Source organism: Candidatus Sericytochromatia bacterium (genome assembly GCA_035285325.1).
In the GTDB taxonomy this organism is placed as follows: domain Bacteria; phylum Cyanobacteriota; class Sericytochromatia; order S15B-MN24; family JAQBPE01; genus JAYKJB01.
Genome location: JAYKJB010000062.1, coordinates 1 through 57,671 on the forward strand (window position 1 = coordinate 1; position 57,671 = coordinate 57,671).

55 protein-coding genes and 3 tRNA genes (1 of these 58 running past the window's edge) are annotated in these 57,671 nt (G+C 64.2%); 16 read left to right on the forward strand and 42 right to left on the reverse strand.

Annotated features, from left to right (window positions below):
• Together VKP62_08130 and VKP62_08135 are read right to left on the reverse strand one after the other, a co-directional pair.
• Positions 1–217 (reverse strand): GTP-binding protein (locus tag VKP62_08130; GenBank protein MEB3197159.1); only part of this gene is annotated, 217 nt, incomplete at its 3' end.
• 397 nt (positions 218–614) lie between these two features.
• The gene (locus tag VKP62_08135) at positions 615–1,634 is read right to left on the reverse strand and encodes a hypothetical protein (protein MEB3197160.1); all 1,020 of its coding nucleotides are present in this window, start codon (positions 1,632–1,634) and stop codon (positions 615–617) included.
• Between the two features lie 265 nt (positions 1,635–1,899).
• Here VKP62_08135 and VKP62_08140 point away from each other — a divergent pair, with 265 nt between their 5' ends.
• Entirely contained in the window at positions 1,900–2,418 is a 519-nt protein-coding gene (locus VKP62_08140; GenBank protein MEB3197161.1) for a hypothetical protein, read from the forward strand.
• 27 nt (positions 2,419–2,445) lie between these two features.
• Here the strand turns inward: VKP62_08140 and VKP62_08145 are convergent, their stop codons facing one another.
• From VKP62_08145 to VKP62_08160, 4 genes are all read right to left on the reverse strand, one after another.
• On the reverse strand, positions 2,446–2,880 hold the full coding sequence (locus tag VKP62_08145; GenBank protein MEB3197162.1) for a hypothetical protein: 435 nt from the start codon (positions 2,878–2,880) through the stop codon (positions 2,446–2,448).
• Between the two features lie 111 nt (positions 2,881–2,991).
• Positions 2,992–3,063 (reverse strand) — tRNA-Thr (locus VKP62_08150).
• 4 nt (positions 3,064–3,067) lie between these two features.
• Positions 3,068–3,152, reverse strand: a tRNA-Tyr gene (locus tag VKP62_08155).
• Positions 3,153–3,177: 25 nt separating this feature from the next.
• Positions 3,178–3,253: transfer RNA gene (locus tag VKP62_08160), tRNA-Thr, on the reverse strand.
• A 121-nt stretch (positions 3,254–3,374) separates the two neighbouring features.
• Here VKP62_08160 and ugpC (VKP62_08165) point away from each other — a divergent pair.
• From ugpC (VKP62_08165) to VKP62_08205, 9 genes are all read left to right on the forward strand, one after another.
• Positions 3,375–4,514, forward strand: a complete 1,140-nt coding sequence (gene ugpC, locus VKP62_08165) for a sn-glycerol-3-phosphate ABC transporter ATP-binding protein UgpC (protein MEB3197163.1) — start codon at positions 3,375–3,377, stop codon at positions 4,512–4,514.
• 5 nt (positions 4,515–4,519) lie between these two features.
• Positions 4,520–5,749 carry an extracellular solute-binding protein gene (locus VKP62_08170; protein MEB3197164.1) on the forward strand — a complete coding sequence of 410 codons (1,230 nt, stop codon included), beginning with the start codon at positions 4,520–4,522 and terminating at the stop codon, positions 5,747–5,749.
• Positions 5,746–6,666 carry a sugar ABC transporter permease gene (locus VKP62_08175; protein MEB3197165.1) on the forward strand — a complete coding sequence of 307 codons (921 nt, stop codon included), beginning with the start codon at positions 5,746–5,748 and terminating at the stop codon, positions 6,664–6,666. Before VKP62_08170 ends, VKP62_08175 begins: the two co-directional genes overlap by 4 nt.
• Position 6,667: 1 nt before the next feature.
• Positions 6,668–7,612, forward strand: coding sequence for a sugar ABC transporter permease (locus VKP62_08180; protein ID MEB3197166.1), 945 nt, complete (start codon positions 6,668–6,670; stop codon positions 7,610–7,612).
• Between the two features lie 60 nt (positions 7,613–7,672).
• A complete protein-coding gene (gene radA / locus VKP62_08185) occupies positions 7,673–9,118 on the forward strand; it encodes a DNA repair protein RadA (protein MEB3197167.1) in 1,446 nt (481 codons plus the stop codon).
• A 389-nt stretch (positions 9,119–9,507) separates the two neighbouring features.
• A complete protein-coding gene (locus VKP62_08190; protein ID MEB3197168.1) occupies positions 9,508–10,566 on the forward strand; it encodes an NHL repeat-containing protein in 1,059 nt (352 codons plus the stop codon).
• Positions 10,567–10,709: 143 nt separating this feature from the next.
• Positions 10,710–11,597, forward strand: a complete 888-nt coding sequence (locus tag VKP62_08195; GenBank protein MEB3197169.1) for a MotA/TolQ/ExbB proton channel family protein — start codon at positions 10,710–10,712, stop codon at positions 11,595–11,597.
• 3 nt (positions 11,598–11,600) lie between these two features.
• A complete protein-coding gene (locus VKP62_08200) occupies positions 11,601–12,446 on the forward strand; it encodes an OmpA family protein (GenBank protein MEB3197170.1) in 846 nt (281 codons plus the stop codon).
• 146 nt (positions 12,447–12,592) lie between these two features.
• A complete protein-coding gene (locus VKP62_08205; GenBank protein ID MEB3197171.1) occupies positions 12,593–13,402 on the forward strand; it encodes a hypothetical protein in 810 nt (269 codons plus the stop codon).
• Positions 13,403–13,589: 187 nt separating this feature from the next.
• On the opposite strand, the gene VKP62_08210 is transcribed toward VKP62_08205, so the two are convergent.
• The 5 genes from VKP62_08210 to hutU all read right to left on the reverse strand — a co-directional run bounded on the left by VKP62_08210 (position 13,590) and on the right by hutU (position 18,283).
• Positions 13,590–13,733 carry a hypothetical protein gene (locus tag VKP62_08210; GenBank protein ID MEB3197172.1) on the reverse strand — a complete coding sequence of 48 codons (144 nt, stop codon included), beginning with the start codon at positions 13,731–13,733 and terminating at the stop codon, positions 13,590–13,592.
• A 94-nt stretch (positions 13,734–13,827) separates the two neighbouring features.
• Positions 13,828–14,625 (reverse strand): tRNA (guanosine(37)-N1)-methyltransferase TrmD, encoded by a 798-nt coding sequence (gene trmD, locus VKP62_08215; GenBank protein MEB3197173.1) that lies wholly within the window; start codon positions 14,623–14,625, stop codon positions 13,828–13,830.
• Positions 14,622–15,143: a ribosome maturation factor RimM gene (rimM, locus tag VKP62_08220; protein ID MEB3197174.1), complete on the reverse strand. Its 522-nt coding sequence runs from the start codon at positions 15,141–15,143 to the stop codon at positions 14,622–14,624. The genes trmD and rimM overlap by 4 nt, the downstream gene beginning before the upstream one ends.
• An 11-nt stretch (positions 15,144–15,154) precedes the next feature.
• A complete protein-coding gene (locus tag VKP62_08225; GenBank protein ID MEB3197175.1) occupies positions 15,155–16,246 on the reverse strand; it encodes an isocitrate/isopropylmalate dehydrogenase family protein in 1,092 nt (363 codons plus the stop codon).
• Positions 16,247–16,576: 330 nt separating this feature from the next.
• On the reverse strand, positions 16,577–18,283 hold the full coding sequence (gene hutU / locus VKP62_08230; GenBank protein ID MEB3197176.1) for a urocanate hydratase: 1,707 nt from the start codon (positions 18,281–18,283) through the stop codon (positions 16,577–16,579).
• Positions 18,284–18,603: 320 nt separating this feature from the next.
• On the opposite strand from hutU, the gene VKP62_08235 reads away from it, so the two are divergent.
• Entirely contained in the window at positions 18,604–19,383 is a 780-nt protein-coding gene (locus VKP62_08235; GenBank protein ID MEB3197177.1) for an electron transfer flavoprotein subunit beta/FixA family protein, read from the forward strand.
• 10 nt (positions 19,384–19,393) lie between these two features.
• Positions 19,394–20,392: an electron transfer flavoprotein subunit alpha/FixB family protein gene (locus VKP62_08240; GenBank protein MEB3197178.1), complete on the forward strand. Its 999-nt coding sequence runs from the start codon at positions 19,394–19,396 to the stop codon at positions 20,390–20,392.
• Between the two features lie 173 nt (positions 20,393–20,565).
• Here the strand turns inward: VKP62_08240 and VKP62_08245 are convergent, their stop codons facing one another.
• From VKP62_08245 to ugpC (VKP62_08265), 5 genes are all read right to left on the reverse strand, one after another.
• Entirely contained in the window at positions 20,566–21,519 is a 954-nt protein-coding gene (locus tag VKP62_08245) for a ParB/RepB/Spo0J family partition protein (GenBank protein MEB3197179.1), read from the reverse strand.
• Entirely contained in the window at positions 21,512–22,366 is an 855-nt protein-coding gene (locus VKP62_08250; GenBank protein MEB3197180.1) for an AAA family ATPase, read from the reverse strand. The genes VKP62_08245 and VKP62_08250 overlap by 8 nt, the downstream gene beginning before the upstream one ends.
• 123 nt (positions 22,367–22,489) lie before the next feature.
• Positions 22,490–23,203: a metal-dependent hydrolase gene (locus tag VKP62_08255; GenBank protein MEB3197181.1), complete on the reverse strand. Its 714-nt coding sequence runs from the start codon at positions 23,201–23,203 to the stop codon at positions 22,490–22,492.
• Between the two features lie 166 nt (positions 23,204–23,369).
• The gene (locus VKP62_08260; GenBank protein MEB3197182.1) at positions 23,370–24,824 is read right to left on the reverse strand and encodes an S-layer homology domain-containing protein; all 1,455 of its coding nucleotides are present in this window, start codon (positions 24,822–24,824) and stop codon (positions 23,370–23,372) included.
• Between the two features lie 72 nt (positions 24,825–24,896).
• Positions 24,897–25,967: a sn-glycerol-3-phosphate ABC transporter ATP-binding protein UgpC gene (gene ugpC, locus VKP62_08265; GenBank protein MEB3197183.1), complete on the reverse strand. Its 1,071-nt coding sequence runs from the start codon at positions 25,965–25,967 to the stop codon at positions 24,897–24,899.
• 319 nt (positions 25,968–26,286) lie between these two features.
• Here ugpC (VKP62_08265) and VKP62_08270 point away from each other — a divergent pair, with 319 nt between their 5' ends.
• Both VKP62_08270 and VKP62_08275 read left to right on the forward strand, forming a co-directional pair.
• Complete coding sequence (locus VKP62_08270; GenBank protein MEB3197184.1) at positions 26,287–27,018, forward strand: hypothetical protein; 732 nt, start codon at positions 26,287–26,289, stop codon at positions 27,016–27,018.
• A gap of 429 nt (positions 27,019–27,447) precedes the next feature.
• Positions 27,448–27,798, forward strand: coding sequence for a hypothetical protein (locus tag VKP62_08275; protein ID MEB3197185.1), 351 nt, complete (start codon positions 27,448–27,450; stop codon positions 27,796–27,798).
• A gap of 184 nt (positions 27,799–27,982) precedes the next feature.
• Here the strand turns inward: VKP62_08275 and VKP62_08280 are convergent, their stop codons facing one another.
• The 23 genes from VKP62_08280 to VKP62_08390 form a co-directional block, all read right to left on the reverse strand.
• Positions 27,983–29,293 (reverse strand): metallopeptidase TldD-related protein, encoded by a 1,311-nt coding sequence (locus tag VKP62_08280; GenBank protein ID MEB3197186.1) that lies wholly within the window; start codon positions 29,291–29,293, stop codon positions 27,983–27,985.
• Entirely contained in the window at positions 29,290–30,777 is a 1,488-nt protein-coding gene (locus tag VKP62_08285; GenBank protein ID MEB3197187.1) for a TldD/PmbA family protein, read from the reverse strand. The genes VKP62_08280 and VKP62_08285 overlap by 4 nt, the downstream gene beginning before the upstream one ends.
• 154 nt (positions 30,778–30,931) lie before the next feature.
• Entirely contained in the window at positions 30,932–32,602 is a 1,671-nt protein-coding gene (locus VKP62_08290; protein MEB3197188.1) for a 3-hydroxyacyl-CoA dehydrogenase, read from the reverse strand.
• A complete protein-coding gene (locus VKP62_08295; GenBank protein ID MEB3197189.1) occupies positions 32,599–33,414 on the reverse strand; it encodes a Phenylacetic acid catabolic protein in 816 nt (271 codons plus the stop codon). The genes VKP62_08290 and VKP62_08295 overlap by 4 nt, the downstream gene beginning before the upstream one ends.
• A 183-nt stretch (positions 33,415–33,597) precedes the next feature.
• Positions 33,598–34,398, reverse strand: coding sequence for an enoyl-CoA hydratase-related protein (locus tag VKP62_08300; GenBank protein ID MEB3197190.1), 801 nt, complete (start codon positions 34,396–34,398; stop codon positions 33,598–33,600).
• Position 34,399: 1 nt separating this feature from the next.
• A complete protein-coding gene (locus VKP62_08305; protein MEB3197191.1) occupies positions 34,400–35,233 on the reverse strand; it encodes an enoyl-CoA hydratase-related protein in 834 nt (277 codons plus the stop codon).
• Between the two features lies 1 nt (position 35,234).
• Positions 35,235–35,555, reverse strand: a complete 321-nt coding sequence (locus VKP62_08310) for an EthD family reductase (GenBank protein MEB3197192.1) — start codon at positions 35,553–35,555, stop codon at positions 35,235–35,237.
• 121 nt (positions 35,556–35,676) lie between these two features.
• Complete coding sequence (locus tag VKP62_08315; GenBank protein MEB3197193.1) at positions 35,677–36,549, reverse strand: hypothetical protein; 873 nt, start codon at positions 36,547–36,549, stop codon at positions 35,677–35,679.
• Positions 36,550–36,562: 13 nt separating this feature from the next.
• The gene (locus tag VKP62_08320; protein ID MEB3197194.1) at positions 36,563–38,161 is read right to left on the reverse strand and encodes an Hsp70 family protein; all 1,599 of its coding nucleotides are present in this window, start codon (positions 38,159–38,161) and stop codon (positions 36,563–36,565) included.
• Positions 38,158–39,744 carry a hypothetical protein gene (locus VKP62_08325; protein ID MEB3197195.1) on the reverse strand — a complete coding sequence of 529 codons (1,587 nt, stop codon included), beginning with the start codon at positions 39,742–39,744 and terminating at the stop codon, positions 38,158–38,160. Before VKP62_08325 ends, VKP62_08320 begins: the two co-directional genes overlap by 4 nt.
• 15 nt (positions 39,745–39,759) lie before the next feature.
• A complete protein-coding gene (locus tag VKP62_08330; protein MEB3197196.1) occupies positions 39,760–40,389 on the reverse strand; it encodes a hypothetical protein in 630 nt (209 codons plus the stop codon).
• A 112-nt stretch (positions 40,390–40,501) separates the two neighbouring features.
• The gene (locus tag VKP62_08335; protein ID MEB3197197.1) at positions 40,502–41,194 is read right to left on the reverse strand and encodes a DUF4340 domain-containing protein; all 693 of its coding nucleotides are present in this window, start codon (positions 41,192–41,194) and stop codon (positions 40,502–40,504) included.
• Between the two features lie 6 nt (positions 41,195–41,200).
• Positions 41,201–42,784 carry a GldG family protein gene (locus tag VKP62_08340; GenBank protein MEB3197198.1) on the reverse strand — a complete coding sequence of 528 codons (1,584 nt, stop codon included), beginning with the start codon at positions 42,782–42,784 and terminating at the stop codon, positions 41,201–41,203.
• Positions 42,785–42,789: 5 nt separating this feature from the next.
• Positions 42,790–43,500, reverse strand: a complete 711-nt coding sequence (locus tag VKP62_08345; protein MEB3197199.1) for an ABC transporter permease subunit — start codon at positions 43,498–43,500, stop codon at positions 42,790–42,792.
• Complete coding sequence (locus tag VKP62_08350; protein ID MEB3197200.1) at positions 43,493–44,470, reverse strand: ABC transporter ATP-binding protein; 978 nt, start codon at positions 44,468–44,470, stop codon at positions 43,493–43,495. Before VKP62_08350 ends, VKP62_08345 begins: the two co-directional genes overlap by 8 nt.
• 169 nt (positions 44,471–44,639) lie before the next feature.
• Positions 44,640–45,131 (reverse strand): hypothetical protein, encoded by a 492-nt coding sequence (locus VKP62_08355; GenBank protein ID MEB3197201.1) that lies wholly within the window; start codon positions 45,129–45,131, stop codon positions 44,640–44,642.
• Between the two features lie 16 nt (positions 45,132–45,147).
• Positions 45,148–46,173, reverse strand: a complete 1,026-nt coding sequence (locus VKP62_08360) for a hypothetical protein (GenBank protein ID MEB3197202.1) — start codon at positions 46,171–46,173, stop codon at positions 45,148–45,150.
• A 268-nt stretch (positions 46,174–46,441) separates the two neighbouring features.
• The gene (locus VKP62_08365; GenBank protein MEB3197203.1) at positions 46,442–47,476 is read right to left on the reverse strand and encodes an Ig-like domain-containing protein; all 1,035 of its coding nucleotides are present in this window, start codon (positions 47,474–47,476) and stop codon (positions 46,442–46,444) included.
• A 60-nt stretch (positions 47,477–47,536) separates the two neighbouring features.
• Complete coding sequence (locus VKP62_08370) at positions 47,537–48,346, reverse strand: hypothetical protein (protein ID MEB3197204.1); 810 nt, start codon at positions 48,344–48,346, stop codon at positions 47,537–47,539.
• 37 nt (positions 48,347–48,383) lie between these two features.
• Positions 48,384–49,565, reverse strand: a complete 1,182-nt coding sequence (locus VKP62_08375) for a putative glycoside hydrolase (protein ID MEB3197205.1) — start codon at positions 49,563–49,565, stop codon at positions 48,384–48,386.
• Between the two features lie 93 nt (positions 49,566–49,658).
• Complete coding sequence (gene serC, locus VKP62_08380; GenBank protein MEB3197206.1) at positions 49,659–50,750, reverse strand: 3-phosphoserine/phosphohydroxythreonine transaminase; 1,092 nt, start codon at positions 50,748–50,750, stop codon at positions 49,659–49,661.
• A 116-nt stretch (positions 50,751–50,866) separates the two neighbouring features.
• The gene (locus tag VKP62_08385) at positions 50,867–52,549 is read right to left on the reverse strand and encodes a sugar-binding protein (GenBank protein ID MEB3197207.1); all 1,683 of its coding nucleotides are present in this window, start codon (positions 52,547–52,549) and stop codon (positions 50,867–50,869) included.
• Between the two features lie 46 nt (positions 52,550–52,595).
• A complete protein-coding gene (locus tag VKP62_08390) occupies positions 52,596–53,459 on the reverse strand; it encodes a YkgJ family cysteine cluster protein (GenBank protein ID MEB3197208.1) in 864 nt (287 codons plus the stop codon).
• Positions 53,460–53,606: 147 nt separating this feature from the next.
• On the opposite strand from VKP62_08390, the gene VKP62_08395 reads away from it, so the two are divergent.
• On the forward strand, positions 53,607–54,557 hold the full coding sequence (locus VKP62_08395; GenBank protein ID MEB3197209.1) for a S8 family serine peptidase: 951 nt from the start codon (positions 53,607–53,609) through the stop codon (positions 54,555–54,557).
• Between the two features lie 3 nt (positions 54,558–54,560).
• Here VKP62_08395 and VKP62_08400 read toward each other — a convergent pair whose 3' ends face one another.
• The 3 genes from VKP62_08400 to VKP62_08410 form a co-directional block, all read right to left on the reverse strand.
• Positions 54,561–55,367 (reverse strand): hypothetical protein, encoded by an 807-nt coding sequence (locus tag VKP62_08400; GenBank protein ID MEB3197210.1) that lies wholly within the window; start codon positions 55,365–55,367, stop codon positions 54,561–54,563.
• A gap of 4 nt (positions 55,368–55,371) precedes the next feature.
• Positions 55,372–55,953 (reverse strand): FKBP-type peptidyl-prolyl cis-trans isomerase, encoded by a 582-nt coding sequence (locus VKP62_08405; protein MEB3197211.1) that lies wholly within the window; start codon positions 55,951–55,953, stop codon positions 55,372–55,374.
• 89 nt (positions 55,954–56,042) lie between these two features.
• Entirely contained in the window at positions 56,043–57,131 is a 1,089-nt protein-coding gene (locus VKP62_08410) for a TIGR04552 family protein (protein ID MEB3197212.1), read from the reverse strand.
• A gap of 266 nt (positions 57,132–57,397) precedes the next feature.
• Between VKP62_08410 and VKP62_08415 the strand changes: the two genes are divergently transcribed.
• Positions 57,398–57,671, forward strand: the 5' portion of a protein-coding gene (locus VKP62_08415) for a CPBP family intramembrane glutamic endopeptidase (GenBank protein MEB3197213.1). It continues 476 nt past the right edge of the window; 274 of the gene's 750 nt are visible here — the first part of the coding sequence; it begins with the start codon at positions 57,398–57,400; its stop codon lies off the right edge, out of view.

Sequence of the window (57,671 nt, forward strand, 5' to 3'; positions counted from 1 at the left end):
CCGTCTCGTACTCCACGTGAGCCGTGTTGATCGTGATACCGCGAGCCTTCTCTTCCGGCGCCGCGTCGATCTCGTCGTAACGCTTTGCTTCCGCCTGGCCCAACGCGGCCAACGTCATCGTGATCGCGGCCGTCAACGTGGTCTTGCCGTGGTCGACGTGCCCGATGGTGCCGATGTTCACGTGCGTTTTATTACGCTCGAATTTTTGCCGTGCCATGGGGTCTCACTTTCCTCCTTGGATGGGGGCCAGCCTGGGCCGATGTAAGCGATCAAGTTATATCGGCAAACGCGGATTCCGGCAAGTTGCCGAAACGAGCCTGAATCGCGCCTCCCCGATTGCTGGAGGAAACCGCGCAGGCACCTCAGGCTCGGCATGGTTCACTGAACGAGGGGCCACATCGGCGTCGAAGAGGGGTCTGGCGGGGCCCACTGCCGGTTCCGAACGGGCAAGACCCGCACCACAAGTTGGCCGCCAGCGGAGGCGGGAAGGGGAATTCCTTTCGGGCCAGGCCGACTCAAGACGGCCCTCCCCCTACCCACGCCGGCCGAGGTCAAGCAGCTAAACGCGGCCCCCCGCCCCTGACCGACATTCAGGGGCGGGGGTGAGACCTGGGCTACTGGACCTCTACCCAGCCCTGCAACGTGACCCGGTCTGGATCGCTGACGCGATAGCGGCCCGCCGCTGTCAACCGAACGGGTGACGAGGTGACGCGCGAGGGGACCTCGAGCGTTTGAACCACGGCGCCATCGCCAGACGCGAAAACGAGCCGATGGGCGTGCGCGTCCGCGTTGTAGAGGACCAGCTCAGCATTCGCTTCCAATCGAACCGTCTCCGGAACCAGTCGGTCCTGATGCACCACGGCAAACGATTGATTCGACTGGACCGAAGCCACTCCAGAGTCGATCAGCGCCTGGGAAGGCCACCAGGCCTGATCACGCCAGTACAGATAAGATTCAGGGCCATAGGGATAATAGCTACCCGCCCAGCCGGCATAGTACGGATAGAGATAGTCGCCATAGCGGTAGTATGAGCCGTAGGCTCCGTGCCCCCAGTGTCCGTAGCGGCCGCGGTGTCCATAGTGGCCTCCGTGGCCGTAGTGGCCGCCGTGGCCGTGGTACCCGCCGTGGCGGGTCCCGTTACCACCGTGTTGATAACCGGGGCCGCCGTGGTGACGACCATCGCCACCCTGGAAACGTCCACCGCCAGTGCCGCTGGGAGACCAGGTACCTGTGCCGTGTCTCCCGGGTGACGAATGGGGACCGCCCCCCGGCACACGGGAAACGCCGGAAGGCATCCCTGGACCGGGGCGCGGCCCGGACGTGATGGGATAATTTGCCCCAATGGGCGCCACCCGAGCCCCCGCCCCGTGGGAACCAAACGAGCGCCCAGCCCCCATGGAACCACCGTGGCCGTGCCCACCGCCGAAGCCACGGCTTTGCAGGGCATAACCGGAGGAAACGTCCTCTCCCGAGGCGAAAATCAACGTGCGGCTCGCCTCATCGGCCGAGATGGCGCTGGGAAGCGACAAGGGCGCCACCCGAGCTTGCGATGAGACGGCGGGCACCGTGGTGCAGGCTGACAGAACCAGGCCCACGACGCCAGGCAAATACTGCCGTATCGAGTTCCAAGTCATCCAATCCTCCTCCCGTGTCGTCTCAGGTGGGTGAGCCACTGCCCATTCATCCTTTTGACGAGGTTTCCACCTTAGCGCGCCCGAGAAACGGCACCAACAGACGCTCCCCAGACTCAAGACTGAAACCGGCTGCAGACCTGGGCTGAGAACCCCTCGGCGTCAGAACAGGCGTTGCGTCGGCGTCTGAGAGAGGCTAAGGACGAGTGAGGGGCAAGATCATGCCCTGCTCTTCGGTTTCAGAACCGATTGAATTCGCGGAGGGACTATGCGTTACAAGCAACTCTGGTGCCCGTCGATCGTGACGGTTTTGGCGATCGCAGCCGGATTGTCCGGCTGCCAGCAGCTGAACGACCCCACCGCCGCCAGCGGTGGAAAACCCCCTGCCACATCACGACAGCTCCTGTCGGTAGAGATTTCACCGCAAGACCAACAAGCCTTTGAGACAGCCCTGGGGCAACTGCCCGATAAAATCACGGAAGCTGAAGCCTCGGGCAAGCTGGTCTCGCTCGACTCGCAGCAGGTGGCCGGCTCCAAGCAGGGTTATTCCTTGCAATACTATCGACTTGGTGGTTTTCGCACCCGGTATGCCAGCTGGCTAGGCGGCTACGCTCCCCTCTGGGCCAACACCTGGGGCAATTACGCCTACTATCCAATGGGCGCCTATGCATTCCCGTATTACTACGCGGGTGGGGCATATTGGCGATATCGGTCGGCTTACGATCCGTTCTTCTACAACTACGGCGGCCTCTACTACCCCTACTATCGCTACCGTTTGTGGTTCTGAGTTGAAGCACCGGCGACGACCGACGCCTCAGTGGGACGTCGGTTGTCGCCCCAGTTCCTCAGTCACCTGGCGCGCCTGAGCCTGCATCTTGAGGAACACGTCGAGGAGGTCTGTGGCGTTGGAATCGACGAGGTCTGGCGAAATCCATTGGGAGGGGACCGATAGCAGTCCACCACTTTCCAGTTCGAAACCCCAGTACCCTCGGGTGGGACGACTGGCACGCCGAGCCCGCACCCCAGGCAGGCCCTCCTCCCGTTCGGAGGCCGTCGCCCAGAGAGAGAGGAGATTCTCGCGGAGACCCTGCACGACCCGTAACGCCTGCTGCTCCCTCTCCGTCTCCGGGCTTTCCAGCGAGTTGCCTGGCAGCAACGGCACCGAGAATTCGCGCCCATCCACATACAGAAGCGCCTGAACGGGGCGTCGTCCGGGACGCATCAAGACCAGCGCTCGCTCAATCGCCAAGACAGGAACCTCCGCTCCTTATCTACCCAAGCCTCTGGGGCTCTGCCAGGCGTCTTTTCGGCTCATAAAACAAAAACCTCTCGCTGCGGGCGAGAGGTTCGTTCGTTGGAGAGCCCCAGAGCAGGATTGAACTGCCGACCTCACCCTTACCAAGGGTGTGCTCTACCACTGAGCTACCGGGGCGGGATGGTGGGAGGAGGTGGATTCGAACCACCGTAGGCAGAGCCGTCTGATTTACAGTCAGATCCCTTTGGCCACTCGGGCATCCTCCCATAGGATGCTTGGTTTTTCAACTGGTGGAGCCGGCGACAGGAATTGAACCCGCAACCGCCTGATTACAAATCAGGTGCTCTACCGATTGAGCTACGCCGGCATGCGTGAGAAGCATATCAGGCCAGCAGGAAGATCGTCAAATCCTCGTCCCCTCCCGATTCGGGTCTGGTATGATGCTGAACCGAAATGCACTTATTTTCCAGGCGAGCGAGGTGCGAATCGTGGCGGAGATCGAACTGCGCAACGTGGGCAAGCGATTCGGCGATCAGCGTATCGTCAACGACCTGTCCCTCCAGATTGCCGACCGAGAGTTTCTTGTCCTGGTGGGCGCCAGCGGCTGTGGAAAGTCAACCACCCTGCGCATGATCGCGGGGCTGGAAACGCCTGACGAGGGCGAGATCCGGATCGCGGGCAGACGCGTGAACGAGACGCCGCCGAAGGGCCGTGATGTGGCGATGGTGTTTCAGAGCTATGCGCTCTACCCCCATCTCAGCGTGTTTGATAATGTGGCTTTCAGTCTTCAGTTGCGCGGCATCGCCAAGGACACCATTCAGCAGAAGGTGCTCGCGGCAGCGGACTCTTTGGGGCTGAGGCCCCTCTTGGACCGAAAACCCAAGGCGCTGTCGGGCGGTCAGCGACAACGTGTGGCCTTGGCCCGGGCGATCGTGCGGGAACCTCAGGCCTTCCTGATGGACGAACCGTTGTCGAACCTGGATGCGAAATTGCGCACGCAGACGCGGGTAGAACTGAAGCGATTGCATCAGCGATTGCAGACCACGACCGTCTATGTCACCCACGACCAGACGGAGGCCATGACCATGGGCGACCGGATTGCCGTGATGAACGGGGGACAGTTGGCCCAGATTGATACCCCTGCCGCGATTTACGAAGCACCTGCCAACGTGTTCGTGGCCTGTTTCATCGGAAGCCCAAGTATGAATTTGCTGCGCGGCACCTGTGAAAGACGCGCCGACGACGCGGTGCTGTTTCAGTGGGGAGCGCAATCGCTGAGGTTACCGATCTCGGCCACCGAGGGTGAGCAGCGGGGCTTGTTCGGTGGACCCCGCTTGCTGGGGATTCGCCCCGAGGCGCTCACCGTGATGTCCGAGACCGAGGCCGTTGCATCCTCCTTGGAGGTCACCGTCGACGTGCTCGAACCTGCCGGTTCCCGCACCTACCTACACGGCTCCAGTGCAGGACAACCTCTGGTGGCGGATCTGGACTCGTTGGGGTTGCCCCGTCTGAAGAGCGGCGACCAACTGGCGCTCACTGTTCGCGCGGACCAGTTGCACGTGTTCGATGCCGACAGCGAACGGGCGTTGCTGCACACCGCCCGGGTCCACAGCGCAGTGCTGGTATGAGCGCCGTGCCGGTACGACCCCACCTTTCCATCACCTGTCTGCTGGCAACGGCCTTGACCCTCACCTCACTGGTGGCGTGTGACTCCGGAACCACGGCCAACAGCCTGGTGCTCTGGCACGCCTGGGGCGGGGCTGAGTTGAGTGCCCTGAGGACGCTGTCCGCCCGCTATCAGGCGCAATTTCCGGGGCGAGAAGTGCTGCTCCTGCAGGTTCCGTACGACAAGCTAAAAGACAAATACATCCGTTCAACCGCCGCCAACGGAGGCCCAGACCTGGTGATCGGCGACGCCGATTGGTCCGGGAAATTTGCCGCATCCGAACTGGCCCTGCGCATCGACAACTGGTTCTCCGAGGCCGAGCTGTCTCGTTTTCATCCCGGGGCACTGGCCGCGCTGAAACGGGGCGATCGCCTCTGCGCCATCCCAGAATCTCGCGAGACGGTGGCCCTCTACTACAACCGCCGTCACGTGACCAAGCCACCCACCACCGTGGAGGAATTGCTCGCGTTGAGCGCGGCGATCGGGCGCCAAAGCGCAGACAAGGTCAAGGGCTTCGTTTTCAACGGCGAATTCTATTACGCGATGGGTTGGTTTTTTGGCGCCGGCGCCCGCTTGTTCGAGGAATCGGGGCGAGTCGCAGTGGCCAGCGAGGCCGCCAATTCAGCGGTGTCGTTGGTCGGCCAACTGGCGAAGGCTCCCGGGGTGATGGTCAGCCACGAATACGCCAAGCCGGACTCCTGGTACAAGCAGGGCCAGGCGGCCATGATTGTCAACGGGCCGTGGGCCCTGGTGGACTACCAGAAAGCCCTGGGCGATGGGCTTGGCGTGGCCAAACTGCCGCGTTGGTCGAATACCCGAGCGAGTGCCCCGTGGGTGGGGGTGAAATGTCTGATGTTCAACCCCAACTCCGATGATGCCCATCGACGCATGGCCAAGGACTTCGCCCTGTTCGTGACCTCCCCGGAGAGCCAGGCCCTTTTGGCGGAACAAGCCGGTCACATTCCGGCGATTCGCGGGTACACGGCTCCTGAGGGGTCTCCCTTGGCGGTCTTCAATGCCCAGGCAGACGAGGGAACGCCCGTCTCGATCAGCCCCGATATGGCCGCCGTGTGGGAACCGATGAATAAAGCACTGCGTAAAGTCGTCCAGGGAGAGGCTCCGACGCCGGAGGCTCTGGGTGAGGCCGCCCGATCGATCCAGGCCAAGGTCGATGAAATCCGGGCCCACCAACCATGAAACAGTCATTTTGGGCGGGCATCAGACGCCCGGAAGCGCGCCTGGCTTACGCTTACATCCTGCCTGCGACCCTGGTGATGGCGGCCATCACCTTCTATCCGATGCTGTACGGCATCTGGATGGCCTTCACCAACTTTGGTCCGACCCACATTCGCGATCAATCTCCCGACTTCGTCGGTTTGGCCAATTTCTGGGCCCTGCTTCAACGTGCTCCCTATCTGGACGTGGACTTCTTTCGGGTGTTGGGCTTCACCTTGCTCTGGACCGTGTCCAACCTGGTGTTCCACGTCGTGATCGGGGTGGCCCTGGCCTTGTTGCTGAATCGAGAAGGCTTGCGGGGTAAACGCGTGTACCGCGCGCTGCTGATCCTGCCCTGGGCCGTCCCCGTGTATGTGACCGCACTGGTCTGGCGCAACATGTTCGATGCCCAGAGCGGGGCCTTCAACCTCGCGTTGGCGGCATGGGGCTTGCCCGGTATCGAATGGATGAATGCCTTTCCAACCGCCTTCGCGGCCGTGTTGCTGACCAACATCTGGCTAGGGTTTCCGTTCATGATGATGGTGGCCACCGGCGGACTCCAGGCGATTCCGAAGGACTATTACGAAGCAGCCAGTCTGGACGGCGCATCCGCCTGGACCCAGTTCTGGAACATCACGGTGCCGATGTTGAAACCGACCATGGTCCCGGCCATCACCCTGGGCGCCGTGTGGACCTTCAACAACTTCAACGTGATCTACTTCGTCTCGCGCGGGGAACCCTTCGGCAAGACCGAAATCCTGGTCACCCAGGCTTACAAACTGATCGACCCGATGGGCCTGTATGGGGTGGCATCCGCCTTCTCCATCCTGATTTTCTTCATTCTCTTCGGCCTCACCCAATTCAACCTGCGCCTGACGCGCAGTCTCGAGGAGGTCTGACGTGACGCCGGTCGATGCGCCCACCCGCGAGGACGCGGCCCACCGGGCTTCTCCCGTAGTCGTTCCAGCGCCCTCACGTGGGCTGACGCCGCGACAGCGGCGCCGCCTGGGTGACGCAGGCGCCCACCTCGTCCTTTGCTTCTTTTCGCTGTTCGCCATCTTTCCGGTCTGGTGGGTCGTGGCCATGGCGCTGGACCCCAACAGCGTGGCGGCTCCCTCCAAGCTCGTGCTGATTCCGGAAGGCATCTCGTTCGCCTCCTTCCAGCGGGTCATCGCCAACCCGACCGAGGTCGATGGCCTGACCTTCGGGCGCCTGCTGTGGAACAGCGTATTGCTCTCGGCCGGCACGACGGCCATCGGCATCGGTCTGGGGGCGACCGCGGCCTATGCCTTCAGTCGCTTCCGCTTTCCTGGCCGGGAAGCGGGGTTGATGAGTTTTCTGGTACTTCAGATGTTTCCCGCGGTGGCGACGGTGGCGCCGCTCTACGTGCTGCTCTCCGTGCTGCACATCCGCACCAGCCTGTTGGGCCTGGCGATCGCCTATGCGGCCGGCACCCTGCCCTTCGCCATCTGGAACATGAAAGGTTACTTCGACACGGTCCCCAAAGATCTGGAAGAAGCTGCCTTGATCGACGGATGCACGCCCACCTCCGCGTTCGTGCGCATCATTCTGCCATTGGCCGCGCCGGCGGTGGCGGTCACGGCCCTGTTTGGGTTCATGACCGGTTGGACCGAAATCGTCCTGGCCTGGACCATGCTGGAAAACCCCAAGACCTTCACGCTCGCCATGGCGCTTTACGGCATGGTGGGACAGTATTCCACCACCAAGCCCTGGAGCGAGTTCGCTGCGATGTCGATTCTCATTTCCCTGCCCGTGGTGGTGGTCATGCTGCTGCTCCAGCGCTACATCGTCTCGGGTCTGACCAGCGGTGCCGTCAAGGGTTGAGCGGCTGGCTTGATTTAAAACATATGTTCGATTAAACTCCCTCTGAAAAGGGGGAGATTCGTGGCAAAACAGAAGTCCAAGTACGTCTGCCAGGCCTGCGGAGCGGAGCAGGCTCGCTGGTTCGGCAAGTGTCCAGATTGTCAGGCCTGGAACACCCTCGTCGAAGAACTGGTCACCCCTGTCGGCACGGGGCGAGCGGGGACCGCATCGGGCGCAGTTCGAGTTCGCGCGGTCCCGATGGCCGAGGTCGCCCTGGCCGAGGAAGAGCGATTTCCGACCGGTCTTTCGGAGCTGGACCGGGTGTTGGGCGGTGGTGTGGTGCCAGGCTCCCTGGTGTTGCTGGGAGGCGACCCGGGCATCGGCAAGTCAACCCTGCTGCTACAGGTGGCGCAGAACATCGCCGCCAGCGGTCTGACCGTCCTGTATGCCTCGGGGGAAGAGAGCGCCAAGCAAATTCGCCTGCGCGCCAAACGCCTGAACGCCGAGCACGCGAACCTGCACGTCCTGGCTGAGACGGATATCCATGCCATCGAAGGAGCGATTCGCGACTTGCGCCCGAGCTGGGCCGTGATTGACTCGATTCAGGCGGTCTACGATGCCGAGACCAACTCCCTGCCTGGAAGCGTCAGCCAGGTCCGTGCGGCCACCGGTTGTCTGCTGAAACTCGCCAAGGAGGAAGGCATTGCCCTGTGCCTGGTCGGCCACGTCACCAAGGAGGGGACACTGGCTGGCCCCCGCGTGCTGGAGCACATGGTCGACACGGTGCTGTATTTCGAAGGCGATCGCTTCAAGAGCCACCGCCTGATCCGCGGGGTCAAGAACCGCTACGGCGCCACCAACGAGGTCGGCGTGTTTGAAATGGAAACGGCCGGCCTGCGCGAGGTGTTGAATCCCTCGGAGCTCTTTCTCGCTGAACGGGCGCCCGATGCGAGCGGCTCCGCGATCGTGGCCACCATGGAGGGCACTCGTCCGCTGCTGGTCGAGGTGCAGGCCCTGGTCAGCCCGAGTGCCCTGGCTCAGCCGCGACGCAGCGCCACCGGTCTGGAGTACAATCGCCTGGTCCAGATCCTGGCCGTGCTCGAAAAGCGGGTCGGCCTGAGTCTGGCCAAGGCGGATGCCTACCTCAATGTGGTAGGGGGGCTCGATATCGGGGAGCCGGCCGCCGACCTGGCTGTCGCGCTGGCGATCGCCTCCAGTTTGCGGGACGTGCCGCTGCCAGCAGACCTGGTGGCCCTCGGAGAAATTGGTCTGAATGGCGAGATTCGCGCGGTATCAGGCCTCGAAGCAAGACTCAAGGAAGCGGCCAAGCTCGGATTCAAGACCGCCCTCGTCCCCAAACACAACCTCGGCAGCGTTCCCATCCCACCGGAATTGCGAGTGGTGGGAGTCACCCGCCTGATGGAGTCAATTCTCAGGGCGTTGGGGGTGCCGGACGCGGCAGAGTCCCCTGAGCCGGATGCCGCATCCGAACCTCCCTCCAGCGCATCGCGCACGCGCGGACGCTGATCTGCGGAGGAATCGCGGGGCCCACATAAGACCATTCACATAACCCGATTCACATAATCAAATCCAGGGAATCATCAAAGAGTAGGCAACCTGGCAAGGGTTACCCACCTGTCCACAAAACCCTGCGTGGCGGAGGCGAGGCCCTGCTCTCTGGTGAAAAGGATTGCGACGTGCGCTCAGGCGAGCGGTTAGTCCGTGCGGTGTTGTACCTCCTGCTTCCCACCTTGGGGGCCTGCCAAGGCGGGAGGGGCAACGCCATCCCGATGGCTCCCGCCAGCAACGCTGAGGGGGGCTGGATTCGGCCGCTCGCGGCTGCTTCGCCCGCGCAACTCAGTTTACCTTTGGCTGGGACGGCCGCCCCTGCGCAGACGCTCCAGCTTGATCCTGACGTGGACGCGCTACGCGTGGCCAAAGCCGCGGGCGTGGCAACCCCTTCCGACCCTTCACCCGAGACGGCGGAAAGCCAGTCGCCCACCGTCCCGGGGCTGGAGCTCACGGGCGAAGTGACTACCCTGGCAGGGTCGACGCGCGGCTTTCTCAAGGGACAAGGAAGCGGGGCCAAATTCGCGTTCCCGCAAGGCGCCCACGTCAATTATTTCGGGGTCCTGTTCGTCGCCGATACGGAGAACAACCGCATTCGTCGCATCCTACCGGATGGCGTCGTCACCACGCCAGCCGGGACGCAAATGGGGTTCAAGGAGGGCAGCTACGAAGTGGCCCAATTCGCCACGCCTCTGGCGGTGGAGACCCTCTGGAATGGCACGACCTACGTGAGCGACGGGGGAAACCATCGTATCAGAATGGTGTCGTGGAAAGGGGAGGTGAGCACGCTGGCAGGCTCTACCCCAGGCTATGCCGATGGCGCCGGCGACTTGGCCAAATTCGCCTGGCCACACGGCCTGGCCCTCGCACCAGATGGCACGCTTTATGTGGCAGACAGTGGCAATCACCGCATTCGCGTGATCAGCAAGGAGGGCACGGTCAGCACGCTGGCCGGGTCGGAGCAAGGCCGTGCGGATGGCCAGGCCGGCTCTGCCCGGTTTTCCTGGCCGCAGGGGCTGGCCTTGGGCAGCGATGGCACCTTGTACGTGGCGGACAGCGGCAACCATTGCATCCGAAAGGTCTCGCGGGAGGGCACGGTCAGCACCTGGGCAGGCTCGCACCAGGGAGCGGCCGACGGCACTGGGGCCTCGGCGCAGTTCCACTCCCCGGCGGGGCTGGCGCTTCACCGCGACGGCACCCTGTATGTCGCGGATGCGGGGAACCACCGCATCCGGAAGATCTCCCGGGATGGCGTGGTGAGTACCGTGGCCGGCTCGGTGCGCGGCTTCGCTGATGGCCAGGGGGCTGCGGCGCAATTCTCCAGCCCGTGTGGAGTGGCGCTGGGTAGCAATGGTCCGCTCTACGTCACGGACAAGGACAACCATCGCATCCGCGTGATCCGCTGAGGCTGGGCGCGTGGCGCCGGCTTGCCTGGCTGGTCGCTGGGCGATAGGGGCTCCGGCGAGAAGGGTATGAAAGGCGCGGCTTGCCTGTCGCCCCCCGCCCATCGGGCCCTCGCGCACCGCCCTGGTGATGGAAGGAGTCTTGCGTGCTTGGGTTCGGTCTTGTGGTCCTGTTCGTGCTCCTCGTGGCATTCATCCGAGGAGGCGAGGCCCAACGCCTGCTGGACCTGCACGCGTTCATCGTGGTGATCGGCGGAACCCTGGTGGCGGGGGCCTTTGCCTACCCGATGGCGGTGTTTCAGCGCCTGCCTTACCTGTTCATGATGTCCGTGACCGCCGAAGGGCTGCACATGCCGGACGTGGTCGCGCAACTGGTCAAGGCCAGCGATCGCGTCCGCCAGGGCGGGCGAGTCGCTGCGCTGGGCTCCCCTCGCGACGTGCCGGACCCGTTCATGCGCCAGGGGCTGCAACTCGTGGCGGAGGGCTTCGAGCCGGCTGAAATCCGCAGCTTGATGGAGGCCGAGTTGTCGGCGATGCGTGGCCGTCATCGCGACGGCATCAGCCTGTTCGAAGGCTTGGGCGGATTCGCCCCGACCATGGGGATTCTGGGCACGGTCGAGGCCATGGTGTCGATCCTTGGCAACCTGACCAATCCCGACAAGATCGGACTCGACATCGCTCTGGCCATGGTCGCGACCCTGTATGGGGTGGGCATGGCCAACCTCGTCTGCATTCCGGTCGCCAACCGCCTGCGCAAACTTTCCGAGGAAGAACTGCGGGCCCGCCAGGTCATGGTGGACGTGCTCGTCAACATTCAGGAGGGGGCCAAGCCCGAGTTCGTGCGGGAACGCCTGCGCGGCGCCCTTCCGCCCCAGAAGCGCCGCGAACTCGCCGTGTTGCGTGAACGTCGCGCGCGCCGGGCGGCCACCGCTCCCGTCGCCGCCGCGGCAGCACCCCCGGCCTACACGGACCCGGAAGAAGAGCAATACGACGACATGTACGGTCAGAATCCGAACGACCCGGAGATCTACTGACCCATGGGCCGTGACTGGTACCACGACCGCGAAGAGGGCGCCGCAGCAGCGGATTCCGGTGGCCGGGAACGTTGGATGGTCACTTACGCCGACATGATCACGTTGCTGCTGGTCTTCTTCATCGTGCTGTATGCCAGCTCCAGCTCCATCAGCGGCGAAAAATTCGATCGTTTGGCGGGCAGTCTGGCCACCTCCATCAAGAAGACGGTCAAACCGAAGGTGTCCGATCGGCTGGCCTTCCAGAATGACGACAGCAAGCAAACTCGCAAATTCAAAGCAACGGCGGACGCGGTGCTGGTGTCGCTGGTCAAGACCGACCCCAAAAGCGATGTGAAGGTCGACATCGATGAACGGGGGATGATCGTCAGCCTGATCGACACCAGCTTCTTCGACTCAGGCTCAGCCGTTTTGAAGCCGGCCGGCCAGCGCGTCTTGAAAAAGGTCGCGGCGAATTTCAAAGGCTTGCCGAACGAGATCCGCGTGGAAGGTCACACCGACAGCTTGCCGATCCGCACCGCCCGTTTCGCCTCCAACTGGGAACTCTCCAGCGCCCGCGCCACGGCTGTGGCGCGCTACATGATCGACCAGGTTCGTCTGCCGGCCCATCGGATGTCCGTGGCAGCCTTTGCCGAGAACAAGCCGGTGGCCAGCAACGGCCTCTCCGAGGGACGCAAGCGCAATCGCCGCGTGGACATCGTGATCTTGAAGCAGGAGGAGGCTTCGCCAATCGGCGCCGGTCTGCCGCTCGAGACCATGCCCCTCACCACGCCGTCGCAACGCCCCCGCAAAGCCAAGGGGGCGGAGCCAGCGCAGCAACCCAAGCGAAACTTCGCCAACCCGTTCCAGTAGCGATGATGAGCGGGGCGCCGGCAAACAAAACCTAAGTCGAGACTTAATCAAAACTTGACTCACCCTTTCCCCTCTGGCGACAAGGTTGATGTCGGACCGTCGGATATTCTCTGCGGATGGATGTGTCACCCGCGGGAGAGCCACGTATGACCAACCCGAACGTGCAAGGGTATTTCAGCGGCCCGTCGCTGCCGCCCGCTGCCCAAGGTCCAATGACCCCGCCCGCGAGCCCCGGCGCGGCCTACGTCAGCACGCCGGCGTATCCCGGCCAGGCGCCCGTGACGACCTGGGAAACCTGGGTGCCGACCTCGGCTGCCGACCCTTACGTGGCCGGGATGCGCACCAGCGCCTCCGCCCTGGCGGCCTTCAGAAACGTCAATTCGGTGGCCGTGGGCGCCCGCTTTGAAGTGGCCAAGGCCCTGAAAATGGGCGGAGCACGGGTCAGCGCGAGTGCGGCCCGCTTTTCCGGGCGCACCAGCCGCGCCACCGCGTTGCCGAAAGGCATGAAGGCGGCCTCTTCGGTGGCCCAGAAGACCCAGTACACCCAGGGGATCCAGGCAGGGGTCGGCTCCGCGTTTCGACACACGTTTCTGTCAGTGGGGAACGTGGCCCGGGCCATTGGCAGTTCGGCCCTCGTCGCGATTCCGATGGCGCTGGTCACGAACTTGTTGGACTTCGCCGCAGGAAAGATCACCGAGCAGCAACGCAACGCCTTGATCGTGGCGGATGCCGCCGGCTACACGGCCACCGGCGCGACCGCCACACTGGTGGGCGGGTTCGTGGGATCGACCTTCCTCGGGCCGGCCATCGGGACCGTGATCGGGATTGGCGCCGGTTTCGCGCTGGGCTGGCTCTATGAGAAATACATCCGTCCCCAATGGGGAGAATGGGTCCGTGGTGCGATGTACGCGGCGCCGACGCCCACGCCGGTTCCCGACTACCCTCCGCCCAAGTGAATCAGTAGAGGCCCCTCACCCCCGACACGGACGAGGGGGCCGTCGCCACGCACGCGGAAGGGGCACACGACGTGACCGTCAGGTGCCCCTTTCCACGAAGTCGACACGCACGCGTGTCGGCCCACCAAGCTTCAGAGCCACGTCGAGGCGGGTCCCGCCACCTCAGCCTGCCCGAAGCACAGCAGGTTCAATTTTTGCGGAGGTCCGCGATGTTGTCGTGACGCCCCTGTTCCGCGCCCGCAGGGGGAGCGGGGTGCAACTGCAAATGCATCACACCGTCGACGTGGCGCACCGTGTGGGGCGGGACCGTATTCAGCTGTTTGTCTTCCAAGCGGGAGGCTCCTTCATCCGGGAACAATACGTCCCGATGTTTCGCCGTCATTGGCCACCAACTGCCCCCCATTGGGCTTAAACTTATTTTAATACTAATCCTCTGAATCTGCCAAGCCCCTCCCCGGCTCAGCGGACGCATCAGCGGCAACCAAGCGCTCTCGTTCGGCCGCCAGTTGGGCCAGGAATCGTTGGTCCGTTTTCGTCAGGTCTGCCCCGGCCAGCAGGTCCGGACGACGCTCGAAGGTTCGCTGCAAGGCCTGTTCTCGCCGCCAGCGTGCCACGCGGGCGTGGTCCCCAGACAGCAGCACCTCAGGTACGCCGTGGCCCATGAAGTCTGCCGGCCGCGTGTAATGCGGGTAATCGAGCAGGCCGTCCCAAAAAGAATCCTCGTGGGGCGAGGCCTGCTTCCCGAGTACCCCCGGCAACAGGCGCACCACGGCATCCGTCACGACCAACGCGGGGAGTTCGCCTCCCGTCAACACGTAGTCGCCGATCGAGAGTTCATCCGTGACCATATGTTGATGAACCCGTTCGTCGATCCCCTCATAATGGCCGCACAAAAAGACCAGATGGCTTTCCTTGGCGAGTTCCTTGGCATAAGCCTGGTCGAAGGTCCGGCCCTGTGGGGTGGTCACGATGATGCGGGCATGGGAGGGCAGATTGGCGGACTGCAGGGACTTCCAGACGATGTCGGGCTTCAACACCATGCCGACTCCCCCGCCGAAAGGCTTGTCGTCGACGGTCCGATGCCGATTCGTGGCCTGGTCCCGCATATCGTGCAGGGCCGTCGTGAGTACGCCCGCCGCCTGCGCACGTTTGAGAATCGAAGTCTGCAGGTAGCCGAAGGCGTCCGGAAACAGAGTGAGATAGTCGATGTGTAACCGACTCACTCCAGCATTCCCTCGATCAGGTGAAGCCTGACCTCGCCCGCCTCCCGGTCAACCTTGAGGACGAACGCGTCGACCCAGGGGACATAGACCTCGCTGCCGTCAGGGCGGCGAATCTCAAGCAAGTCCTGCCCGGCTCGCAACACCTCCACCACCTCCCCGATGGGTGTCCCGGAGGCGTCATCGACGGCTTGCAGCCCGAGGACATCCGCGTAAAGAATCTGCCCAGGCTTGCGCTTGGCCTCCGCATAGGGGACCTGCAGCCAGGCCTGGCGCAATCTGGCTGCGGGCTCCGGCGCGTCATAGCCCCGAAAACGTGCCATCAAGACACCGTCCTTGCGCAGAACCACGTCTTCCACCGTCAGTTCCTCGCGGCTGCCATCCGCCAAGTGGGCCGAGACGGTTTTGAGTTCCTTCAAGCGCAAGGGATCATCGGTCAATGGTCGCAGCTTGAGGTCCCCACGCACCCCGTGCGTGGTGACGATCTGCGCGATGGAAAGCCACTCAGGTGGCGCAGCCACGTCAGGCCCCCTCAGGCGGAAACCGGCGTTTGCATCGCCTGAATCACGGCATCCGCAAAGCCTGCCGTGGTCCCGGTGCCACTCGGATTGAGGTCTGGTGTCAAGGCGGTTCCGTCCCGCAGCACGACCTTGATGGCCTCATCAAGCTTGCGAGCCGCTTCCCGTTCGCCGATGTGCTCCAGCATCAAGCGCCCCGAAAGCAGCATTGCCAGGGGGTTGGCAATGCCTTTACCCGCGATCATAGGCGCCGTGCCGTGGGTGGCTTCAAACACGGTGGCATGGGTGCCGATGTTGGCCCCTGGCGCCACGCCCAGCCCGCCAATCAGGCCGGCACAGAGATCCGAAACGATGTCGCCGTAGAGATTCCCCAGCACCATCACATCGAAGGATTCCGGTCGAATCACCAGGTTCATGCAAGCCGCATCGACAATCATCTCCTCAAACTGGATCTGCGGGTATTGCGCCGCCACCTCGCGGGCCACCCGGAGAAACAATCCGTCCGAGGCTTTCATGATGTTGGCCTTGTGGATGGCCGTGACCTTACGCCGATGGTTGTCGATGGCGTACTGGAACGCGAACTCGACAATACGCCGACTGCCCCGCTCAGAGATGGGTTTCAGACTGATGGCTGCATCCGCCGCGATGCACTTCTTGGGAGCGTAGGTCTGCACCACGTCGCAGATGGCCTTGGCGCCTTCCGAGCCCATGTCAAACTCGATACCAGCATACAGGTCTTCCGTGTTCTCGCGAATGATGACCAGGTCCACCTCGCTGTAGCGCGACATGATGCCAGGGTAGGTTTTGCAGGGACGCACGCAAGAGTAGAGGTCGAGGCCCTGTCGCAAGGCCACGTTGACGGAGCGAAATCCCGTGCCGATCGGCGTCCCGATCGGGCCCTTGAGAGCCAGCTTGTTGCGTCGGACCGAATCCAGCACCGAATCAGGCAGTGGCTCCGTGGCGCCCGTCTGTTCCATGTGCGTCACGCCCGCCTGGACCGTTTCCCATTCAAATGGAACCCCCGTGGCCTCCAGGATGCGGGTGGCGGCCTGGGTGATCTCCGGGCCGATACCATCGCCGGGAATGAGGGTCACACGGTAGGTCATGATGCGCAAGAACTCCCATCGAACGAAGGGTAATGACACCGCATTGTACCCGTTGCCCGCTTCCTCCTCGCGGTTACACTGGGCCCAAACACATGACGGCCTCCCCGTTGAAGGGGAGGCCGTCATCTTCGGTGGCATCGCGAATCTTGGAAACCGACCCCCGCACATCCGTGCGCTTGCGACGCCAATCCGGTGGGCCGTCCGTGGCAGGACCGGTCCTGGGGATCTCCATTCCTGTCATCGGAAGCCGTCAAGCCACACTTGAGGAACGTCTGAAAAATTTTTTCAAGACCTTGGCAACCATCCCCCGACAATGGCCATCCGGCAAGTTCAGGCCTCCCACATCGGAATCCGAACCCCGCGTTCCCGGGCCGCTTCGGCAGCTTCCTCGTAACCAGCATCGACGTGGCGGATCACCCCCATGCCCGGGTCACTGGTGAGCACGCGCAGCAGGCGACGCTCCGCCTCGGGGGTCCCATCCGCCACGATCACCATGCCGGCGTGCAAGGAATAGCCAATGCCCACCCCGCCCCCGTGATGCAACGAGATCCAGGATGCCCCTCCCACGGCGTTGATGAGGGCATTGAGGTAGACCCAGTCCGCAATGGCATCCGAACCGTCTTTCATGGCCTCCGTTTCCCGGTTGGGAGAGGCCACCGAGCCGCAGTCGAGGTGATCGCGGCCAATCACGACCGGTGCGGACACCTCGCCCTGCGCCACCATCTGGTTGATCAGGCGCCCCAGACGCGCGCGCTCCCCATATCCTACCCAACAGATGCGGGCAGGCAGACCCTGGAAATGAACCTGTTCCCCGGCCATACGAATCCAGCGGCAGAGGTGCGCATCGTCCGCAAACTCGCGCAGAATCATCGCATCGATGGCCCGGATGTCGGCCGGATCGCCCGACAACGCTGCCCAGCGGAAAGGCCCCTTGCCCTCACAGAAGAGCGGACGGATGTAGGCCGGTACGAAGCCCGGATAATCGAACGCCCGCGCGACGCCGTGATCCAACGCCACCTGACGCAGGTTGTTGCCGTAGTCGAAAACGATCGCCCCGTGGTCTTTCATGGCCAGCATGGCTCGCACGTGCGCCGCGCAGGCCTCCCCCACAGCCTTCAGGTAGGCGGAGGGTTCCGCCGCGCGAAAGACCTTGGCCTCCTCCACCGTCTGGCCTGGCGGGATGTAGCCGGTCATCAGGTCGTGGGCACTGGTCTGATCCGTCACCACGTCCGGTATCATCCCGCGAGAGACCATTTCCGGAAGCAACTCTGCGGCATTGCCTTCCAAAGCAATGGAACAGGCTTCTCCCGCCGCCGCGGCCGCCTGCGCGGCCGCCCAGGCGGCATCCAGGCTGGTAAAGGCCTGCTGAACGTAGCCGGTCTCACGGCGGCGGGCAATCCGAGAAGCGTCCACCTCGATCGCCAGCACCACGCCATCGTTCATGGTGACAGCCAGCGGTTGAGCCCCTCCCATGCCGCCGAGGCCGGCCGTCACGGTGATGCGCCCGCGCAGGCTTCCGCCGAAATGCTGGCGCGCCAGCGCGCCGAAGGTCTCGTAGGTCCCTTGCAGGATGCCCTGCGTGCCGATGTAGATCCAGGACCCGGCCGTCATCTGGCCGAACATGGTCAAACCAGCCGCTTCCAGGCGTCGAAACTCATCCCAGGTGGCCCAGTGTCCGACCAGGTTGGAATTCGCGATCAAGACCCGCGGGGCATCGGGATGAGAGGGAAAGCGACCGACGGGCTTCCCCGACTGCACCAGCAGCGTCTCGTCATCCTCCAGCGTCAGCAAGGCCTTGACCAGGGCCCTCAAGGCGGGCCAGTCGCGGGCGGCCTTGCCCGTACCGCCGTAGACCACCAATTCATCGGGATGTTCGGCCACCTCAGGATCGAGGTTATTCAGCAACATCCGCAGGGCGGCCTCTTGCACCCACCCCTTGCAATGGCGCGTGCTGCCGCGTGGCGCCCGCAACGGAATGCGGCTCTCACCGGCCAGCAAACGCGGAATGCCCGTATCAGGGGCGATCGTCGTGGTCATCGCACACTCTCCTCGCTCACGACGGCACCGCCCCCTTCCGTGTCGCCGACCGCCGTGGTCGTCTGGCGCGGGCGCGCGTCGCTCTCAATCATAGCCGACTTCCCAGGCATCCCAACACGGGGAAATCATCCCGGACGTCATACCGCGGACAATCTATGACGAATCGCTATATCCACTATTGCGTTTCGCTATACTTGTGTCATCATGAAAGTGCCGACGGCCGAACCGTCGGCCACCCGGACCACGAAGTTCCCGCAAGCGTCGACGGCGACGCTACCGGCGTGATTCCAGACCACCCACCGCTGAAGGAGCCCGAAACGATGAAGATCATCGTGTCCCTCAAGGTCGTGCCCGACTTCGAACAAGTGCGCATGGCCCCTGGTTCGACCGCCCTGGACGTGAGCAGCGTGCCGCGCGTCCCTTACACATTCGACGAACTCGCCCTGGAAGCGGCGCTGCGTCTCAAAGATGCGGACAGCAGCCTGGAGGTCGTCGTGGTGTCGCTGACCAGCGACGCGGCGAAGGCACGCGAGGTCGTCAAGAAGGCGTTGGCGATGGGGGCGGACAAGGGCATTCTGGTGGAAGACGCCCAGCTGGCGGACGCCGACACGTTGGCCCAAGCGCAGGTGCTCCAAGCCGTGACCGAAAAGCTCGGCGAGGTCGGAGTGGTGACCTTTGGCATCCCAGGTATTCAAGGCGAAGCCTTCAACACCGGCGCAGAAGTGGCGGGTTTGCTGGGCTGGCCGCTGGTCTCGTATGCCAGTGAGTACAAGCTGAGCGGCACGACGGCCGAAGTGATCCGGCACGTGGAGAAAGGCAAGCAGACGGTCGAGGTCGCGACTCCCGCGGTCGTCAGTGTCGGCAAGTTCCCGTGGGACCCACGCCTACCAACCTTCAAAGGCATCATGAGCGCCAAAAACAAGCCACTCGACACCTGGTCACTGGGCGACCTCGGTCTGTCTGGTGGACTGACCCCCAGTGTAAAAACCTCCGCCCTGACGGCGCCCCCAGCCCGCGGGGCCGGCCGGCGCGTCGAAGGCGACGCGATGGAGACGGCCAAAGAGGCGGTCACGGCCCTCAAGGGCAAGCAGTTCATTTAGGAGGAAGACCATGAGCAACCAAGGCATCTGGGTCGTCGCCGAGCAGCAAGGCGATGCGCTCGAAAGCACCACCCGTGAACTGCTCGGGAAGGCCCGTGAGTTGGGCAATCAATCCGGTCAAGCCGTCCACGTTCTGTTGATCGGCAGCGCCTGCCAGGGCGCCGCGCAGGGTCTGGGCGACATGGGCGCTGACCAGGTGTGGGTGGCGGACCACGGAGACCTCGCGACCTACCGCGCCGAAGCCTTCGGGGCGGTGGCTGCCCACCTGCTGGCGCAGCATCAACCGGCCGTGGCCTTGTTCTCTGCCACCAGCGCCGGGCGCGACATGGCCGCCTACGCGGCGGCACGCTTGAAGACCGGTGTCGCTCCGGACGCCAACGGCATCCTGGCGGAGGGCGGGCAGTTCAAGGTGACTCGCCCCATCTTCGGCGGCAACGTGCTGGCCACGTTGGCCACCAGCGGTGGCACCGCCCTGATCACCGTCTTGCCCAAGGCGTTCGAACCGGCAGCCGGCGGGGCCGGCAAGGCGGGCACGATCAATGCCGTGGCGCTCGAGCCGAATCTGCTGGCGGCGCGTACCAAGGTCAAGGCCTTCGTGGAGGAACTGCAGTCGGGCAAGATCAACCTGACCGATGCGGAAATTGTGGTGGCCGGCGGGCGGGGCGTCGGGGGGGCCGACAAGTTTGGCATCATCGAAGAACTGGCCCGCGCGCTCGGCGCGGCGGTGGGAGCCTCTCGAGCCGTGACGGATGCCGGCTGGCGGCCCGCCAATGAACAGATCGGGCAGACCGGTGTCACGGTCAAACCCAAACTCTACATCGCGGCCGGGATTTCAGGTGCAGTGCAACACTGGGTCGGCATGAAGGAAGCAGGCTACATCGTGGCCATCAATACCGACGCAGAGGCCCCGATCATGAAACAGGCCGACCTGGCGATTGTGGGCGACCTGTTCAAGGTCATTCCCGAGATGGTCAAAGAAATCAGCGCGGCCAAGGGTGTCGCGGCCTGAGCCGCGACACCAGTTGTCCTGACGCTTGTGCCCGGCCAATGGCCGGGCTTTTTCGTGCGCATAAGCTCTGAAAACTTCTGCCGGCGCAGCGCGCCTCAGGCGCCACGCCAGAGGTGAGCCGGCGCGGACCAGGCGCCACCCAGGAGGCGCGGATTGAATGAAGCGGCGGAAGGTTATTCTTGGCGCGCCAGCAGCGCCGCCTGATCAGCCGCCAATGCCACCAGCAGGGCCGCCACTTCCACCGTGCCATCCGCCCGACGCGCTTGTTCCAGCAGCGCATGCGTCTGCAGTGACCCAATGGCCACACGGCCGGACCGGCCACCGGACTTGCCGGCCAGTCTGGCAGGCCTGCCCCGCGCGGGCTGAGCAGCTTGCAGTGGGGGCAGGGCATCTCCGTCCGGCAAGACGGTCTCCGGCGCAGCGTTCAGGACCACAGGCAGCATCGCCTTGACCCGGCGGTCCAGTTCGGCCACCGACAATCCCTCGGCAAAGACGGCCGCCACCAGCTCCGCCTGCTGCTCCTCTGGCACCTGAACAACCGCCCCGGCGTGACGAGGGGTGAAGGGGCGCTGAAGCTTGCCCTCGGGAGTGGCGATCTGGCGTTCGAGCGCCTCTTGAAGTGGCGACGGCATCTTCAACAAACGCACCCGGTGGTCGACCCAGGCCTTGTTCTTGCCCAGGCGGTCACCCAGCTGAGCGTAAGACCACCCCGTCTCGTCGAGCAGGGCCCGCAGGGCGCGGGCCTCCTCCATCGGGGTGATGTCTTCCCGCAGCACATTTTCAACCAGACCGATCTCGCGTGCCAGACGGTCATCCAACTCCCGCACCACCACCGGGACCTCCGTCAGGCCTGCCTGGGTGGCGGCGAGCCAGCGGCGCTCGCCTGCCACGATCTGCCAGCGACCGTTTTCCCGCGGATGAGGACGCACCAGCAGCGGCTGTAACACCCCGTGAACCTTCAGGCTCGCCGCCAGGTCATCGAGCGCCGCTGCGTCGAAAAACTTGCGCGGCTGGTCAGGATTCGGCGCGAGCTTGTCGAGGGCCAGCTTGCGGCGATCGCCGCCCGCCTGAGGGCCCAAACGGGCCTGCGTGACGTTCAACAACTGGTCCCAGGTTCCCTCAGGCACGGCTCACCTCCAAGGCCTCCGAGTTCAGCAGTGGCTCGAGCATCAGGCCTGCGAGCGCTGCCTCCTGAACCGCTTCGACCCCGATCACGTTCTCCCCGCGCCCGTAGGCGATGGGCAACGCATTCCAGCAAATCTGGTTGATTCGACGCGGCAAGCCATTCGCGAGCACGTGCACCAGGTCGCACGCGGCATCCGTCAGCAGCGCGTCTTCCCGACCAGCGACCCGCGCCCGATGGGCAATCAGACGGCGACTCTCACCTGGGTCGAGGGCCGTGAGCGTCGCGCGGATGGCCACCCGATTTTCCAGGGCAGGGTTGAGGGCCAGGCGGGTGAGCAATTCCGGCTGCCCCACCAGGACACTGGTGATCAGCTTGCGTCCCGCGTCCAGGTTGGAGAACTCGCGGAGCAGTTCGAGATGGTTGCGACTCGCATTTTTCCCGAGGTTCTGGCTCTCATCGATGATCAGGACGACATGACGGTCTTCGGCGGCCAGGTGAATCAGGTGCCCCAACAGGTCGCTCATCTGCTTGCCCTTGCCCCGCCGCAGCGGTAACCCGAGTTCCAGGGCCACCTTCTGCATCAAGGCGCTTTCAGTCGGATACGAGGCGGGGTTCTGGATATGCACGATCTCGTAGCGGCCGTCCGCCCGCAACACATGGTTGAGCTGCGACAGGATCAGACTCTTGCCCGTCCCGAATGGCCCGACCAGTACCGCCAGTGGCTGGCGCTCCGTGATGGCATACAGCAATTTGGCCAGGCTGGCCCGGTGCTGCGACGACATGTAGAGCATCCGGACATCGACCGCGTCGATGAAGGGAGACTCACTCAGTCCGAAAAAATCCAGCACGCAGGCACTCCAGAGGTCAGTCGAGACAGCACGTGGGTGACAGAATAACACCCGCGATGCCGCGCCTGGTGTGATGGAAACCACCGGGAGACGGCCTCTCCTCGGACGGTTCGCAGGATCACTTCAGCGCAGGGTCTCTCCCGGCCTCATCGCCAGGACCTGACAGCCCAGCGAGGCCACCCTCGCTTGAAGGTCTTCAGGCGTGCCGGCCAGCACCGGGAAGGTCCCGAAGTGCATCGGAATCACCTGCTTCACCCCCAGCAACTCGACCGCCTTGGCCGCCTCGCGCGGCCCCATCACATAGTGTCCCCCGATTGGCAAAATCGCGAGGTCCGGTCGATACAGCTCCCCGATCAAGGCCATGTCACCGAACACGTTGGTGTCTCCAGCGAAATAAAAGGTGAAGCCGTTCTCCAGCCGCACCACATAACCGACCGCCTCCCCGCCGTAGACGATCGAGCCATCGGCTTCCTGAATCCCGCAAGAGTGGTCGGCGTGGACCATGGTCACGTGGACGCCGGCCACTTCGACCGTGCCGCCCTTGTTCATGTCGAGGGTGCTGGAAACCCCCTGGCGCCCCAGCCAATGGCACAACTCGAAAATGCCCACGGTGGGGCAGGCATGGGCCTTTGCGAGCGATACCGCGTCGGCGACGTGGTCGAAGTGCCCGTGGGTGAGCAGCATGGCATCCACTCGGGGAAGGTCTTTGAGCGCCTCCGGGCAGGCCGGATTGCTCTGCACCCAGGGGTCAAGCAGGAGCGACTGCCCTCCCGGGGTGGTGACAGCAAAGGTGGCGTGGCCCAGCCAGGTGAAGGTCGTCTCACGTCCCAGGGTCAAGCGCCACGTCCTTTCTTGGCGGTGCTCGGCGAGAGGGGCTCCCCCTCATCAAGCCGGCCAGGGATGGCCCCATCGCAGCGAGAGGCACGCAGCGAGAGAACTTCTTGAAGCATACCCAAGCGCTGGAGACGCTTCAAGCGGCGAACAAGCACCCCAGGCATCGGCGTCAAAACGGGCGACTCACGCTGAGGGCGAAGGTGGCGTCGTAGATCTCGTAAAACAACACCGGTTGCTGCAGGTTGTACTCGAAGGTGATGTTGGGCCAGCCTTGGGGGCCCAGGTTCCAGTTGGTGACGACTGAGAGGCCGGCCTGTTCGCCGAGCAACGAACCAGGCCCCGGGTTGAGTTTGGGGTCAGAAGCCCACAAGACCTGGGGCTCCTTGATCCCCACCAGCACGGCCGGCATCCAACCAGGCCCCATGGAAGGCACCGCCAGAGACAAGCCAGGCGTCAGTTCCGTGACGGCCTTTTCCGACTCGGAATAGACCGCCCCCACGTTCAGGCGAATGTTGTTCCAGAGCGCCCAGGACATCACGGTCGAGCCTCGCAGGAGGTTGCGGGCCAGGACACCCTCGAAGGAGACCACCACGGCGCCGAAATTGGCATCGGCCACGACGGTGTAATTGGTGGCGGTCGTGCGGTTCGGCGTGACCCCCCACCAGTCGGGTTGATCCACATCAGCCGCCGCCTTGAGCGTCAGCCAGTTGGTGACCCGGGCTGCCAGGCCGCCGAGCACCACCGTCGGCGTCACGGCGGTCGCCAGTCGCAGTGGTCCGAACTCCCGGGTCGCAGCCACCGCCGCCGCACGCGGGCCCCAGCGCACGGTATTGACATCCGGCCCGATGAAGCCGTTGCCGACGATGCCACCCCAGGCGGCGGGATTGTCCGAGGACGGATAAAAAATGGAGGCGGGCGAAAACATGCCCACCCGAATTCGCGTGTCAGCCAGGGTGGTGGTGACGTTCGCCCCACCGAAACGCCAATCCGTGTTGGGAGGCTTGCCACCCCCTGCCGGGCCCGGCATGTTGCCCACGGTCGTGGCCGGCAGGGCGCCATTCATCGAGGCGGCCATCTCCCATCCCTGGGCCGTAGAGGCCAGATTGAGGCCCAGGTTGCTCCGGGCGAAGGGAGCCTGGTCGTCCTGCGTGTTGTCCATCCAGACGGAGCCGATCGAACCGCTCATCCGCACGGCCGTGGGCCCGACCGTGTTGGCCTGCTGAAGCTTGTCTTCCCACTGCTTGAGCCGGGGCAGCAGCTCCGTCAAGGCGAGGCTCTCGACCACGGCCTTGACCGCCTCGACATCGGGCCGCGCCGGTGCCGGGGGGGGAACGGCGGCCACCGCCAAACCCGATGCGACCGGCCTGCCTGCCTGCATGGCGGCCATCACCTTGTCCAGGGCGGCGGCCAGTTCATAGCGCGACACCCGCTGGTCTCCTCGAAACGAGCCATCGGGAAAACCCGCCATCACCGCATATTTTTTCACCAGGGTTTCGACCGTCAGAAAGGCCCAATGGTCGACCGGAATATCGCCAAATGCGCCGAAATCGGCTTCTTCCTGCGCAGCGGCGGGAGAGGCGAGCAGCAAGGCGAGGATGCCGGCAAGCACAGTTTGGCGTCGCAAAGGCCCCAATGCGTCAGACCTTGCCTGGTGACCCGAAAATCGGGCTGCCCTCCCCCGCACGCATTCGGGAAATCACAGCAAACGGGCCTCACTGACCGGGTCGAACAGATGCAACTTGGTCGGGTCGACGCCCAGACTCAGCACATCGCCCACCTGGGGGAGTTCACTGTCTTCCAGTCGCGCCACCACCGGCGCGCCGGTGCCGCGAAGATAGACGAAGCCCTCCGAGCCCATCGGCTCGACCACATCGACCTCGGCGCGATATCCAGGCAGTTCGGCGGCTATCGGCACCAGATGCTCGGGCCGAAATCCCACCACGACGTCTCCCTCTCGCACGTTCCGTCCTTCGGGCAAGGTGAAGGCGAAGTTTTCACCGCGCAGGTGCACCCGGCCATCAACGGTGGCTGCCACCCCCCGCACCAGGTTCATTTGCGGCGAGCCAATGAAAGTCGCGACAAACAGATTGGCGGGCCTTTGATAGACCTCCGCGGGGGTGCCGACCTGCTGCATGTGCCCCGCGTTGAAAATCGCGATGCGGTCGCCCATCGTGAGCGCCTCGGTCTGGTCATGCGTGACGTAAACGAAGGTGGTCTGAAGGTCCCGATGGAGTTTCTTGATCTCCGCCCGCATGCTCACGCGCAGTTTCGCATCCAAATTCGAGAGTGGCTCATCCATCAGGAAGACCTGTGGGTTGCGCACGATGGCACGTCCGAGCGCCACGCGTTGACGTTGCCCGCCGGACAGTTGCTTCGGCTTGCGTTCAAGGAGGTGCTGGATTTCGAGGCGCGCCGCCACATCATCCACCACCCGGTCAATCTCGGACTTGGGCGTGTTTCGCAGCTTGAGCGCAAACCCCATGTTCTCGCGCACGGACATGTGCGGGTACAGGGCGTAATTCTGGAAAACCATGGCAATGTCGCGGTTCTTGGGCGGCACGTCGTTGACCACGCGATCGCCGATGTACAGGTTGCCCTCGCTGATCTCTTCCAAGCCGGCAATCATGCGCAAAGCGGTGGATTTTCCGCAGCCGGATGGCCCGACCAGCACCAGAAACTCCCGGTCGGCAATCTCGAGGTCGAGCCCCTTGATCACGAGGTTATCGCCGTAGCGTTTGATCACGTGATCGAACTTCACGCGGGCCATAAGCACCTGGACCTTCAAGCCTGACCACCGACGCGGCCAGTGCAGCCAACAAGCAGGAGGGATCGTATGCCTCCCCTACTTACCCCAGCGCTCCGTCAGACAAACGCGTCAACACGCGTTCGACCCCGCTTCTGGAGAAGTTGCCAGCCGAGGGAAGGAGCCCCCCCATCCACCGCGATGCTGGGAGACCCTGAGCCCTTACTTTATATTTTAGCCAAATTTAAACAACCCTTTACCGGGCAACCCGGCTTTGGCGCGATAACTCCCACAGCGGCGTGTGCTGGTCCCCCCACGCCCCGTCCCCAAGGAGGCTGTCTCGATGCACGTCCGTTTGTTCGCTCTTGCCGCGCTTGTGCTCACGCTGGCTGCTTGCGGGGCGACCCCGCTGAAGGCGCCCCTCTCGCCCCAGAGTCTGGCGGGTACCTTTGAAGCCGAGGCAACCAAGACGCTGCTGGCAGGCTTCAAGCACATCCACATGGCGGCCTATGCCAGGATCGACGCCAATGCAAATGGCGAGATCGACGAGTACGAAGCGGGTTCCAGCATCGATTTGAAAGACTTCACGCGCGCCGACCGCAACCGCAATGGCCGGCTCAGCAAGCGGGAATTCATGGACTACGCCACGGGCGGCAGCGTTTTCGGTTTCTTGCGGCAGGACCGCGTGGCGTTCATGAAGCAGACGCGAGACGTGTTGTGGCGAGCCTTTCAGCGCCTCGACGGAGATCGCGACCGCCAACTCAAACCAGCCGAACTCAATGAGAAGGCCCTTCAGAAGGTGGGAATTCACCTGCGCATCGACGGATTGCGGCTGCGCGTGGCACTCAATGAGCTGGACGACGCGACCTTCGAAGCCAGTGATAAGACCGGCGGCGGAACCCTGTCCCAGGCGGAGTTCGAGGACTACTGCATCACCAGTTTCGTGAAGGCCATCAATCCGAACTATCAGATGGGCCCGATCCCGGCGCCCGCGCCGGCGGAACCGGTGCCTGCCGACCCCGTGCCCGGAGAGGAGCCAGCGGGCGGCGAGGACCCGGATGAGACGGAACGCTGAGAGTCAGCTCCGAACTCCCCTCCCCGTCCATTCAGGAGTGAAGCCCCGTGGGAATGCCCATCGACACCTCTCCAACCCGCTTGTTTCCCCTCAGCGATCAACGTCCTGAGGCGCCCGAACCGCGTCGGGGCGAAACCCACGGAGCCGCCCTCGTGCTCGCCTTGGCCCAACGCGTCGGGACTGAGGCCCAACTCCAGAGCGCGTCTGAGCCTTCGCCAGGAATGTGAAGGCGCCGTCAAGTGAGGTCCGCTCCCGCCTGGGAAAGCCGCCATGAGCGGACAGTCATTTGTCGTGTCGCGCGAACAGTGTTAAACTGAGCTTAGAGGCTCTTCTCCCCCCGCCAGGTCGAGAAGACCCCGCAGTGGAGGTTGACCTGTGAATCGGCGCGAGCTGGCGAAATTCCAAGTCCCGGAAGTTCGGGACCAATATATGGACAAGTACGGAGACCCGCTGGAGGAAGTCTCCCCACAGGACCTCATGGACCTGATGGAGAATCTCTGGACCTCCAACCGAGGCTCTTACGCGCAGCAACGCGAGAAAATGCGCAAGGAAGGTCACGATCCTTGGTCGGTCCGCCTGGCATTGGTGGAGCAGTATTTCAAGTCGCTGTACCTGCGGCAGGAGAAGCTGGACGAAACGGCAGACGCCCTCAAGGTGCTGGACGTGACGCACTTCATTCAGTTCCGTATTGAGGAACTGATCAAGCAGCACCAGGAACGGGAAGCCGACGAAGCCCGCCACAGCCGTGACAAGTTCGGAATTCGCGCGCCACGCGTCTAGACCGTAGGGTCTACGAGACCCGTTGTCGTGGCCGGTGTGGCGTAAAAGTCCGTCCGCGCTCCCAACGACCCCGCCTCGGCGGGGTTTTTTCTTTTCATGCCAAACGCTCGGACACGGCCACGGTGCGCCACGAGCCGTCCGTCCTCAGGGCCTGATTCCGCCGCGACGCAGCAGCGTGGCCGATCTACCCAGGCGTGACGTCGGCTTCGATCACCATCGCCGGCGCGTCCTTGCCGGGCACCCGGGCCCAGCGCACCGGTTCTTGCCAGGCCGCCAGCATATTGCCCGCGATGATCGCCTTGGCCCGTCCCCGTAACACGCCCCCCTCAATCACCAGCCCCTGCGCCACCGTCAGCGAAAATCGACCAGAGGCGGTGTCCTGGGTATGCAAGCCGAGCATCTGGACCACCAGCAGACCCCGATCGATTCCCGCAATCAGCGTTTCAAGGTCGCTCTCTGGTTCCGGCAGCACGTAGCTGGAGGCCCCTCGCGGAAAGCAAGTGGGCGGAGAACCCGCTTTTCGAGCGTGCTTCAGGTCCAACACTGGCGTGAGCAACTTCCCTCCCGACACGAAAGTCCAAGGTCTGGCGGGCACGCCTTCGGCCGTCACGGCGTAGGCTCCGGGAGCCAAGGCGCGGGTGGGGTCGACGCCGACCTGGAAGTCGGGATGAAACACCGCCTCCTGCGCTTCGAACTGGCTCAGGGTGAACGCCGCCCCCCGGTTGAGCACGCGCTGACCATCCAGATTGCCGAACAGGTACTTGCCCAGCATCGCCTCCGTGGCCGAGGGCCAGAACACGACGGTCTGTCGCCCAGCGCGAAGTTCAGCGTCGCGCGAAAGTGCCCGCGCCAGTTCCCCCGTGCGCCGGATACAGTCATCCAGTTCGGTTGTACGCGGAGGACGCCGCAACGACAGGCCATCGGCGGCGCGGGAATCGATATCGGCCCACAGCCCCACCGAGGTGGAGTTCCCCTGAAAGAACAGCCCCTCGGAGCTGACCAGCACGCGGGAGGCGACTGACGCCCCGACCGCCCCTGAGACCCTTTCCGCGCCATAGGCCGGCAGTTCCTGGCGAAACCGGTCAAGCACCTCGAACAGCGGAGCGGGATCCCCGTCGACCCAGGCAGCCGCATCCGAATCGAACAGGACCACTTCAGGCGGCACCTGGGGCCCCAGCACTTCGGGCGCCCAGGGGTCTTCGTAGGAAGCGGCCCGCCAGGCCGCCAGATCATCATCGAGGGCTTCCAGCGTGGCACGGTCGACCACCCCCACACTGATCCGCCCGTCCGCCCAGCGCAAATACACGTCGCCACGGGTGCCTGTGACCCGGTTCGGCGCGTCGTAGGGGCCGCCGGTCTGGTTGTCCTTCAGGCCGATTTCCACCCGCGTGGAGGTGTCGAGTAGCAAGCGCCAGCCCGTCAGGGCCAGTTCCGGGCGAATCGGGTTCGCCGCCCGCGCCGTCAGCCTGGCAACCAGGCGTTCCGCGTAGGTCATGCGGCGGCCCCTCCCACTCGCACCTCGGGGTGGGCGTCCACCAGCAGAAAGGCGTGGGAGCCGCCACTCGATGGGACGGACTGACCGCGCTTGCCACACATGCCCGGCGCATCCAGGCGCGGATCACCGATCCCGGCCCGAATGGCCGACAGCACCGATAGCACCTTGCCCGAGAAGATGGCCGGCTGATACAGCGTCAGATCCGACAGGTCGTGGATCGCCGTGCATTGAAACACGAAGTCGCCCAGACTCGTGTTGACCTGCCCCCCGCGGTACCCGGTGAGGAAGAGCACCCGCTCGTCCTGTTGCATCAGACCGTGGGCCAGCAGCAAGGCGCGCATCTGCTCGGGGGTGACCTCATCCGGGTCGTGCGGCAACGAAATCGGATCGTCCACCAGGATGCGCGTGTTGGTCATGCGCGGCATCGGCAACGCCGCAAAGTGTTCGACGCGCGCCGCCCCCGTGGGGGGCACGCCGGCGCGCCGGGCGGAAAAGGTATCGGCCAGGGCTTCATCCAGCACGCCCGCTCGCACGATCGTGACCGTCTGACGGCGTTCGCCGTTGGAACTGTAGGGCTGATAGGCATAGTCGGCCGGCAACGGGCCATCGAGAATCGAGACGTAGGAGGGCGCCACGCGCTCGCCGCGGCGAAAACGCCCCTCCTCCCCCAAGATCGAGGCCTGCATGCTATCGGTCTCGGCGGCGTGACCAAAGGCCTCGTGCGCGAGGCCCTTGGCCAGGGCGTGGTCGATCACCAGTTTGTAGGAACCAGACGCGAGTCGTGGCGCGTCCAGCAGGGCGATCGCCAGGTCCGCCGCTCGCCGAGCCCGTTGCGCCAGCCGCGCCAGCGCCTCGGCATCCCCGAGCAAGGCCACATCCACCCCCACCACGCCCGCGCTGGTGGTGGCGGCCCCGTGTTCTCCCCGCGCCGTGATCTCGTGCCCGAGCCGGGCCCGTCGGAGCGTGTAGCGCACATCGGTGCCATCGGTGCGTCCCACCTGCCACGCGTCGTGCGTCACACTGAAGGAACTGCGCACGGACAGCCTCGCATCCCGCTTGCGCACAGCCTCGTTCAGGGCCGTCAGCGCAGCCTCCACGGCGGGCAAGTCCGGGGGGGCCCAGGGCTCGGCAGGGTCGTGAGCCACCAGCGGCGGCACCTGGAAGATTTCCAGATTGGTCTCCAGGTCGCGCGCCCCTGCTTCATGAGCCAGATCCACCGCGCGCTGCGCCACCTCCGCCCCGGTTGCCGGATCGTCACTGGCGGCAAAGCCGCCGTGACCGCTGGCGGTGAAGGCCTGCACCCCGACGCCCCGTCCGCGCGACACGCCCAGGTGCTCGGTCCGCCCATTGATCACCAGCACGCTGGCGTCGTGGCGCGCCTGCCCCCGCGCGATGGCATAAGCGCCGCGGGCGCGGGCCGCCGACAATGCCGCCTGCACGGCGTCCGCAACCTGAGCGGTGAATCCAGGCATCAGATCCGTCACGGCTAGCTCCTCTTGAACAGGGCGGTTCCGTCAGGCAGCAGGTTGCCACGCGCTGCGCCGGCGAGCGCAAGGGTTTGCCGGTCACGCCCCCTTGAGCCCTTGCCGACAGACTGGCAGTGCCAGATGTTGGTACCAGCCTACGGGATCCGCTTCCTCAACGCCAGCGCCGTTGCGAGGCCGGCGCATCGGCCAGGGGCCAACCCACCGCGGCTCGGCGCACCAGCCAAGGGGCTGGCCGGTATCGCTCCCCGAAAGCCTCCCGCAGAAGATTCAGCAGTGCCACCACCCGGGCAGGTCCAACGCGGTCGCCCCAGGCCAACGGGCCGAGGGGATAGCCCGTACCGAGACGCATCGCCTCGTCGATCGCCTCCGGCGCCGCCACCCCGGCCTCGACGGCGAAGGCAGCTTCGTTGACCAGCATCGCCAAGGTGCGAGGGCCCACCAGGCCCGGCAGATCCGGCACGGCGACCACGGTCCGCCCGGTGGCCTGCCAGAGGGCTGCCACCCGGGCTTGAAGCGCTTCGCTGGCGTGAGCCGGAAAAGCCACCTCGACCGCCCCCGGGGAATCCGTCGCAGCCGGCCAGCTCGCGCAGCGCCAGGCGGCTCGCCCAGTGGCCACTTCGATTTCAGTGGCGCTGACGGCCAGGTCGTCACTGGCAATCCAGGCGTCCCCCGGCAGACAGGCGGCCAGGGCAGCCCGCCGCAAGGCCCGCGTAGGCGCATCCGCTTCTCCGAGTTCGAAGGCCCCATCCCAATCCCCGGGCGGCAGCGCCGCCAGGGATTCGCCGAACAGCTGGACCCGGTGTCCGGCCGCCAGCAGCGGACGTGCCCAGGCGTCCAGGTCGACCGAGCGTCCCACGAAGGCCAGATGCAAGGCCCGATCGGGCGCAGCCGGTTCGGTGGGCGTTGGAGCAGCGGGGGACGGGTGTTCATAAAAACCCCGCCCGGTCTTGCGTCCCAGACGCCCGGCCTCCACCAGCTGACGCTGCAGCGGGTGCGGGCGAAAACGTGGCTCCTCGTAGAAGGCCTGCCAGACGGAGGTGGAAACGGCCAAATTCACATCGAGGCCAATCAGATCCATCAGGGCGCACGGTCCCATCTTGAAACCCAACGCGCCGGTCAGAGCCGCATCGACGGACTCGGGTTCAGCGCCATGGTCACCGACCAGACGCAACGCCTCGCCGTAAAACGGGCGCGCCACGCGGTTCACGATGAAGCCAGGGGTGTCGTCACAGGCAATCGGGGTCTTGCCCAGCAGGCGCACCAAGGCCGTGGCGCGTGCCAGCGCCGCTTCTGACGTGGCGTCCCCTCGCACCACCTCCACCAACGTCATCAGGGGCACTGGGTTGAAGAAATGCAGGCCGACGAAGCGCTCCGGCTGGGCAAGTCCCGCGGCGATCGCCGTGACCGACAACGAACTGGTATTGGTCGCGATCAGGGCCTCCGGGGCCAGCTGGCGGCTCAGCTCCGCCAGCAACTGGCGCTTCAATTCCAGGTGTTCCGGGACGGCCTCGATCACGGCCTCCACATTCACCAGCGCCGTCAGATCGGAGGCCAGCGTCAGCGCGGTCTGGGCGGCCTGACAGGCGTCCTCCGAGAGGCGCCCCTTCTCGCACAGCTTGCGCAGGCCTTTGCCTATCTGGTCTTGGGCTCGCGTCAGGGCTGCTGGTTGCGGGTCATACAGGTGAACGGCAAGCCCGGCAGCCAGGGCCACCTGAGCGATGCCCGCTCCCATGGTGCCGGCACCCAAGACACCGAGGGTGGCGATCCCGCAGGACGCGCCACCCTCGAGAAGCTGGGTGTCAGGGCTCGTCCCGGCGCTCACGCCGTCTGGCCCGCTTGCGCCCAGGGCGCTTCCCAGCTGGGCAAGGTCAAGCCCCACTGGGCACAAAGCCCGGAGACTTCGTCGTGGAAGGCCTGACGCACGGCATCATTGTCCCGCAATTTCAGGCGATACTTCTGATACAGGGCATTGCGACGCGAACCGGGGCGTCCAAAGATGTTCATCGTGCGCAGGTACCACTTGTTGAGCGTCGCCTGCAGCTCCGGCTTCGTCTCCGGGTTTTCCGCCAGCTTCTTGACCCAGTAGTTGCCGTGCGCCACGTGGACCATTTCTTCCTTGAAGATCTTCTCGATCTCGCGTGACCAGGGGCCGTAGCTACACTGGCGCACGTCCTCCAGTTGGTGGCCCGCGCCGCGGTCCATGCAGAAGTTGAACATGATGAAGTCGTACCAGGTGTCGATCGGGTAGTAGAAAATGTTGACGCGCTTGTCATCGGCCAGACGCTGGTCGCCGATATTGCTGACGGCGTCGGTCGGCCGGCTGGTGTAGTCGTGCTTGGCGATGTGGGACTCGATGTCCACGCCGAGGCGCTCCAGCAGGTTGTACATGGCCAAGGCATGACGCATCTCATCGCGCACGATGTTCGAGACCGCGAACTTCTCCTCGATGGTGGGCGCCTTCTGGATCCAGGGCACATAGCCGTAGCAGCCGGCAAGCTCCGAGTCAGCCTGCATCATCATCAGGTTGATGAGGTGCGTCTTGTAGTCCTCGGTCATCTCATCGACGGATTCGATCTTCTGGCCCGCCTCGATCTTGGCGAGCATCTGTGCTTCCAGCTCTTCGGTCTTCAGCATGTTCGGATGTCCTCTCGTGAGGAGGCGCCATTGCCTCCGCGGTAGGGCGAAGTCTCGCGACAGGAGACGAGCGGGCTATAACAGCCCGGATCCACCTTGTAAATACAGTGTAATCCGGGCAAGGGTTCGCCGTAAAGGCATTCGGCAGGCGCCCCCTCGATCGAACCAGGCACCCGACGCGGGTCAACGCCCCACGTACTGGGGGGGACGCTTTTCCAGGAAGGCGCTGACACCCTCCCGGTAGTCCACGCTGCGGCCGGCCAGTTCCTGCATCTGGGCCTCGTGGGCCAGGGTCGAGGCCAGGTCGGTGTCCATGGCGCGATTCAAGGCGCGCTTGGCCAGGGCGATCGCCCGCGTCGGCGCGGCGGCCAGGCGCTTGGCGAAGGCGTCGACCAGATCCGCGAAAGCCTCCGGCTCGGCGGTCCGGTTGACCAGGCCCCAACGCTCGGCCTCGGCCGCCTCCAGCTTGTCTCCCAGAAACAGCAACTCGGCCGCGCGCCCCAATCCCACCAGGCGCGGCAGGAAGAAGGAGGCTCCACTGTCGGGCGCCGCCCCGATCTTGACGAAGGCCTGCACCAGGCTGGCCTTGGTGGAGGCCAGGCGCAGATCGCAGGCCAACGCGATCGAGCAGCCGGCTCCCGCGGCCACGCCATTGAGGGCTGCCACCACCGGCTTCTCCATCGTGCGGATGGTCTGGATGATCGGGTTGTAGCGGTCCCGCACGGAGTCTCCAAGGTGCAAGGTGGCGTCGAAATCGGCGACCGAACGGCTGCCCAGATCCTGGCCGGCACAGAAGGCCTTGCCCTCGCCGGTGATCACCACACAGCGCACGCCGGCATCTTTGGCCGCCTGCTTGAGGGCGTCATGGACCTCGGCGGACATCGTGTCGTTGAAGGCGTTAAAGACCTCCGGGCGGGCCAGGGTGAGCGTGGCCACGCCGTCCGCCACGGTATACCGGATCGTGGTGTAGGTTTTGGCGGCCATCTCAGCGTCCTTTCCATTGCGCGGGGCGCTTTTCCACGAAGGCCGCCATCCCCTCTTTCTGATCGACCGAGCCGAATAGCAGGAAGAAAGCCTGGCGTTCGCGTTGCAAGCCCTCGCTGAGGAAGGTTTCCTCGATGCCGTGGATCAGCTGCTTGGCCAACCGCACCGCCACCGCGGGTTTGTCGGCGATCGCCGTGGCCAACGCCAGGGCTTCCTCCAGGTAAAGCTCCACCGGCACGACCCGATTGACCAGGCCGGCAGCCCGGGCCTCCTCGGCCCCGAAGGTCTCACCTGTCAGCACCAGTTCCATCGCACGGCGGGTGCCCAGGGCGCGGGCCAAGCGTTGGGTACCGCCGGCCCCAGGAATCACGCCGATGTTGATCTCCGGCTGGCCGAAGCGGGCCGTCTCGGAGGCCACGATCATGTCGCAGTTCATGGCCAGTTCCAGCCCCCCCCCCAGGCAATGGCCACTGACGGCCGCCACAATCGGCTTGTGGATCGCGCGCACGGCATCCCACAGGGCCAAACCGGAATCGAGCAGCATGTCGATTGGCCCCTGACCTGCCATTTCCTTGATGTCCGCCCCGGCAGCGAAGGCGCGCGCGTCACCCGTGAGGACGACCGCGCCCACCTCGCTGTCGGCGTCAAAGGCCAGCAGGGCGCCTATCAGCTCGCGCATGAGCGGCGTGGACAGCGCATTCAAAGCATCTGGGCGATGCAGCTGGCAGATCCCCACGCGGCCCTCACGGCGCACGCGCAGGTAATGGTATTCCGTCGATGAGTCACCCGTGTGTTCCGCCTCAGCCCGGGTGCGGGCCTTCGCTGCCGGGGCCATATCAGGCGCCCACGACCGCAGGCTCGACTTCCTCGCCAAAATAGCCACTGAAGATCTCGCCGGCAAACTGGCGCGCATCCTTGGCCGTGGCCTTGCCCGCATCGGACATGAGTCCGGCCATCATCGCATCGCGATCAGCGAAGACCATCTCCGCCATCAGGTACAGGTCGCTCTCCCCGCGGGGCGTTCCGGTGAAGCGCGTGACCTTGAGCTTGAGCAGGTTGGGAACCAGATGGCAGAGCGGGGTGTGAATCTGCTCGAAGTGAGCATCGAAGGCAGCCTTGTCGGCCGGCTGCTTGTACAGTGCGATGAACTTCACCATGAGGCAACTCCTTGTCTGGGGCCGCCGGGCCACACGCCGTCGTGGGCCTCCGGGACGGGCCAGGCATTGTAACAGGCCACGGGGTCGAATGGCATGGCGACACAGCGAGCGCCGCGGGGTCTCAGGCGGGAACCGGCACCACCAGCGCACGCCGCACCAGACGTTCGTCCAAGCTATAGCCGGGCTGCCGCACCCGGACCGGCGCTCCGGCCTCGGGCGCTTCACCGGGCGTCTGGTGCAGCACGGGGTTGAAAGGCACGGTGTGGCCCACCGTCCCGATCAGAGCAAAGCCCCAGGTGGCCAGGCCTTCCTGCAAGGGCGTCAGCAGGGCCAGCACCTCCTCCGCGGCGATCGGTTGCCCCCCTTCGAGGGCGTGCCGGAGCACGGGCAATTGCAGCAGCGTCGCTTCGATCCAAGCAAATACCTGCCGCTTCTGGTCATCCAACGCCAGCTGGCCGCCCAGGCTCGCCTGTGCCTCCAGTCTTGCCCGCTCGGTCTGCCAGGTGGCCAGATCCAGAGCGTGGTCTTCCTGAAGATGAACCAGGCGATGCTTGAGGGCCTGGCACTCGCCTTCGACCCGGGGGAGGGCCAGTTGCAAGGCATCTCGTTCGGCCTCAGCACGCGCCCGCGCCAGTTGCATGGCATCTCGTTCGGCCTCGGTCCGGGCCAACAGCAGTTGCAAGCCATCCCGCTCTGCCTCGGTCCGGGCCAACAGCAGTTGCATAGCATCCCGGTCGGCTTCAGTCCGGGCCTGCAGAAGTTGCAGACCATCCCGCTCGGCCTCGAGTTGCGCCTGTCGCGAATGCAGGCCTGCGAGCTCTCGCAGGGTGTCAGCCACCTGATCAGGGGGCGGCGTGGCATCGCCCGTGATCAAGCGACGCCCCGTCTCCACTGGCAGAACGGAGACGCGCTCGAGGGCCTTGGCCAGGCCTTGCCAGGCCTGAACGTGGTCCGAGGCGATCGCCGCAACAGGAGAGAACCATTCGGAGCTCATACCGAGAAACCTTTCATCGCAAGCGGACCACCGGTTGATCATTCATCAACAAACGTTCGGTCAGCATATCAAAAACGCTCAGACGCAGGTGGCGATCCGCATCAACGCGAAACTGCACGCGAATCCGATCCGTTCCCGGCTGGCCAGGGGGCTCCAGGCGGGCGATGGTACGCCCTTCCGGCGAGGCATTCAGCGGCAATATGGTCGTTTCTGGCCGGTTCGCAGGCGCGGCGACGAGGCGTCCGCCTTCGAAAACGACCTCACTCGGCCCATCCTCCGGCGGCGCCATTTCACCGATGATCAACTCGATGGCAGGCTGGCCCGCCCGCGATGCCTGAAGCGTCAGCTCGATACAGTCCGTCATCGGGTAAACCTGCCCGGGGAGCAGCAAGGGCTGATAGGCGTGTTTCCGCGCCTGGGGATCCCAGTAGCGCACCCCATAGCCGTGATAGAGGTGGTCCTGCAATTGCACCCCCTCCAGGGCGGCTGCAGCTCCGTGCGCCACTGCCTCGAAAGGGGCATGCACGTGCACACGATCTCGCGGAAACCGCTGACGCACGCTGCGCGCGACGGCAGGAATCAAGGTGGTACCTCCCACCAGCAAGACCGCCCCGATGTCCGCAGCCATCACCCCGTGCCGCGCCCCCTCTCGCAGGACCGCGTCCAAGGTGGCCTGAAGTCGCACGAAAAAGTCGCGACGCTCGAGCAACTCCTCGAACGTCTCGCGGTGATAATGACGGCGCAAGGTACGGGCGGTTTCCGGATCGAAGAAGACAAAGTCCGCCTCGAGCGCCTGGCTCAACCTGATCTTGAGACGTTCAGCGAGCCCCCGCAGGGTAGGTAAATCGATGAGATGCGCGCCAGGATGAGACCCCTGGCTGGCGAGAAAATCGTCGACCAGCCAGGTGTCGATGTCCTCACCCCCAAGGTCACAGCCCGCCTTGCCCAGCACCGTGGCCTGGCGTGACACCCCAGGCAGGCTCGCGGTCTGCGAAACCGACTGCGGCAAGGGGGTCTCGGCCATGCGCACCAGCGACACATCCAGGGTGCCCCCCCCAAAATCCACCACCAGAATGGGCAAATCCGACTGACGGATGCCATAACCGATCGCAGCCGCCGTGGGCTCGTCGAGCACGTGCACGGAGCAGTCGAGGTCTTCGGCAAGCACACCACGCAACCAGGCCATGTAAGGTTCGAACGCCTGCACGGGTGCCGTGACGACGAGTTGAGACGGGGACTGGCCAACCTGACGGAAGGCCCCCAGCACGGCACGCAGGTAAAGGGCGCCAAGCCGTTGCGGGGTGACGTCTCGACCATCGAGGCTGGGCGTAAAACCCGGCCCGTCACTGACGATACCGCGCTTGAATGCCTGAAAGAAGCGTTGGCGGTCTCCACTCGCCGTGAGACGATCCCGTGCGGCCTGGCCCACGACCACCTGAGCATCGGTCGGCCCCTCGAGGTAGAGCGCCGACGGCACCAGTGGGGGCGCCCCATCCAGCGGCGGCAAGGAGATGGCCGGGAGACGAACGGTATCAGCCTGTCCCGTTGCCGGATTCCAGACCGCCAGAACCGTGTTGCTGGTCCCGAAGTCGATTGCGAGCGTCGGCGTCACGGCAGCACCAGAACGGCATCGCCCACGTCGTTGGCGTCGTAGAAGAGCTCGAAGGGGCTGGTGGCCATATCACCGACCAGCACGTAGCGCACGCTGTTCGGCTTCATCGTCCAGGCGGAGCGAGAGGGGGCTGCCGAGGCCCGGTCCATGCGTACCCCACGCAAACTGCGAGCCCCGTAACGCCCGATCAGCCGGAGGGCCCGATACGCGTGCCGGGCCTCTCCACTGAAGCCGGTCTCGTCCAGGGCGGTGGCCAGCGCCCAGTCCTGCATCATGGCTTCGAAGCGAGTGCCACGGGCTTCCAACACCTTGTTGAGATTGGCAGCCCCGAGCAACGGAGAGTCGACCAGTTCTCTCAAAAATTCCTCACCCAACTGTTCGACCGCATAGGCCGCGAACAGGTAGGCTGCCCCGTAGGCGGACTGCTCCGGGTTCAGATCCCAATCCGTCAGCGAGTAGCTGCCCGGATCTCTCAGGAATGCCATCACGTGAGCCAGTAAAATGCTGGAATCCCCACTGTCGATGCCATATCCGTTGGCCGCCATGGCGTACATCGAAAGCATCTCGTCGAGCCAGACCTCCTCGGTTTCCCCTCGTGAGGTGGGCGTATCGCCGAACAATTTCCGGCTGGCGTTGATCAGATGTTGAAACTCGTGCGCAATGGTCCCCATGTAGTCGGCCCGACGCCCAGCTGCCACCACGAAAGGCGACATATACAGCATCAATCGCTGATTGCTGCGCGCGGTATTGCTGCCTGCTTGAGCCGCAAACAGGTCGCGCGCCGTGAAGTAGCCGATGGTGGTTTCCTGGCCATAATTGCCCACGGCCGGCGAAACCAACAGGGAGACGCGACTCCCTTTCAGGCTGCCCCCGGCCACTGGTGCGCCGAACAGGCGCACCGTGGTGGGATAAATGTCTCGCTCGAAGTCCTCCCCCATCTGAACCCAGGCAGCAGAGCGCCGCACCGAGTCGAGCTCCTGGTCCAGATAGACAACCACGTGCTCTCCCACGAAGACGGCACGCGCCTGAACCTGGCCCTCCAGCGCCCGACCACCGCTCACCTCGCTGATCACCCAGAAGGTCTCACTCTCACCGACACGCGGCCGCGCGACCTCGCGCAGGGCATACTGACGAGTCTGAGCTGGCACGGCCCGCAACCAGCCGCGTTCCCAATCCCGCAACCGTTCCCGAAAGGGCGTGTGGAAAGGCGGCGGCTGGACTGAGGTCGCTTCCGCGGATGAGCGCCAGCGGGAATCCGAGCCGGGCGGCAAGGGGGCCTGCTCCGGCCCTGAGGCCAGGCGATAGCCTGCAGCGCGCTTGGTCAAGCTCAATGCCACTCGGGCGCTTTTGGGGCGTGGATTGGTCAGCACCATCAGGCCACCGAAGCGACTCTTGGGTTGCACCAGCAGAGAGGTCGCCTCTCCCACCCGCCGGATCTGGGCTGGCCCCCCGTCTCGTTGGGTCCGTCCGGAAGCCAGCGCGTCCCCCAATTCCGGACTGAGTGGAACATCGCAACCAGCCAGCCAGGCCGAAAAGATGGCCAGCGCAAGGAGGTTTCGCCAGGCTCGGGGTGAGGCTTGCATCCAGAGTCCCTTCAATCAGGGCACGGGAAGCCCGAGGTATTCCTTGACTTCGTATTCAATGGCCATGCGGATGCGGTCTCGCTGCTCCTTGGTGCGAGCCGCTCGTAAGCGTGGGGCATAGCCGTTGATGATCTGGCGACGGGTCGCCACCAGCTGGGTGAGGCTATCCAGCACATAAGACCACGACAGCCCGACTGCTGCATCCTCCAGCACGACGTCAACTTCCGGGAAAAACTGCAAACCCACGTAGGGTGTCTCGACGACCCGACCGAGCGGGGGTGCGGTCCACTCACCGCGTTCACTGCGGCAAAACAGCAGCACCCACTGGTCGCGGGTGATGGCCGTCGGCATGACGTACCGGCCTCTGCGCCAGCCACTCTTGAGATGCACGGAGAGACGGGGAGTAACCCGAGGCCCGTGGTAGACCTGCCCAACCATCAGCGGGACGCGAAAACTGCCGGTCTGGGGGTCGGGATGGGCTGTCTCCATCGCCTGCCCCAAAAACGCCATGTCGCTCTCGCGAACCTGCTCATTCAACCAGCCGAGAATCGACAGCACCCGTGGCGACGCCCCAGCCGGACCAGCGCCGAGCGTCGCAAGCAGGGCGCCAGCCATACAAGCTGCCAGAAAAGAACGGCCGTTCATCACGCGTTACATACCCTGCAAACCCAGGGCCTCCCCGCCACAAGGGCTGACCCCGCCACAAGGGCGGGGTCAGTTTGTCCACTTGCGTCAGTTGAACATCCGAGCGCGCGTATCACTTGGCCGAGGCCGAGGGCACGGGCGAAGGAGCCGGAGACGCGGCCGCCGTAGGGGAGGCCGCTGGTGCGGCCGATGTCGACGGCGAAACGGAAGCGGGCACAGGAACCGTCCCACTGGCTGCGGCCGAGGCCGCGGGAGAGGGGGACGGTGAGGCCGGAGGCAGAAGGGGGGGCGTCAACGCCAGATTCTTCCACTCGTCGACCTTGTATTTCGGCACCGTGTAGATGGCATCGTCCTTCACCACGTGCGTGTAGACGGCATCGCCTGAGGGCGTCACCGCCCCGAAGGTCAGGCGGTAGGGACTGTCGTCCTGTCCCCAGGTCAACGAAGCAGTCGGCTTATCGAGGCCATACGTGGCCTTCTCCGAAGACTTCACCTCCAGGCGCCGGGAGGCGGTCAGGTCGAGCAGCTTGTCATAGGGGCCCTTGAAGTTGAGCTGGTCTACTTCTCGCCCTGGAAGATTCTCGATCTTCCAGGTGTCTCCCTCTCGCACGAAAACAGACTTTTGAGAGTCAGCCTGGACCACCAGACGCTTCAACTCAGACGCCTGAGACTCAGACAAGCTCCAGATTCGAACATCGCGGCTGTCACTCGGCGCAGGGCCTTTGGACTCGACCAGGTACATGTAAAGTCCCAAGCCGACGGCAACCGCGACGAGACCCAGCGTGAATTTTTGGTTGTCCTTCATGGCTACCTACCTCCGCCGCCACCAGACCAGCGCTGCGGTCAGCAGCAAGGCCAGCGGGAAGCCCAGAACCGTGCCGAAGAAGATGGCGTAATACTGGTTCGGAACCAGGTTGACCTGCTTGTTCGACGCGTCCTTGGGCGGGATCGAAACCAAACTGTCCTCACCCGTCAACCAGTTGAGGGCGTTCATGAACAGGTCCCCGTTGTTGAGCTGACCGAAGGCCGCATTGGCGAAGAAGTAACCGTTACCGGCCACAATCAAACGGCCCTTGGAGCCCATCTCGGACACCATCATCAGCGGCACAGGGCCCTTGGTGTCCTTGCCAGCATCGAAACGCAGCGGTTTGGCCTTCAGATCACTTTCTCCCCAGGCCGCTTCGCTGGTTTCCACCAACGGAGTGATGTTGGTCACACCAGCCGGCTGCGTCTTGGCCTTCTGCAGGGAGCGGCTGCCGGGGAAATAGGCGGCCTGTAGGTTCTGCGTGATCACGTGGTAGGGGAACTTCTGCACGACCGGAATTGCCAGATCACCGAACAGGTTGGCAGCCGGGTCAATCACGAGGTCGTTGCGCAGTTCGATGCCGTAGCGCTTGGTCAACTCGTTCAGGTTGGTATCCGTCTGCGGGTTGGCCGAAACGAAGGCGCGCCCCCCGGTCTTGATGTAGGTATCAAGCGCGTCGATCTCTTTTTGGGAGAGCGGCTTGGTGGGTGCGGCCACGACCACCAGGGCGGCATCAGCGGGCACGCTGGCTTTGGTGAAAAGATAGAGCTGGTCGAGCTTGTAGCTCTGCTTTTCGAGCAAGTCCTTGAGCTGGCTGATGCCATCCTTGTCGAACTTGTCGTAGGCCAGTTCACCGTGGCCCACCGTGAAGTAGATGGTCTTCTGAACGGTCCGGCCGACCTTGATCAGCGCCGAGGTCAGGTCTTGTTCCTGATTGCCGGTAATGGTGGTGGTCTGGCCCGCGCGCGTGATGATCGAGGTGCCCGAGACGGTCACCTTGTTCTGGCGCGCAAGGGTCGGATTCTGGTCCGCATCGATAATTTCCAGCTTCACCTGCTCACTGGCGTAGGCATACTGCTTCCAGAGCGTCTCCAGGTTCTGCGCGTAGGCATCCCCTTTGCGCAGGAACACCTGCACGGTGATCGGCTCCTTCAAATCCTTGACCACCTTCAGGCTCTGCTCCGAGAGGGAATACTGCTTGCTCTCGGTGATGTCGAGCCGGACGTGGTGACGCGTGCCGTAATAGTTGGCCGCGGCCAGAATCCCGATCACGGCCGCAATTTGAACCGCGATCGTGGCCCCGGAAGCCGTGCGCCGGTGCTTCAGGAAGGCACCCACTTCCTTCTCCTTGAGCATCAGCAAGGTCAGCACGTAGACGCCCATCGCGCCCATGCCAGCCGTCCGAAGGTACCCCGGAAGCTGAGGGCCGGCATTGGGAAACCATGCCACCAGCTTGGAAGCCAGCACGGAGGAATAACCGATCAGCAGCGAGCCAGCAAGCAAGAGAATCGCAAGCAAACCAAAGGCAAGGTTGACCTTGTCGATGGTCGAGAGGCGATCCTCAGAGGGAGTTGAATGTTGTTCGGACACGAGGCTTACCTCCAGTGGTACGTTTCAACCGAACGCACCGCCATGAACAGGCAGGCGACGATAAAACTCAAGTAGAAGATCAGGTCGCTGGTATCGAGCACCCCACGCCCCAGATTCTCCTGGTGGTTAATGACGGACAAATACGTCATCACATCGGCAGCGGCGCCCCCGAACATCTGACCGGCGGAGGGCAGGAGCCAGACCACCAGAGAAATCGCGAAGGTGATCATCGCCGCGATGATCATGTTGGCCGTCAGCGAGCTGGCCAAAAGTCCAATCGCCATGAAGCTGGCGCCGAGGAGAAACACCCCCAGGTAACCACTCAGGACCACGGCCCATTCCAGCTTGGTCGTGAAGGCCACGATCACCGGGAAGGCAAAGGTCAGGACGGTCAGGAACAGAAGATAGATCAGAGCCGCCAGGTATTTGCCCAGCACCAGGTCCCGATCGTGAATCGGAGAGGTCATCAGCAGTTCGATCGTCCCCGTCTTCCGTTCCTCGGCGATCAATCGCATCGTGAGAGCCGGAACCACCAGCAGGAACATGACCGCCATGTTGGAGAACAAAGGCTGAAAGTTGGCCTGCTTGGTGTGAAACAGGATCAACGAAAACAGGTAACCCACCACGAGCATGAACATCGCGGCGACCACGAAGGCGAGCGGGGAGGCAAAATAGCTGCGCATCTCCCGTCCCGCGATGGCGAGAATCTTAGACATGGACAACCTCCTTGGATGCCGCCTCGGCAGCCGTTTCCTGAGTCGTCAGCTTGAGGAAGATCTCTTCCAAGCTCAGGCTGACACTCTTCAGCTCGACCAGTCCCCAACCTGAAGACACGATCAGTTTGGCCAGGTCTTCCCGCAGGTCAATGCCGGCGGGCAAGCTCATCTCGGCCTGCACCAGTTCAGGCTGGTTGGCGGGCGTCGTGATGGCGAGATCTCGTAACTGGGTGAACTCACTCAGACGGGCCCTCAAGGCGTTCTCACCCGTCCGCACCAGCATCGACACACGCATGCCGCCCTGCAACTGAGCCTCCAGCTGTTCCGCGCTGCCCTCGGCCACCAACTTACCGCCGCTGATGATCAACACCCGGCTACAGGTCGACTGGACTTCAGGCAGGATGTGGGTGCTGAGAATCACGGTGTGATCTGCCGCCAGTTCCTTGATCAGAGCGCGGATCTGGATGATTTGCTGAGGGTCGAGTCCACTGGTCGGCTCGTCGAGGATCAGCACCGGCGGGTTGTGAATCAGCGCCTGGGCGATGCCGACGCGCTGCTTGTAGCCCTTGGAGAGCTGGCCAATCAGCTGATTGGTGCGGTCCGTGAGGAAGCATTTCTCCAGAACCACGGCGACCCGTTCTTTCCGTTCGGAAGCACTCAGGCCTTTCAGCTGACCAACGAAGTCGAGATAGTCGCGAACGGTCATCTCGGGATAGAGTGGCGGCGTTTCAGGCAAGTAGCCCAGCAGTTGCTTGGCTTCGATCGGCTGCTCGGCCATGTCGAAGTCGCCGATGCGAACCCGGCCCCCGGTGGGGCTGAGAAAGCCCGTCAACATGCGCATCGTGGTTGACTTGCCGGCCCCATTCGGGCCCAGAAAACCCACGATTTCGCCCTTGGCGATCGTGAAGTTCACGTTGTCGACGGCCACACGCGCGCCGTATTGCTTGGTGAGATTTTCTACAACAATCATGGGTGTATCCCCTTCATCACGGGCATCTTACTCCTCTCTGGCCATTGACAGGCGACAAGTGAAAGGTGGAAGCGGGGCCAGACGGCCCCTTCGACCAAGAACCACGGTCGGCTCCCGGGTCGGGCCGGCGTATATTTTACCTTGTCCTGGAAAAATCTTAATAGACGCGTCAAGCCTTGGGGCGATTGAACCCGCGCACGGCCCGTTTACGGGCGTCGCGCAAGCGCCGCACGTCCGCCTCGAAGGCCGTCATCCGGGACAGGACCCGTTCGAAAGCGGCGAGCTGATACACCCGCAACAGGTGGCGCGCCAAGGCCGCGACCTCCGCGTTGCCCGTGGCCATGCTCGTGCCGACCTGAAGTAGACGCACGAGCAAGGGGAAGCGCCGCAGCCCTGGGGCCTGCATCAGCGCGAGCAGACCCCGACGACGGGCATCGTAATCGGCTTCCCGCGCCAGCAAGGCTTGGAGCTCGCGCGCGACCCTCTCCATGGTTTCAAGAGGAACGGCGGCCATCAGCAACTCTCGCCCCATGGCCGCTGCCCGCTTGCCAAGCAGGTCCGGCCGGATGGTTCGACCGTCCTTGAGGAAGTACCCGGCCTTCAAGTACTGTGCCGGCGGCACGTAATCAGGATTGGGAGCCCGCGGCGAAGGAGGTCGCATGACCTGCTGGTCCACGTCAGGCCGGTGAAGGCTGATAGTAGTGGGTCAGGCGGGCGTAGCTGCCGAAAATCGGGTCCATCCGGTCGGCCAGCAGGGTGGATTCAGCCACCCACGTCGACTTGCCCGTCCAAGGGTCATGGATTTGCAGTTCTCGCCCGTAAGTGCCCGACCGAACCGCCATCGCGAGCACGAAGTGACCGGTACCGTCCCCGGCGCTGGGCGGATCCCAGGATACCCGCAGGGGCACGTCGTAGCCTTGCTGAAGGGTGGCGAGGATGCGGGCCAGCGCCTCCTGTTGGTCGCCGATCGGAACCGTCGCATACTGGGCCCCGGTGATGGGCGTGAGATTTTCGTTCAGCATGCGGCTGATGCTGATCCCGAGGCCTCCCCCTTCTCCCCGCAGCACGGCCTTGCCCCCATATTGTTCCAGCCAAGCGCGCTGCTGCGCAGCCAGTGCACTGTTGTTGCCGAGCGGATCGATCTGGCTCACGCTCCAGCTCTTGTTCAACTCCCAGGCATAGCGGGGATCAGCCTCACCGGCGGCAGACTGCAGCACGGTTGGACCGCAGGCATCCTGCCATTGTTGTATGAGGTCCTGTTCATCGCGCATCGTGGCCCGACGAAAAATTTCACCCTCCGAAACACCGCGCATTTCCACGGCAAACTGAACCAGGTTGGCCCACGGTTCGTTGGCGGCGAAGGCCTTGAGAATGAAGATCTGTTCCAGACGCGTCTGTGCCGCGTTGATCAGGCCTTTGAGGCTTTCCAACTGACCGGGCTGCATCATCCCCAGATAGCGCACCAGCTTGTCCACGTGGGGCGCGGCGGCCAGATCGTAACTTCGGCCTTCCTGCAGGATCTGCGTCAACTCCTGACGCAACTGGAAAGCGTCTTGAGCCGAGCCGTAAACGGGCCGCATGGGGCCGAGGCTGCTGCCCCCGCCAACGGGGTCGGGACCACTGCTGCCCGCTCCCGCAGACGCCTGAACGCGGGAGAGCGGAGAGGCTGAAACCGAGGAAAATCCGGTCTGCGAAGCATTCATCTGACGGAAAACTCCGAGCGGCAGTCTAGACAAGAGGTCTATCGGAGGACGACACGACAGTCCTGCTTGCAATGAACTGAGCTTAAACTCAATTTTAAGAAACCCGGGGCATCGGGCCGCTTCCCACGATCGCTACCACATGCTTCATGCCCTGCCGGCCGCCTTGTCCTTCAGGCCAGGGGCTCCTTCCTTCTCGCGGCGGTGCCGAGCGTTGTCCTTGGCCAGGTCTCCGATGCCCCTGAGCATAGCCCGGGAGCTCAAATCAGGGTCAGAACAGGATGTCCCGAATACGCCCCAGTACGGTGTTTCGCACCTCGACAGGCACCTTGGCCGCCAATTCGCCTCGGGAGACGCCAAGGGCCACGGCTGAGACCGTGGTGGTGCCGGGGGCGATCGCCGTGAGCTTGCCCTCCTCCGAAACGGTCACGACCGAGGCATCCCCCGACTCCCAGCGAACGCGGGGGTCATAGCCCCCCGCAAAGGTCGGAACATCGGCTTGAAGCCACACGCTTTGGCCCACATTCATCACCACCCGTTCCGGCCGAATCCGAATGCCTGAAATGGCGCTGGCAGGCGCCGGAGCCAGGACGGCCAGTTCGACGCTGGCCGACACGGCAGGATAGGCGGAGGACTGCGCCCAGATACGCACCGTTCCGGGCCGGATGGCGGTCACCACGCCGGCTTCATCGACGGTGGCGATCTCAAGGTTATCGCTGCGCCAGAGCACGGCAGCGGGTGTTTCGCGCCCTGGAGGTCCCTGCAAGGCCAGGAATCGCAGGCGTCCGCCGGGCTGGACGCGCGGGGTTGGCGGATAGATCGCCAGGGTGGTACCGGTGGAAGGTGTCGGGGGGGCCATGCCGGGTGGTGAAGGACGCATCCCCGCGGGGCCTTGTGGCAGTGATGAGGGAGGCGATTGGCCCGGCGCGAGAATGACCAGGTCGAGTGTCGCTTCCCTGGGAGGCGTTTGGGTACTGGCACTGATACGAACGGTTCCCGCTTGGCGCCCGCGGACCAGACCACGCTCGTCGACCGTCGCCACGCCTGAATCACTTGAGCGCCAATCTGGTCTCACCGCGACCTGGCCATCCGACTCGTCCGTGCCCACAACCGCCAGTTGAAGGTCCTCTCCGACCGCCAAGCTTTGCTGCGGCGCCTGAATACTCAAATTGAAGAGGGATGCCTCGGCTGAATTTTCCAGCTGAGGCGCGACCGGAAGGGTCGCGTTGCCCCGACAGCTGGCCAGCAGGGCAATGGCCAGCACCAGAATTTGAAGAGGGCTCCCAGATTTCCGAGGGGACAGCACGTCCAGTGACCTCCTCCCGCATTATACCGCCGGGGGTGGCGGGCTTGACGGCTGAGGAATTCAGGAGCCAGGTGCCTGCTGCCAGCGGGCCAGCCAATCGCGTAAACGCTTGGGCAGCAGATCCCACCAGGCCGAGGCGATCGCCGGGGACGGCGACAGGTCCTGCGGCAACGGGCGGTGCAGCACACGACAGTGCATTTCGAGCGGCAGCGTCTCCCAGTAATCGGCAAATTGCTGGACATAGCTCATCTTGGAGCGCTGGCCGTGCTCATGCACGCCATACGCTCGCATCTCCTCAACGGCCTGTTCGACGGACCATTCATCACGCGCGATGCGCAGGCAAGCAGCCATCGCGCCGGTCCGGTCCACGCCGTGATAGCAGTGAAAAAACACCACCCCGTGGGCGGGATCGGTCACCGCCTCCAGAAAGCGCAGGGTCACCTCGTGGGTGGGCGCGTCCAAGGGCGGCAAGGGCAGATAGATGTACCGGAGGCCCAGTCGGGCCACCCAAGGCCGCTCACGATCGCTTTCAGGGCGCAGGTTGATGACCGTCTGAATGCCCTGAAGTTTGAGGGCCTCAAAGGCCTCCGGGCTGGGCTGGGCCCCTCGGAAGACGCCCTCGCCGACGGCACCGAAACGCTTGACCTCGCGTCCGCGCAAGAAGGGGCGCGTGGCCAGTTCGTAGGCCCGATAGCCCAGCTCTTTCAGCCAGGGCACGCGGTGCCCGATCCGGATCAGGCTCGTGGCCCCCCGATGCATCCACTCATTGCGATGGTCTGCGACCAAACGTCGCAGGGAATGGTCGCGACGCGCCGCATCGAACGCATCCCCTCCGTCGTCCTCGTCAGCATTCGGCGGTGAGGCCGTCATCGTCGATACTCCAACAGGGGCCACCAGGGGCCGCAGTTCAGCGCATTCCGTGGAACGAGGCCATGCCGGAGAATGCGGTCTCGTACTTGTTCTGGGCATTCCACATCATGTAGCCGACGGCCTTGGTGTCGCGGCCCGCGCGCATTTGCTCACTGATGTAACGCGGCGTGAAAGAAGTGACCTTGTAGGGCATGGCCTGCATCCACGGACGAACCACCACACCCGTCCCCGCCACCTTTTTGTTCATCAGCGTCAGGCCCTTGTGCATGAACAAATAGGGCTGGTCGGCTGGGTTGCTGACGCCTGCAAAGCCGCGGCTGAAATGGGAAGGATAGAGCATCGGGCACATCACATCCGTGTGAAGCGCCATGTCCTCAAGCAACTGGCCGGTGATGCGAACATCGATCGGTTGCGCCCAGGCCATGATGCCGTACACGTCTACCGACACCAGAGCACCAGAGGGTTTCAGGGCCTCGCGAGCCCGCTTCAGGAACGCGGTGATAATTTCGTGTTTCTTGACCTTGCTTTCGTCAAACCCGTAGCGCGCGTTCTGGGTGTCCCCCATGGCGGGGAAGCGGATGTAATCGAACTGGACCTCGTCCACCCCGGCCGCCACCATCTCCCTGGCAATGTCGATGTTGTAATCCTGAGCCGCCGTCAAACTCGGGTCTAGCCAGCTTTGCCGCCCCAACTCCTTCCACACCCCACCGCCCGCGCGCTTGGCCGCCAGATCGGGCCGCTTCTTGGCCAGAATCGGGTCGTGGAAGCACACCACGCGCCCAGCCACGTGAATCCCCAGCTTGTGGGCCTCCGCCACCTTGGCCTTGAGGTCGCGGATGGGCCCTTCTTTGGAAGCACCAATCGCCTTGGCAAGGGGCACCTGGCTCTGCCAGGAGACGATGCCGCCCTCATCCTTGCCATCGAAGACAATCGTGTTGCCCCCTGCAGCCTTGAGGGCCTTCAGCATCGGCACGTAGCGCGGCAACACCATGCTGGTGGCCGTGATGTAGATCCCGCGGGCCTCGAAATTTTTGGCACGTGGTGCCACAGCCCCAGCCGAGGGCTCCGATGAGGCGGGCGACGCGGAGGCCGTCCGTGGCGCCGTGGTGGCAGGGGCCGTGGTGGCAGCGTTGGCCCCACTGGCCTCCCCATCGGACGCCTTCGGAGCACACCCAACAAGTAAACTGGCCACCACCAGCAGGGAGAACGAGCGCAACACGTGGAGCCTCTTTCTAAGTGAATTGAGCTACGGGGTATATGCCCCGGTCCGTCAGGGACGACACCGGGGCGGAGGCGAGGCCGGGGGCCAGGACTAGGCGCCCCGACGGGCAAACGCCAGCATGAACTCAGCCAGCGCTGCCACGCCTTCTTCCGGCATGGCGTTGTAGATGGAGGCCCGACAACCGCCCACCGAGCGGTGCCCAGCCAAGCCAACCAGACCAACTGCCTCGGCTCCTTGAAGGAAGGCCTTCTCGATGGCTTCATCCGGCAATCGGAAGGTGACGTTCATGGTCGAGCGAGCCTCGGGCCGTGCATGCCCGGCATAGAGGTCTGAATGACGGTCTATGACCTCATAGAGGCGTTCAGCCTTGCGCCCATTGCGCGCCGCGATGCTGCTCACCCCGCCTTGGTCCTGAAGCCAGGACAGCACATTGCGGAGCATGTAAACGGCCAGGGTCGGCGGCGTGTTGTACATGGAGTCGGCCTGCGCATGCGTGCGATAGTCGAGCATGGTGGGGAGTCCCTTGGGAATCCGCTCATACAGGCGCTTGTCGACGACCACCAAGGTGACCCCGGACGGCCCCAGATTTTTCTGGGCCCCGGCATAAATCAGACCAAAGCGCCTGACGTCGAGAGGTCTGCTCATGATGTCGCTCGACATATCGGCGACCAGCGGAACGTCTCCCGTGTCCGGGAAGGCTTGCCACTGGGTTCCCTGGACCGTTTCGTTGGAGGTGATGTGCACGTAAGCGCATGACGGTTCGATCGCCGGCAGGGCCGGAATGTGGTCGAAACGCGTGGCTTCGCTGGAGGCCACCACCGTTGCGCCTGCGAGCTGCTTGCCTTCCTTGGCGGCCTTGGAGGCCCACTCTCCGGTGTTGACATAGGCCGCAGGGCCGCCAGCCGCCGCCAGATTCATCGGGACCATGGAGAACTGCAGGCTGGCCCCCCCCTGCAACAGCAGGACATCGTGCGAGTCAGGCACGCCGAGCAACGAGCGCACCAACGTTTGAACCTCCGCGTGAAGGGCCATGTAGGGTTTGGCGCGGTGGGATATCTCCATGACCGACATTCCGGTCCCGGCAAAGTTCAACAGCTCCCCCTGGGCCCGTTCCAGCGCCGGACGCGGCAGGGCGGCAGGGCCGGCATAAAAATTCCAGACGGTGGCTTGCGCGGCAGGCATAGGTTTCCTTTCAGGAGAGGGGCCGCGGAATTATACCCGGTTCCCTCGACGCGTGCTTGGCGAGCAAATGGCGGCTCATCAGCGGTGGCTGGCGCGCACCCTGGGCTGGCCCTCGCTCAGGGAAGCCGCACCCAATCGACCAGCATCAAGGTGTTGAAGGTCCGCGGGTCGCCCCAACCAAATTCCGGATTGGTGACGTAAGCCAGTTCCTGGGGACGCTCGTCCGCATCCGTCAGCACCACCGTCAAGCCCATACGGGCCACCAGTTGCAGTCTGTACCGACGCGCCGCCAGTTCCTGGCGTGGATCGGTCGTCGGCAAGGGGGGCACCGCTCGCAGGTCAGGCAGCACGCCACCGACGGCGCTCCAGGGAATCCTGGCCTCCATCTGATATCCGCGTCGGGCGCCATCGAACGGGTCCATCAGCGGAGCCGTCGCCACCGTGATGCCCTGGCGGCCGGCTCGCGGCACCCACACCCAGGCTTCGCCTGCCGCAACCGGAAATCCCTCGAGCAGGCGTGGTGCCAGACCGACCTGCCAGTCGTCCCGATTGCGCGTCCCCTGAGCAAAATCGCCATCCAGGTCGCGATCGATCCACAACGCGACGTGGTCACCTTCATAGAGTCGCTTGCCTGCCTGAGCCTGGCGGAATCGGTCATCCAGCACATCCGCGCGCAGGTACAGCGCGTCCACATCCCACATCAAGCGGCAGGCACCACTGAAGTCGTGGGTTCCGCGCCGCGGACGCCGCTGGTAGCGCAGAAGCGACAGGTCTTCGAGCCAGATCAAGCCGACCTGGTTGACCTCGACGCGATCCCAATCATCGAACTGGCCATCGATTCGGGGAGCCTGTGGGGTGCGCACGGCCAGCAAGGGGGGAGCCCCCCGAAGCCGCAAGGCAGCGGCCGAACCGCCGTGAAGCTGCAGACTCGCCAGTTGGAACTGACTGCCCAATCGACGATGCAGATAGCGCCCCGGGGCCTCGGCCAGAAAATGGATGCCGCGATCGCCGCTCGCCAATTGCCGCACGTACCAGGTCGGCGTCGTCGCAATCTCCCGGAGGCCATCTCCATCCGGGTCGATCACCTCCACGCCGGTGTCCTGGGTCATTTCAAACGTGCGATCGGGGCGCAGGCGACTGTGGGTTTCTTCTTCCCAGAACAGTTCCCAACCGGCGCGACTGCGCCCGAAGGCCCGGGTAACTCCCCGCCCCATTCGCCCCCCCAGCGCGGACTCCAGTTGCTGATGGACCAGAAAGCCGGCCTCTGCGTCGCTCCAAGCCACCGCGTCAACCCGCTGCAGGACCTCGAGGGTGCCCTCATAGGCCGAACTGCCGCTCCGTTCCCAACCGCCCGTTCCAGCAGCGAGATAGAGCAAGCTGCCAGGCTCATTTCGCTGCGGCGGTACCACGACCGCAAAACCAGGTTGCGTCACACGCCCGCCCCCTGACGTGACGGGACCTGACCAGTGATAGGCGACCCCCCACAGCGCCCGCCCCGTCTGCAAATCCAGGATGGCAGCCACTGCATCCAGGCTTCCCTCGGTTGCCCGAACACTGCCGGCCCGTGTTTCGATCAGGGGCAGCAGGGACGGATAGCCAGGAGCCAACAAGGCCATCAAGCCTTCGCGCTGGAAAGACTCAAGCCGAGGCGGCGCCAACGCTTGGGTCTCCCGCGTCTGGCCTGGCGCGCGCCACCAGAGCAGCGCCGCCATGGCGAACAAGGCCAGCAACAGGGCGATGGTCCAGGCGAAAGTACGGAAGCGCTTGGTCTCGGTGCGCTGGTCAGGGGGGTGTGCCATGGTGTCGAAAAAACCCGCTGCACGGGTCTCGGGGAAACTCAAAGAATCACATTGACCGAGGGGTGGCAAGGCCGCTCGACGAGAACCGGTCGAGCCAGCCCGCCACCCAGAGCGGCAAGATTTTCCTGCGCCATCCACGTGGCCAGGGTGCCTGCAAACGATCCGCCCGCGCCCAAACGGTCCGGGCAGACGGCAACATCAAGGGTCCCTGGGAGCGAAGCCAACCGAAATAATCGGCCTGCATCCGACATCCATACACCGATGGGGTCCCACCCAGCCGGTCTTGCAGCGCAAAAAAACCATACATCCGACACACCAGAGGACGGACCGCATAAATCGAGCAGCGCCCCGCCTCCAGAAAGGGGCAGCGATAACCCTGGCGCCTGAAGTAGGCGTCCACAAGAGGTTCAAACACGCCGAGCCAACGCAGCCAGCGATAACCCCTGAGACGAGGACGATGTTCCACGTCGAAGCGATGCACGAAGGCCGCCATCTGAACAGGCGACCAGTGACGCTCGACGTGGCTGCGAACCAGCTCCCATTCTGACGGTCCGATCTCGAAAAAAGCCGTGGCAGAGTCGCAACAGCCACTACAGCCGGCCCGGCAGACGACACCCGGGTAGGCGTCCCGCAGGCGCTCCACCAGATCGTCCACCAGGCCATAGAGGCTGTCAGGCGCCTCCGCCGGGCCGACCCGCTGCACCTCTCGCAGGGACTCGCGAAAACCGTCGAGCCAGAACGACACGCTGCCGATTGACGGCGTGGCCGCTAGCGGGGCGTCTCCACTGGCTTGCTGCAATGCCTCCTCGAAGGTGAAGGCCGCGCTCGGCAGAGGTTCACTTGGGCGCACGAACGACCCGGCAGCCACTGCTTCCTCGAGGCCCTCAGGCGCGGGCGGCGTGTCATCCACTTGGCTTCCCAGCCTCCTCATGCCATGATTGAGGTTTTGACGCCGCCTGGTTCCAGGCGACTGAGAACCGCACGGGCCACGAGCCTGTCGCCGGTTCGGTCTTGGAAAGGCCGGTGGTACGCCGGCCCTCGTAGGTTGTAACACATCATGGATGAACACGGCTCCCCCCGCTGGCAGTGGTCTCTGCGTCGCATCGAGGCCCCACAGGCCTGGCAGATCACGCGCGCTCACCGAGACGTGGTGGTGGCGGTCGTCGACTCGGGCGTCGATTCGGAGCATCCGGAACTGGCGGGCAGGGTACTTCGCGGCTTCAACGTGTTGCAGCCAAGGCGGCCCTCTCAGGATGACATTGGTCATGGGACGGCCGTGGCGGGTCTGATCGCCGCCCGGGGCAACAATGGCCGAGGTTTCTGCGGCGTGGCGCCCGATTGTCGCATTCTGCCGGTCAAGGTCAATGAACCCGGAACCGGGGCCGTCTCGGCGCAGCACATTGCTCAAGGCATTCGCTGGGCAGTGCGGGAGGGCGCAACGGTCATCAATGCCAGCGTGGGCGTGGTGCAATGGGAACACGGCCTGACGGAAGACGCGTTAGAAGACCTCGCCGACGCCATTCGATTCGCCCTGAAACATCGCGTGCCCGTCATTTGCGCCGCTGGCCCCGCCCTGAGTCCCCCGCCTTTTCCCGGCACTTGGAGCGTTCTGTGGGACTTCAGGGGGCTGATTTCGGCAGGTGGCACGGACCGCCACGACCGGCGCGCCGCGTGCTCCCCGACCGGAAATTTTCTCTCAGTCACGGCCCCGTCCGACGGCGTGCTCACCACCTTCCCACGCGCACAGGGACGGCTTTATGGCACTTTTGGAGGCACGTCTGCCGCCGCACCTCACGTCACGGGCCTTGCAGCGCTGGTGCTGTCCCTTCGTCCGGAACTGAAACCGCACGAGGTCAAACGGATCATCCAGGAATCTGCTGATCGCCTGGGCGGCGGCGATTATCACCCGGAATACGGATTTGGCCGGATCAACCTGAATCGCACGCTCAAAGCAGTTCAGGCCCTGCGGGCGCCCGAGCATTTTGACGGAATTGCGGAAGGGGCCTGACGCTCACAGGCCCCCGAGCAGTCGGATGCGCTGGGCGGCGCGCAGCGAGGCATCGGTCAGCAGAACGGTGGCGGGCGACAACGAAGCCCGCGCGCTCGCTCCGGTCAGCGCATCCAGGTACGGGTCGAGCCCGTGAAGATGGGCAACCTCTCGTTTGTAACGGTCAGGCCCCACACTCCCAAGCGCGAAGGCCAGAGCCGCCAGCTGCTGATGCTGCGCATCGTCCACTCCCAGCGTCTGGCGCAAGAGGGCCACGACGGGTGCGCCTGAGGGTGTTCCGGCGTGACGCCGAGCAGCCTCCGCCATCAGGCGCAGTTTCTGGCTGGCCGCCGGCAAAAGAACGGCATCCAGCGCCAGATCGACGTGGGCTCTGCCCAACCGATTCTCCGGCAATCCAACCGCCTCGGCCAGCCGACCGAGCCGACCTTCCCGTGACACCCAAGCGTCCGATTCAGCATCAGACTCCAGGTGACTCAACCAACCGCAGACAAAGGCCCGAGCGGCCGGCCCGCCCTGGCGGGCTTGTGCCAGCATGGCGTCCCGCACGGCCAGGGAATCAAGCTTGCGCTCCGCCATCGTGGAAGGCCCGGATAGCCGCAGCAATTCGCCGGCCAGCGCTCCCCACAGCATGGCATCACGATGGGGCGCCAGCCAAGGATGGCGAGGGACCAGCTGATGGAAGGCCCTTTCTGCCACGATGACCTGCCCCAGCAAACCCATGGCTTCAGCCGGCTCTGCCCGTAAGAAGGGCAAGGCGGCACCCATCAGGATGCCGCCCACCGCGCAGAGAAGACCGCGCAGCTTCAACACTCGGCTACTTGATACCGAGCAACTCGACTTCGAACACCAGAATGGAATTGGGAGGAATTTCACCACCACCGGCGCCCCGTTCACCGTAGCCGAGATCCGCGGGGATCACGAGCTTGCGTTTCTCTCCAATGCGCATGCCGGCCACGCCTTCGTCCCACCCCTTGATGACCATCCCCTGGCCCAGCTGGAAGTCGAACGGCTGCTGGCGATCGAGCGAGGAATCGAATTTCTTGCCGCTGGTGAGCCAGCCGGTGTAGTGAACGGAGACGGTGTCGCCCGCCTTGGCGGCCACGGCATCCGCCTTGGCCTGGCGCAGCACCGTGTATCCCAGACCACTCGGGGTCTTGACCTGGGCACTGGTGGTGATGGCCTTGCCATCATCCACAAAAGGTGAAGCAGCGGCCACGGCAGGCGTCGCGGAGGTGGCTGCCTGAGTCTGTGGCGACTCTTCCGGGTCCATCACGGGCGCGCGCGAAGCGGCGTAGAGCGATCCCGGAGAAGCTTGGGCTTGGTCCGACTTGCTGCCCCCGTCGCAGGCTGCAAATTGAAGGGCGATGGCTGAGATGACTAGTGCGTGACGCAACATGGCGTGGTCTCCTCTTCAAACAGGAGCCACAGCATACCACATGCCTCACCTGGCGAACGGGCGCCCCATCCCAAAAGGGCCCGTCGTTTTCATACTTGCCAGGGGAAGACCCTTTCACAGACGGCTTCACGTTGTCGAATGCGGTAGGCGTGGTGCGCCGTCGTGCCTTCCTGATTCTGGGCAAACGCGGCCGCGTCCATGATTTGAACCTCGAATGGAATGAAAGCCCGCTGCACCACACCGCCGCGAACCAGGCGAACCAGGGCTCTGGCGGTGAATTGCATGGTGCGGTAGTCGGTGGAACTATGGGGGTTTCGTTCGTGCTCTCGCTCGGGAGCCACCCCGAGTTGGTGCACCGAGGAGGTGAACTCCTTGAACGACAGCTCGCCTTGGTGGTAGGCCTCCTCAAGTTCGTCAAAGGCTCGTCGAAAGGCAGGAAGATCCACCAAGGTGTTGATGGAACGACTCGGTTTCACGTTCGGGTAGGCAAACACGTTGTTGACCCGGAGATATTTCAACAGCAACAACGCATAGGCTTTGTCGGGTGTCACGAATCGCACGCCGAGATGGTCGTAAATTTCCTGCGCCACACTGTCGACCTTGTGCAACAACTTGAGCACCAAACTTTCCCAGGGTTTTTCGGGTTTGAAGTCACAGCGCAGCAAGGGAATCACCATCTCCCCATCCGTGACCAGCATCCGCGCCTGCCCCAGCTTCAGGTGTTCCGAAAAGCGGTCAAATATCTGCTGTCTGGCCGCCGCAATCAGGATCGGGTCGTGGGAAAAGCGCGCGTGCGCCACGGCGTGCGCCACCCGCAAAAATGAACAGGCCCAGTTTCGCCACGCGTGGTCAGGCGTGGAGGCCAACAACAACAGGTCGCCAAATTGTTGCGGAAAGTCGACGGGCAGGCGCTCCAGCCCACGCCAAGGCAATAGCACATCCTCGATGAAATGCTTGGTTTGAGCCGCAATCTGAACCAACTCGACCTGATCGGTCGGCTCATCGGGGTCCAGGCCATAAGCGCGCAAGAATTCGCAGGCGGCCTCTCGCGTGCTGACCCTCAGCCCATCCAGGTCAATGACGGAACGCCCCTCCACAATCGACTCGAGTGTCTGCCAGGGGAAGCGATAGACCGGGTCTGAGATGGGCGAGCCGGCGACCTCGCGGGGTGATTGCATCGCGGGCTCCTCCTGGTTCATTCGCTGCCGCCGAACTTCGGGGCTCTGACCCTCATGTACCACTGCGGCACGCGGTCCTTGCACGCGCGGCCCCACGGGCCCTATCATCGACCCGGCACGGGAGTCGCCGACGGATGAGCCAATCTGCCTGGGGGCCCGCACTTCGGGCCCACTACCAACAACAAACTCCTCCTCGTCGGTTGGCTGTCTGGTTTGCAGGGACCGCCCTCGCCATCGTCGCGTGGGGCCTCTGCTGGGCCGGGTTCGTGACCACCATTCTGAACGCCCCTCTGGCGGCGGTAGCGGCCACGCCGCATGTGGCTGGCACCTATGTGGTTGGCTGTTACGTGCTGCTGCTGGGCAGTGCGGCCTGGACCTGGTTCCGCCTGGAGCGAGGCAACTGGGATGAACTGGGCGCAAGCCTCAAACCCGGCAGGGCCCGTCAAGCTGGAGTGGGGCTTTTGGTGGGACTGCTCTCGCTGGCCGGCCTGCTCGGAATTGAACTGCAGGCAGGTCTCTTGAGCCTCACCGCCCCCAGCC

What these genes read in the sequence shown, in the direction of transcription:
- VKP62_08360 (MEB3197202.1), bottom strand. Translation starts at nt 46,173, where the DNA reads ATGAATGCTTCGCAGACCGGATTTTCCTCGGTTTCAGCCTCTCCGCTC.
- VKP62_08175 (MEB3197165.1), top strand. Translation starts at nt 5,746, where the DNA reads ATGAAACAGTCATTTTGGGCGGGCATCAGACGCCCGGAAGCGCGCCTG.
- VKP62_08225 (MEB3197175.1), bottom strand. Translation starts at nt 16,246, where the DNA reads ATGACCTACCGTGTGACCCTCATTCCCGGCGATGGTATCGGCCCGGAG.
- VKP62_08325 (MEB3197195.1), bottom strand. Translation starts at nt 39,744, where the DNA reads ATGCAAGCCTCACCCCGAGCCTGGCGAAACCTCCTTGCGCTGGCCATC.
- serC (MEB3197206.1), bottom strand. Translation starts at nt 50,750, where the DNA reads ATGCCTGCCGCGCAAGCCACCGTCTGGAATTTTTATGCCGGCCCTGCC.
- VKP62_08315 (MEB3197193.1), bottom strand. Translation starts at nt 36,549, where the DNA reads ATGAGCTCCGAATGGTTCTCTCCTGTTGCGGCGATCGCCTCGGACCAC.
- VKP62_08200 (MEB3197170.1), top strand. Translation starts at nt 11,601, where the DNA reads ATGGGCCGTGACTGGTACCACGACCGCGAAGAGGGCGCCGCAGCAGCG.
- VKP62_08205 (MEB3197171.1), top strand. Translation starts at nt 12,593, where the DNA reads ATGACCAACCCGAACGTGCAAGGGTATTTCAGCGGCCCGTCGCTGCCG.
- VKP62_08410 (MEB3197212.1), bottom strand. Translation starts at nt 57,131, where the DNA reads ATGCAATCACCCCGCGAGGTCGCCGGCTCGCCCATCTCAGACCCGGTC.
- VKP62_08300 (MEB3197190.1), bottom strand. Translation starts at nt 34,398, where the DNA reads ATGGCCGCCAAAACCTACACCACGATCCGGTATACCGTGGCGGACGGC.
- VKP62_08140 (MEB3197161.1), top strand. Translation starts at nt 1,900, where the DNA reads ATGCGTTACAAGCAACTCTGGTGCCCGTCGATCGTGACGGTTTTGGCG.
- hutU (MEB3197176.1), bottom strand. Translation starts at nt 18,283, where the DNA reads ATGACCACGACGATCGCCCCTGATACGGGCATTCCGCGTTTGCTGGCC.
- VKP62_08310 (MEB3197192.1), bottom strand. Translation starts at nt 35,555, where the DNA reads ATGGTGAAGTTCATCGCACTGTACAAGCAGCCGGCCGACAAGGCTGCC.
- VKP62_08270 (MEB3197184.1), top strand. Translation starts at nt 26,287, where the DNA reads ATGCACGTCCGTTTGTTCGCTCTTGCCGCGCTTGTGCTCACGCTGGCT.
- ugpC (MEB3197183.1), bottom strand. Translation starts at nt 25,967, where the DNA reads ATGGCCCGCGTGAAGTTCGATCACGTGATCAAACGCTACGGCGATAAC.
- VKP62_08350 (MEB3197200.1), bottom strand. Translation starts at nt 44,470, where the DNA reads ATGATTGTTGTAGAAAATCTCACCAAGCAATACGGCGCGCGTGTGGCC.
- VKP62_08385 (MEB3197207.1), bottom strand. Translation starts at nt 52,549, where the DNA reads ATGGCACACCCCCCTGACCAGCGCACCGAGACCAAGCGCTTCCGTACT.
- VKP62_08240 (MEB3197178.1), top strand. Translation starts at nt 19,394, where the DNA reads ATGAGCAACCAAGGCATCTGGGTCGTCGCCGAGCAGCAAGGCGATGCG.
- VKP62_08355 (MEB3197201.1), bottom strand. Translation starts at nt 45,131, where the DNA reads ATGCGACCTCCTTCGCCGCGGGCTCCCAATCCTGATTACGTGCCGCCG.
- VKP62_08235 (MEB3197177.1), top strand. Translation starts at nt 18,604, where the DNA reads ATGAAGATCATCGTGTCCCTCAAGGTCGTGCCCGACTTCGAACAAGTG.
- VKP62_08135 (MEB3197160.1), bottom strand. Translation starts at nt 1,634, where the DNA reads ATGACTTGGAACTCGATACGGCAGTATTTGCCTGGCGTCGTGGGCCTG.
- VKP62_08305 (MEB3197191.1), bottom strand. Translation starts at nt 35,233, where the DNA reads ATGGCCCCGGCAGCGAAGGCCCGCACCCGGGCTGAGGCGGAACACACG.
- VKP62_08275 (MEB3197185.1), top strand. Translation starts at nt 27,448, where the DNA reads ATGGACAAGTACGGAGACCCGCTGGAGGAAGTCTCCCCACAGGACCTC.
- VKP62_08330 (MEB3197196.1), bottom strand. Translation starts at nt 40,389, where the DNA reads ATGAACGGCCGTTCTTTTCTGGCAGCTTGTATGGCTGGCGCCCTGCTT.
- VKP62_08370 (MEB3197204.1), bottom strand. Translation starts at nt 48,346, where the DNA reads ATGACGGCCTCACCGCCGAATGCTGACGAGGACGACGGAGGGGATGCG.
- VKP62_08335 (MEB3197197.1), bottom strand. Translation starts at nt 41,194, where the DNA reads ATGAAGGACAACCAAAAATTCACGCTGGGTCTCGTCGCGGTTGCCGTC.
- VKP62_08280 (MEB3197186.1), bottom strand. Translation starts at nt 29,293, where the DNA reads ATGACCTACGCGGAACGCCTGGTTGCCAGGCTGACGGCGCGGGCGGCG.
- VKP62_08395 (MEB3197209.1), top strand. Translation starts at nt 53,607, where the DNA reads ATGGATGAACACGGCTCCCCCCGCTGGCAGTGGTCTCTGCGTCGCATC.
- VKP62_08345 (MEB3197199.1), bottom strand. Translation starts at nt 43,500, where the DNA reads ATGTCTAAGATTCTCGCCATCGCGGGACGGGAGATGCGCAGCTATTTT.
- VKP62_08405 (MEB3197211.1), bottom strand. Translation starts at nt 55,953, where the DNA reads ATGTTGCGTCACGCACTAGTCATCTCAGCCATCGCCCTTCAATTTGCA.
- VKP62_08295 (MEB3197189.1), bottom strand. Translation starts at nt 33,414, where the DNA reads ATGCTGAAGACCGAAGAGCTGGAAGCACAGATGCTCGCCAAGATCGAG.